The sequence below is a fragment of the Aureimonas sp. SA4125 genome, from assembly GCF_019973775.1.
GTDB lineage: Bacteria > Pseudomonadota > Alphaproteobacteria > Rhizobiales > Rhizobiaceae > Plantimonas.
Genome location: NZ_AP025032.1, coordinates 336,137 through 391,939 on the forward strand (window position 1 = coordinate 336,137; position 55,803 = coordinate 391,939).

The 55,803-nt window shown below is 66.6% G+C and carries 54 protein-coding genes (2 of these 54 only partly in view); 31 read left to right on the forward strand and 23 right to left on the reverse strand.

Annotated features, from left to right (window positions below):
* On the reverse strand, positions 1–219 hold the 5' portion of the coding sequence (locus tag Sa4125_RS01620) for a DNA-3-methyladenine glycosylase I (protein ID WP_224003017.1). Its footprint begins 435 nt before the window's first position; 219 of the gene's 654 nt are visible here — the first part of the coding sequence; the start codon lies at positions 217–219; its stop codon lies beyond the left edge, outside the window.
* A gap of 69 nt (positions 220–288) precedes the next feature.
* Complete coding sequence (locus Sa4125_RS01625) at positions 289–483, reverse strand: hypothetical protein (protein WP_224003019.1); 195 nt, start codon at positions 481–483, stop codon at positions 289–291.
* A gap of 447 nt (positions 484–930) precedes the next feature.
* Here Sa4125_RS01625 and Sa4125_RS01630 point away from each other — a divergent pair, with 447 nt between their 5' ends.
* From Sa4125_RS01630 to Sa4125_RS01640, 3 genes are all read left to right on the forward strand, one after another.
* Complete coding sequence (locus Sa4125_RS01630) at positions 931–1,653, forward strand: DUF2927 domain-containing protein (protein WP_224003021.1); 723 nt, start codon at positions 931–933, stop codon at positions 1,651–1,653.
* A gap of 182 nt (positions 1,654–1,835) precedes the next feature.
* Positions 1,836–2,675, forward strand: coding sequence for a L,D-transpeptidase (locus tag Sa4125_RS01635; protein WP_224003023.1), 840 nt, complete (start codon positions 1,836–1,838; stop codon positions 2,673–2,675).
* Between the two features lie 349 nt (positions 2,676–3,024).
* Entirely contained in the window at positions 3,025–3,606 is a 582-nt protein-coding gene (locus Sa4125_RS01640) for a L,D-transpeptidase (protein ID WP_224007428.1), read from the forward strand.
* Positions 3,607–3,810: 204 nt separating this feature from the next.
* On the opposite strand, the gene Sa4125_RS01645 is transcribed toward Sa4125_RS01640, so the two are convergent.
* The gene (locus tag Sa4125_RS01645) at positions 3,811–4,857 is read right to left on the reverse strand and encodes a glutamine synthetase beta-grasp domain-containing protein (protein WP_224003025.1); all 1,047 of its coding nucleotides are present in this window, start codon (positions 4,855–4,857) and stop codon (positions 3,811–3,813) included.
* Positions 4,858–5,262: 405 nt separating this feature from the next.
* Here Sa4125_RS01645 and Sa4125_RS01650 point away from each other — a divergent pair, with 405 nt between their 5' ends.
* The gene (locus Sa4125_RS01650) at positions 5,263–5,445 is read left to right on the forward strand and encodes a DUF2735 domain-containing protein (RefSeq protein ID WP_224003027.1); all 183 of its coding nucleotides are present in this window, start codon (positions 5,263–5,265) and stop codon (positions 5,443–5,445) included.
* Between the two features lie 100 nt (positions 5,446–5,545).
* On the opposite strand, the gene Sa4125_RS01655 is transcribed toward Sa4125_RS01650, so the two are convergent.
* The 7 genes from Sa4125_RS01655 to Sa4125_RS01685 form a co-directional block, all read right to left on the reverse strand.
* The gene (locus Sa4125_RS01655; protein WP_224003029.1) at positions 5,546–6,487 is read right to left on the reverse strand and encodes a glutaminase; all 942 of its coding nucleotides are present in this window, start codon (positions 6,485–6,487) and stop codon (positions 5,546–5,548) included.
* 225 nt (positions 6,488–6,712) lie between these two features.
* Positions 6,713–8,059 carry a glycolate oxidase subunit GlcF gene (gene glcF, locus Sa4125_RS01660; RefSeq protein WP_224003031.1) on the reverse strand — a complete coding sequence of 449 codons (1,347 nt, stop codon included), beginning with the start codon at positions 8,057–8,059 and terminating at the stop codon, positions 6,713–6,715.
* 51 nt (positions 8,060–8,110) lie between these two features.
* On the reverse strand, positions 8,111–8,419 hold the full coding sequence (locus Sa4125_RS01665) for a hypothetical protein (RefSeq protein WP_224003033.1): 309 nt from the start codon (positions 8,417–8,419) through the stop codon (positions 8,111–8,113).
* 10 nt (positions 8,420–8,429) lie between these two features.
* Entirely contained in the window at positions 8,430–8,645 is a 216-nt protein-coding gene (locus Sa4125_RS01670) for a DUF433 domain-containing protein (RefSeq protein WP_224003035.1), read from the reverse strand.
* A gap of 23 nt (positions 8,646–8,668) precedes the next feature.
* Complete coding sequence (glcE, locus tag Sa4125_RS01675) at positions 8,669–9,898, reverse strand: glycolate oxidase subunit GlcE (RefSeq protein ID WP_224003037.1); 1,230 nt, start codon at positions 9,896–9,898, stop codon at positions 8,669–8,671.
* Positions 9,895–10,476: a Uma2 family endonuclease gene (locus Sa4125_RS01680; protein ID WP_224003044.1), complete on the reverse strand. Its 582-nt coding sequence runs from the start codon at positions 10,474–10,476 to the stop codon at positions 9,895–9,897. Before Sa4125_RS01680 ends, glcE begins: the two co-directional genes overlap by 4 nt.
* Before the next feature lie 10 nt (positions 10,477–10,486).
* Complete coding sequence (locus Sa4125_RS01685) at positions 10,487–11,986, reverse strand: FAD-linked oxidase C-terminal domain-containing protein (RefSeq protein ID WP_224003046.1); 1,500 nt, start codon at positions 11,984–11,986, stop codon at positions 10,487–10,489.
* Positions 11,987–12,210: 224 nt separating this feature from the next.
* On the opposite strand from Sa4125_RS01685, the gene Sa4125_RS01690 reads away from it, so the two are divergent.
* The 11 genes from Sa4125_RS01690 to Sa4125_RS01740 all read left to right on the forward strand — a co-directional run bounded on the left by Sa4125_RS01690 (position 12,211) and on the right by Sa4125_RS01740 (position 22,812).
* The gene (locus tag Sa4125_RS01690) at positions 12,211–13,002 is read left to right on the forward strand and encodes a (Fe-S)-binding protein (protein ID WP_224003048.1); all 792 of its coding nucleotides are present in this window, start codon (positions 12,211–12,213) and stop codon (positions 13,000–13,002) included.
* The gene (locus Sa4125_RS01695; protein ID WP_224003050.1) at positions 12,999–13,526 is read left to right on the forward strand and encodes an O-acetyl-ADP-ribose deacetylase; all 528 of its coding nucleotides are present in this window, start codon (positions 12,999–13,001) and stop codon (positions 13,524–13,526) included. Before Sa4125_RS01690 ends, Sa4125_RS01695 begins: the two co-directional genes overlap by 4 nt.
* On the forward strand, positions 13,523–13,987 hold the full coding sequence (locus Sa4125_RS01700) for a DUF29 domain-containing protein (RefSeq protein ID WP_224003052.1): 465 nt from the start codon (positions 13,523–13,525) through the stop codon (positions 13,985–13,987). Before Sa4125_RS01695 ends, Sa4125_RS01700 begins: the two co-directional genes overlap by 4 nt.
* Positions 13,988–13,991: 4 nt before the next feature.
* Positions 13,992–15,443 (forward strand): LutB/LldF family L-lactate oxidation iron-sulfur protein, encoded by a 1,452-nt coding sequence (locus tag Sa4125_RS01705; RefSeq protein WP_224003054.1) that lies wholly within the window; start codon positions 13,992–13,994, stop codon positions 15,441–15,443.
* Positions 15,440–16,114 carry a lactate utilization protein gene (locus Sa4125_RS01710; protein WP_224003056.1) on the forward strand — a complete coding sequence of 225 codons (675 nt, stop codon included), beginning with the start codon at positions 15,440–15,442 and terminating at the stop codon, positions 16,112–16,114. Before Sa4125_RS01705 ends, Sa4125_RS01710 begins: the two co-directional genes overlap by 4 nt.
* A 673-nt stretch (positions 16,115–16,787) precedes the next feature.
* Positions 16,788–17,420 carry a LysE family translocator gene (locus Sa4125_RS01715; RefSeq protein ID WP_224003058.1) on the forward strand — a complete coding sequence of 211 codons (633 nt, stop codon included), beginning with the start codon at positions 16,788–16,790 and terminating at the stop codon, positions 17,418–17,420.
* A 57-nt stretch (positions 17,421–17,477) separates the two neighbouring features.
* Positions 17,478–17,663: a hypothetical protein gene (locus Sa4125_RS01720; RefSeq protein ID WP_224003060.1), complete on the forward strand. Its 186-nt coding sequence runs from the start codon at positions 17,478–17,480 to the stop codon at positions 17,661–17,663.
* 226 nt (positions 17,664–17,889) lie between these two features.
* Entirely contained in the window at positions 17,890–19,512 is a 1,623-nt protein-coding gene (hisS, locus tag Sa4125_RS01725; protein WP_224003062.1) for a histidine--tRNA ligase, read from the forward strand.
* A gap of 25 nt (positions 19,513–19,537) precedes the next feature.
* Positions 19,538–20,650, forward strand: a complete 1,113-nt coding sequence (locus tag Sa4125_RS01730; protein WP_224007430.1) for an ATP phosphoribosyltransferase regulatory subunit — start codon at positions 19,538–19,540, stop codon at positions 20,648–20,650.
* A complete protein-coding gene (hisG, locus tag Sa4125_RS01735; protein WP_224003064.1) occupies positions 20,647–21,345 on the forward strand; it encodes an ATP phosphoribosyltransferase in 699 nt (232 codons plus the stop codon). Before Sa4125_RS01730 ends, hisG begins: the two co-directional genes overlap by 4 nt.
* 126 nt (positions 21,346–21,471) lie before the next feature.
* A complete protein-coding gene (locus Sa4125_RS01740; RefSeq protein ID WP_224003066.1) occupies positions 21,472–22,812 on the forward strand; it encodes a diguanylate cyclase in 1,341 nt (446 codons plus the stop codon).
* Between the two features lie 267 nt (positions 22,813–23,079).
* On the opposite strand, the gene Sa4125_RS01745 is transcribed toward Sa4125_RS01740, so the two are convergent.
* The 9 genes from Sa4125_RS01745 to groES all read right to left on the reverse strand — a co-directional run bounded on the left by Sa4125_RS01745 (position 23,080) and on the right by groES (position 31,854).
* Positions 23,080–23,466: a DoxX family protein gene (locus Sa4125_RS01745; RefSeq protein ID WP_224003068.1), complete on the reverse strand. Its 387-nt coding sequence runs from the start codon at positions 23,464–23,466 to the stop codon at positions 23,080–23,082.
* A gap of 113 nt (positions 23,467–23,579) precedes the next feature.
* A complete protein-coding gene (gene fumC / locus Sa4125_RS01750) occupies positions 23,580–24,968 on the reverse strand; it encodes a class II fumarate hydratase (protein WP_224003070.1) in 1,389 nt (462 codons plus the stop codon).
* Positions 24,969–24,984: 16 nt separating this feature from the next.
* Positions 24,985–25,575: an Isoquinoline 1-oxidoreductase subunit gene (locus Sa4125_RS01755; protein ID WP_224007435.1), complete on the reverse strand. Its 591-nt coding sequence runs from the start codon at positions 25,573–25,575 to the stop codon at positions 24,985–24,987.
* A gap of 71 nt (positions 25,576–25,646) precedes the next feature.
* Positions 25,647–27,797 (reverse strand): xanthine dehydrogenase family protein molybdopterin-binding subunit, encoded by a 2,151-nt coding sequence (locus Sa4125_RS01760; RefSeq protein WP_224003072.1) that lies wholly within the window; start codon positions 27,795–27,797, stop codon positions 25,647–25,649.
* Positions 27,798–27,800: 3 nt separating this feature from the next.
* Positions 27,801–28,259, reverse strand: a complete 459-nt coding sequence (locus Sa4125_RS01765) for a (2Fe-2S)-binding protein (protein ID WP_275967460.1) — start codon at positions 28,257–28,259, stop codon at positions 27,801–27,803.
* A 244-nt stretch (positions 28,260–28,503) separates the two neighbouring features.
* A complete protein-coding gene (locus Sa4125_RS01770) occupies positions 28,504–28,683 on the reverse strand; it encodes a CsbD family protein (RefSeq protein ID WP_224003074.1) in 180 nt (59 codons plus the stop codon).
* A 122-nt stretch (positions 28,684–28,805) separates the two neighbouring features.
* Positions 28,806–29,573, reverse strand: coding sequence for a sulfite exporter TauE/SafE family protein (locus Sa4125_RS01775; protein WP_224003076.1), 768 nt, complete (start codon positions 29,571–29,573; stop codon positions 28,806–28,808).
* Between the two features lie 201 nt (positions 29,574–29,774).
* On the reverse strand, positions 29,775–31,433 hold the full coding sequence (gene groL / locus Sa4125_RS01780; RefSeq protein ID WP_224003078.1) for a chaperonin GroEL: 1,659 nt from the start codon (positions 31,431–31,433) through the stop codon (positions 29,775–29,777).
* Positions 31,434–31,557: 124 nt separating this feature from the next.
* Complete coding sequence (groES, locus tag Sa4125_RS01785; protein WP_188849147.1) at positions 31,558–31,854, reverse strand: co-chaperone GroES; 297 nt, start codon at positions 31,852–31,854, stop codon at positions 31,558–31,560.
* A gap of 335 nt (positions 31,855–32,189) precedes the next feature.
* On the opposite strand from groES, the gene Sa4125_RS01790 reads away from it, so the two are divergent.
* From Sa4125_RS01790 to Sa4125_RS01810, 5 genes are all read left to right on the forward strand, one after another.
* The gene (locus Sa4125_RS01790) at positions 32,190–34,229 is read left to right on the forward strand and encodes a TadE/TadG family type IV pilus assembly protein (protein ID WP_224003080.1); all 2,040 of its coding nucleotides are present in this window, start codon (positions 32,190–32,192) and stop codon (positions 34,227–34,229) included.
* A gap of 122 nt (positions 34,230–34,351) precedes the next feature.
* Entirely contained in the window at positions 34,352–35,191 is an 840-nt protein-coding gene (locus Sa4125_RS01795; RefSeq protein WP_224003082.1) for a TIGR01459 family HAD-type hydrolase, read from the forward strand.
* Positions 35,188–36,159 carry a bifunctional riboflavin kinase/FAD synthetase gene (locus Sa4125_RS01800; protein WP_224003084.1) on the forward strand — a complete coding sequence of 324 codons (972 nt, stop codon included), beginning with the start codon at positions 35,188–35,190 and terminating at the stop codon, positions 36,157–36,159. Before Sa4125_RS01795 ends, Sa4125_RS01800 begins: the two co-directional genes overlap by 4 nt.
* Positions 36,160–36,429: 270 nt before the next feature.
* The gene (gene ileS / locus Sa4125_RS01805; RefSeq protein WP_224003086.1) at positions 36,430–39,585 is read left to right on the forward strand and encodes an isoleucine--tRNA ligase; all 3,156 of its coding nucleotides are present in this window, start codon (positions 36,430–36,432) and stop codon (positions 39,583–39,585) included.
* 209 nt (positions 39,586–39,794) lie between these two features.
* Positions 39,795–40,487, forward strand: a complete 693-nt coding sequence (locus Sa4125_RS01810) for a hypothetical protein (protein ID WP_224003088.1) — start codon at positions 39,795–39,797, stop codon at positions 40,485–40,487.
* Positions 40,488–40,583: 96 nt separating this feature from the next.
* On the opposite strand, the gene Sa4125_RS01815 is transcribed toward Sa4125_RS01810, so the two are convergent.
* The gene (locus Sa4125_RS01815) at positions 40,584–41,033 is read right to left on the reverse strand and encodes a nucleoside deaminase (protein ID WP_224003090.1); all 450 of its coding nucleotides are present in this window, start codon (positions 41,031–41,033) and stop codon (positions 40,584–40,586) included.
* A gap of 74 nt (positions 41,034–41,107) precedes the next feature.
* Between Sa4125_RS01815 and Sa4125_RS01820 the strand changes: the two genes are divergently transcribed.
* The 5 genes from Sa4125_RS01820 (at position 41,108) to Sa4125_RS01840 (ending at position 47,204) form a co-directional block, all read left to right on the forward strand.
* Positions 41,108–42,838 (forward strand): pseudouridine synthase, encoded by a 1,731-nt coding sequence (locus Sa4125_RS01820; RefSeq protein WP_345944309.1) that lies wholly within the window; start codon positions 41,108–41,110, stop codon positions 42,836–42,838.
* Between the two features lie 6 nt (positions 42,839–42,844).
* Positions 42,845–43,408 carry a 16S rRNA (guanine(966)-N(2))-methyltransferase RsmD gene (gene rsmD, locus Sa4125_RS01825; RefSeq protein ID WP_224003092.1) on the forward strand — a complete coding sequence of 188 codons (564 nt, stop codon included), beginning with the start codon at positions 42,845–42,847 and terminating at the stop codon, positions 43,406–43,408.
* A 119-nt stretch (positions 43,409–43,527) separates the two neighbouring features.
* Entirely contained in the window at positions 43,528–44,967 is a 1,440-nt protein-coding gene (locus Sa4125_RS01830; RefSeq protein ID WP_224003094.1) for a pitrilysin family protein, read from the forward strand.
* A 23-nt stretch (positions 44,968–44,990) separates the two neighbouring features.
* Positions 44,991–46,319 (forward strand): pitrilysin family protein, encoded by a 1,329-nt coding sequence (locus Sa4125_RS01835; protein WP_224003096.1) that lies wholly within the window; start codon positions 44,991–44,993, stop codon positions 46,317–46,319.
* Positions 46,320–46,322: 3 nt separating this feature from the next.
* On the forward strand, positions 46,323–47,204 hold the full coding sequence (locus tag Sa4125_RS01840; RefSeq protein ID WP_224003098.1) for a patatin-like phospholipase family protein: 882 nt from the start codon (positions 46,323–46,325) through the stop codon (positions 47,202–47,204).
* 315 nt (positions 47,205–47,519) lie between these two features.
* Here the strand turns inward: Sa4125_RS01840 and Sa4125_RS01845 are convergent, their stop codons facing one another.
* Together Sa4125_RS01845 and Sa4125_RS01850 are read right to left on the reverse strand one after the other, a co-directional pair.
* Positions 47,520–47,936 (reverse strand): VOC family protein, encoded by a 417-nt coding sequence (locus Sa4125_RS01845; protein WP_224007442.1) that lies wholly within the window; start codon positions 47,934–47,936, stop codon positions 47,520–47,522.
* A 50-nt stretch (positions 47,937–47,986) separates the two neighbouring features.
* Positions 47,987–49,957, reverse strand: a complete 1,971-nt coding sequence (locus Sa4125_RS01850) for a monovalent cation:proton antiporter-2 (CPA2) family protein (RefSeq protein ID WP_224003100.1) — start codon at positions 49,955–49,957, stop codon at positions 47,987–47,989.
* A gap of 23 nt (positions 49,958–49,980) precedes the next feature.
* On the opposite strand from Sa4125_RS01850, the gene Sa4125_RS01855 reads away from it, so the two are divergent.
* From Sa4125_RS01855 to lpxK, 6 genes are read left to right on the forward strand one after another with little or no spacing between them, the layout of a single operon-like run.
* Positions 49,981–51,318: a TldD/PmbA family protein gene (locus Sa4125_RS01855; protein WP_224003103.1), complete on the forward strand. Its 1,338-nt coding sequence runs from the start codon at positions 49,981–49,983 to the stop codon at positions 51,316–51,318.
* Position 51,319: 1 nt separating this feature from the next.
* Complete coding sequence (locus Sa4125_RS01860) at positions 51,320–52,153, forward strand: 3'(2'),5'-bisphosphate nucleotidase CysQ (RefSeq protein ID WP_224003105.1); 834 nt, start codon at positions 51,320–51,322, stop codon at positions 52,151–52,153.
* A 4-nt stretch (positions 52,154–52,157) separates the two neighbouring features.
* Positions 52,158–52,394 (forward strand): DUF4170 domain-containing protein, encoded by a 237-nt coding sequence (locus Sa4125_RS01865; RefSeq protein ID WP_224003107.1) that lies wholly within the window; start codon positions 52,158–52,160, stop codon positions 52,392–52,394.
* A gap of 13 nt (positions 52,395–52,407) precedes the next feature.
* Positions 52,408–53,214 carry a lysophospholipid acyltransferase family protein gene (locus Sa4125_RS01870; protein WP_224003109.1) on the forward strand — a complete coding sequence of 269 codons (807 nt, stop codon included), beginning with the start codon at positions 52,408–52,410 and terminating at the stop codon, positions 53,212–53,214.
* On the forward strand, positions 53,211–54,542 hold the full coding sequence (gene waaA / locus Sa4125_RS01875; protein WP_224003111.1) for a lipid IV(A) 3-deoxy-D-manno-octulosonic acid transferase: 1,332 nt from the start codon (positions 53,211–53,213) through the stop codon (positions 54,540–54,542). Before Sa4125_RS01870 ends, waaA begins: the two co-directional genes overlap by 4 nt.
* A gap of 49 nt (positions 54,543–54,591) precedes the next feature.
* On the forward strand, positions 54,592–55,620 hold the full coding sequence (gene lpxK, locus Sa4125_RS01880; protein WP_224003113.1) for a tetraacyldisaccharide 4'-kinase: 1,029 nt from the start codon (positions 54,592–54,594) through the stop codon (positions 55,618–55,620).
* 15 nt (positions 55,621–55,635) lie between these two features.
* On the opposite strand, the gene Sa4125_RS01885 is transcribed toward lpxK, so the two are convergent.
* Positions 55,636–55,803, reverse strand: partial view of a DUF2093 domain-containing protein gene (locus Sa4125_RS01885; protein ID WP_224003115.1) — the 3' portion only. Its footprint extends 69 nt past the window's final position; only the last 168 of its 237 coding nucleotides appear in the window; its start codon lies beyond the right edge, outside the window; it ends in the stop codon at positions 55,636–55,638.

Consider the following 55,803-nt stretch of genomic DNA (forward strand, 5'->3'; position numbering starts at 1 on the left):
TTCACGCTTGCGCAGGATCGTCAGCCAGGAGAGGCCGGCCTGGAAACCTTCGAGGCACAGCTTTTCATAGAGCCGGCCCTCGTCGGCGACGGGCCTGCCCCATTCCGCGTCGTGATAGCGCACGTACTCCGCGACGCCGCCATGCCAGCGGCAGCGCTTGCGTCCATCCGGGCGATCCGTCAGTCCCGTCGCGGCATCGTCGGTCGGTTCATTGTCCATGCCCCTTCATGCCGGGCCGCGGCGCAGGGGGCAAGGATCTCGACGTCGTCTGCGACGGAACGCCGGATATCAGGCCTCGGGCAGGGGCCGCAGGCCGCAGGTATATTTCTTCAGACGGTATTTCGGATGGGTCGCGATCCAGTCGGCAGCGGCGGCCTGGCCGTACAGGCTGCAGCTCATCAACGATCCGTCGAAAGCAACGCTCTGGGGTCGGCAGTTGTCGGGAAAACTGTTCAGGCAAACATAGAGTGTCAGGGCAATCACGGGAAAGTCTCCGTCGAGCCGCGCATGTCCGGGCGGCGGTGAAGGTCCAGCCGTCCGCAAGCCGAAGCAGCCTTCGCTCTTCGTGTCCCCCGTCCGGCGCGAATGCCTCCCACTCTCAATTTTCAAGCTGGTCGTCCGCCAGCCTTGCTTCACTGTTGCATGCGACCATAGTGTCAAGCTGACTAGGATATACTGATGAGAAAATTATGCAGCGCCCGGGATAATATTACGATGGCCTGATGATTGGGGCATCGTCAGGTCCAGCGCCTCGTTTGGCCCGCTGATAACAGAGAATACTAGGAATGCTGCATTGCACAATAACATTCGCGTGAAAGATGCTGGTGTGACATCCTTGCCGCTGCAGCCTCTTTCGAGGGCATGGTGGCTTGCCGGTGCGCCGAAGCCGGTCACAATGGCCTCCGAGACTCTCCATCGGACGACGAGACCATGACGCCAAAAGTCCTGCCGATCGTCGCGCTTGCCGGGTTACTGTTCACCCTGCTGCAGGCGGCTCCGGCTGCCGCGCAGCCCCTGCCGGACGAGCGCGCATTGATCGACGGCTTCGAGAAGATCGCCTTCGGGACGGAGATCGCCGGCTTCTTCGGCAGCGGTCGTTATATCCGCAAGTTCGACGGACCGGTCCGCTTTCATATCGAGGACCGGGCGACAAAGCCGCGGGCCCTGGAGGTGCGCCGCTTCGTGCGCTCGCTCGCCCGCGAGATCGACGGATTGCGTGTGGGTTTCGCGCGCGGTACGCGGGACGCGAACTTCATCGTGCATGTGGTCGATCGCGCGGACTATCAGGGCATCGGACGGCGGATCCACGGCAGCCCGTTCATGCGGGTCCCCGGCGACTGCATCGTGCGCGCGCAGTACGGCCCCGCCGGGATCGTCCGCTCCGACGCACTCATCGTCTCGGACGAAGGCGATGGGCTGTTCAGGCGATGCCTGATCGAGGAGGTGCTGCAGGGGCTGGGGCCGCTCGACGACAATCCCGATGCGCCCAACAGCGTCTTCAACGACCGCTCGACGGTCGGGGTCTTCACCCGCTACGACAAGATCATGCTGAACATGCTCTATGACAGGCGCCTGAAGCCCGGAATGGACCTCGCGGCGGCACGGCCTCTTCTTCCGGATCTGGCGCGAAGTGCGCGCCGGCGGGTGCGTTAGCCCGCCGTTTACCACGGCATGAGAGCATTCATTAATCATAACGAAATGTAACGCTCGCTCATCGGCCTGATGACCGCCGCATTCATCTTTCGCTTGCACATTTCACCCAGAATCCTTCGTGAACCAGGCGCGGTGCTCGACTTGCGGAGCCGCGCGATTGTCTCGAGACGAAGGATCGATCGGTGTCGAACAGGATGTTTCTCCGGCTGCGGCGGCCTCTTGGCGGCTGCATCGTCACGGCTGCCTTGCTGGCGGGCCTCTGCGTTGCTCCGGCCGCGGCGCGCGACCGCGGACAGCTCGGCGTCGCGGTCGCGCCAGACCTTGCCAACGAATGGCTGCTGCAGCTTTCGCCCGGCAGCGGCGTCGTCCCGGGCTATCACCGTCCCGACCTCGCTCGCCGGGCAAGTACCTATGACGGCGTCATCCTGAAGGGCCGCGCGCCGGAGCGCCAGCCGGTGTCGCGCGGACGCGGCCACTCCCGCGACTCGGGCTATGACGGCTATACAGGTTCTGTCAGGGGCAGGCCCGCCGAGGGCGTGCCGCGGGCGATGAACCAGCGCGAGGTCGACCCCGCTTTCCTGCCGCAGGTCGTCGACTACAAGACGCGCGAAAAGCCCGGCACGATCGTGATCGATACGACGGCGAAATATCTCTATCTCGTCGATCAGGGCGGAAAGGCCCACCGCTACGGCGTCGGTGTCGGCAAGCCGGGCTTCGAATGGGCTGGCGTCCACAAGGTGACCCAGAAGAAGGAGTGGCCGACCTGGACCCCGCCGGCGCAGATGCGCGCCCGCGAAAGGGCCAAGGGCAAGATCTTGCCGGCGCAGATGGCCGGCGGACCGCAGAACCCGCTCGGCGCCCGCGCCATGTATCTGGGATCGACGCTCTACCGCATCCACGGCACGAACCAGCCCTGGACGATCGGCAAGGCGATGTCGTCGGGCTGCATCCGCATGCGCAACGAGGACGTCACCGATCTCTACGGGCGCGTGCCGGTGGGTACTCGGGTCATCGTGCTCTAGGGGCAACACCCCTCCTCGAAAGGCGTCTCCGCGATCACGGCTCGGGGAGACACGCCGGCGACAGGCCCTGCGCCGACTTGCCAGCACCGCGCCCTTCGGCAAGAATTCTCAGACCAAACGTCGATGGACGGCGCGTCTCCCTCCATGAAGCAGGGTGCGGGGGCGCACGATGCCCCATGCTCCCTACCGGAAGGATCGCCTTATGCAGAGACATGTCAGGATCGCCCTCGTCGCCGCGACGCTCATTGGCACCGCCGGCCTTGCGCCAGGATCGGCGATCGCCCAGCAGCGTTACTACGATCACGCCAGCAACAGCTGGGTCGACGCCTCGTCGGCGCCGACGCGACGCATGTCGCAGACCATGCGCAAGCCGGCGCGCCAGTTCATGCGGACTTCCGTCACGGTCGATACGAACGAGGCGCCCGGCACGATCATCGTCGATAGCCAGAGGAAGTTCCTCTACTACATCGAAGGCCGCGGCCGGGCGACGCGCTACGGCGTCGGCGTCGGGCGCGAGGGATTTGGCTGGTCGGGCGACATGAAGGTCGGGCGCAAGGCGGAATGGCCCGGCTGGACGCCGCCGAAGGAAATGATCGCGCGGGAAAAGGCGGCCGGGCGCATCATCCCGCCCTACATGGCGGGTGGTCCGAACAATCCGCTCGGTGCCGCGGCTCTCTATCTTTATCGCAACGGCCGCGACTCGATCTTCCGCATCCACGGCACCAACCAGCCCTGGACCATCGGGCAGAACATGTCGTCGGGCTGCATCAGGATGATGAACCAGGACGTGCAGCATCTCTACGCCAAGGCCGGCACCGGCACGAAGGTCATCGTCATCGGCCCGGACGGTCGGGGACGCGAGGGCGTCTACCGCGAGGCGGGGCTGGCCGCGTCGGGCCAGAATATTTTGGACTCGCTCTTCGGCGGCTGACGCGTCGCCCAGGCGCGACCGCAGGGATCGAACGACAAAAGGCCCGCCTCGTGATCGAGGCGGGCCTTTTGTGTCAGCAACCAGGCGTGTCAGCAACCAGGCGTGTCAGCAAACTGGGATCTTGCTGTGCGTTTAGTCTAAGCCCGGCCCGTCGGCGGGGAGGGCAGGGGGCGGCGCCGGCTCGATACCGGCGCCGCCAGGCGATCAGGCCGCGGCGGACACGCCGGCTTCGACGCTGGTCGGCACCGTGGCGATGGTCTTCAGGATCTGCGAGGCGATCTGGTAGGGGCAGCCCTGCGAGTTCGGCCGGCGATCTTCCAGGTAGCCCTTGTAGTCATTCTTGATGAAGGAGTGCGGCACGCGGATCGAGGCGCCGCGATCGGCGATGCCGTAGCTGAACTTGTTCCACGGCGCGGTCTCGTGCTTGCCGGTCAGGCGCAGGTGGTTGTCGGGACCGTAGACCGCGATATGGGCTTCCCAGTTGTCGCCGAAGGCCTTCATCAGGGCTTCGAAATAGGCCTTGCCGCCCGTCTCGCGCATGAAGGCGGTGGAGAAGTTGGCGTGCATGCCCGAGCCGTTCCAGTCGGTGTCGCCGAGGGGCTTGCAGTGGTATTCGATGTCGATGCCGTACTGCTCGGTCAGGCGCTGCAGCAGGTAGCGGGCGATCCACATCTCGTCGGCGGCGCGCTTGGAGCCCTTGCCGAAGATCTGGAATTCCCACTGGCCCTTGGCGACTTCCGCATTGATGCCTTCGTGGTTGATGCCGGCAGCGAGACACAGGTCGAGGTGCTCCTCGACGATCTCGCGCGCGATAGAGCCGACATTCTTGTAGCCGACGCCGGTGTAGTAGGGACCCTGCGGGGCGGGATAGCCGCTCTCCGGGAAGCCGAGCGGGCGGCCGTCCTGGTAGAAGAAGTATTCCTGTTCGAAGCCGAACCAGGCGCCCTCGTCGTCGAGAATGGTCGCGCGGCTGTTCGAGGGATGCGGCGTCTTGCCGTCGGGCATCATGACTTCGCACATCACGAGCGCGCCATTGGTGCGGGCTGCGTCCGGGAAGATGGCGACGGGCTTCAGCACGCAATCGGAATTGCTGCCTTCCGCCTGCAGGGTCGACGAGCCGTCAAAGCCCCACAGCGGCAGCTGCTCCAGCTCCGGGAAGGCATCGAATTCCTTGATCTGCGTCTTGCCGCGCAGGTTCGGAACGGGCGTGTACCCATCGAGCCAAATGTACTCCAGCTTGTACTTGGTCATCGCAAACTCTCGTCGGTGGTGATGCATTCCGTGGGTCTGGCCCGAGCACCGAAGTGCGACGCGCCAGATGGCCACAGGGTTCGTGCTTCAGACAAGCATGGATCGTGCCAACTTGGATTTGAAAGCCCCACGGCTCGTTTCGTCGCTTTGGTCGGTCTCGGACCGGCGCCCCGCCTCTCGCAAAAGACGTCCACGGCGGGAGATCGATGCAGTCGACCGACAGGGCTGGGTCAGTTTGCCGCAACATGGGCATGGGACCATCGCGTCCTGGCCGCCGTTGGGAAACGACGACCGCTCATCTTTTGGCGGCGGAGTGACTAGAAAATTTGCAGATCGCCCATATTTAGTGCAGACTGGGTGTAAGCAAGGGAAGAGCGCGCGGCGCCGCTTCCAGGAGAGCCTGACATGGCATCGACAGATCAGCGGCCGACGGCCACCATCTACCAGTTTCCCAAGCGCGATCGTTTCGCCGAGCGCCGAGAGCTTGCCGAAGCGCGGGCGATCGCCGACATCGGCAGCTATGCGGCCTGCGACAGCTGGTATCACGAGAACGCCCTGCGCGACGCGGACAAGACGCGCCTTTCCTGATCCATCCCCCGGGACAGGCTTTCCGGACAGGCTCTTGGATCACCCGGAACGGATCGTCCGGCTCAGGGCGAGGATGCGATTCGGCCCGTTTGCCGGCGCCTTACGCTCCGAAGATCGACCATCCCATTCGTCTCGTCAGGCTTTCCAGCGCGATACGGCCGAGATGCGAGTTTCCAGCCGCGTCGAGACCCGGGGACCAGACCGCGATCGACGCCTTGCCCGGCGCCACGGCCATGATGCCGCCGCCGACACCGCTCTTTCCCGGCAGGCCGACCCGATAGGCGAACTCGCCGGACCCGTCGTAATGTCCGCAGGTCAGCATCACCGCGTTGATCCGCCGCGCCCGCTCGGCGTTCACCACGGACAGTCCGGTCGAGGGATTGCGTCCGTTATGAGCGAGAAAGCGGCCGGCCATCGCCAGTTGCCGGCATGACATCGCGATGGCGCAGTGGTGGAAATAGACGCCGAGGGTGAAATCGACGGGATTGTCGAGGACGCCGAAGGATTTCATGTAGTAGGCGAGCGCGCTGTTGCGAAAACCGGTGCGTTGCTCGGATGCGGCGACCGCCTCGTCGATGAAGATCGAGGAATCCTCGGCCAGGAACTGCAGGAAACGCAGGATCTCCCCCAGGGCCTCGCGCGGCTTGTGCCCCGACAAAATGAGATCGGTGACGGCGATGGCGCCGGCATTGATGAAGGGATTGCGGGGAATGCCCTGCTCGCGTTCGAGTTGGACGATCGAGTTGAACGGCGTGCCGGAGGGCTCGCGGCCGACGCGGCGCCACAACCGGTCACCGACCATTCCGAGGGCCAGCGTCAGTGTGAACACTTTCGACACGCTCTGGATCGAGAAGGGCGTGTCGCAGTCCCCGGCCGCCGCGACATGGCCATCGGCGTCGATGACCACGAGGCCGAAGGCGCCGGGGTCGACGCCGGCGAGCTCTGGAATGTACGTGGCGACCGCGCCCCGGTCCGCACGGTCGGCCATTTCCGCGGCGATGTCCTGAACGACGCGGTCGAGTGTTTCGGCAGAAGAACTCATCTCGCCTCGGTCATCTGGCAGGGAACTGTGACATCGCGCTGGCGCGCCAGGCTGTCGTGGGGGCACGCAGCGGTGCTGATTGTGCGGTGCAGCGGCATGCGCTGTAAAGCGGCGCGGCGCATGTGCGACACGCGCAGAGGCAAGCGGCCGGCCCAACCTCTCGCGACCTCGATCATCCCAAGGTCTTGTCACGGCCAAGCGGCCGGCCGCGGTATCCGCCCGCGGCTACTCGGCTGCCATGGCGGCTGGATGGGGTTCGAGGCCCTGCAGCGCCGCCGGCTTCTCTCCGCCATAGGCCCAGTCCAGTAGCTCGACCGTGTGCAGGATCGGCGTCGCTGTCCCCGACCCGATCTGCGTCATGCAGCCGATATTGCCGGTGGCGATGGCCTGCGCGCCGGTTCGCGCGATATTGGCGACCTTGCGGTCACGCAGGATCGCGGCGATTTCCGGCTGCAGGATGTTGTAGGTGCCGGCCGAGCCGCAGCAGAGATGCCCCTCCGGCACGTCGCGGACGACGAAACCGGCCTTGGCGAGGAGCGTCTTCGGCGCCTTCACGATCTTCTGGCCGTGCTGCATGGAGCAGGCGGAATGGTAGGCGAGCGTCAGGCCCGTGGCGTGGACCGGGGCTGGCAGGTCGAGCCCGGCGAGATATTCGGTGACGTCCCGGGCGAGCGCGGAGACCTTCGCCGCCTTATCCGCATAGGCCGGGTCGAGGCGCAGCATGTGGCCATAGTCCTTGATCGTCGTCCCGCAGCCCGACGTGGTGACGAGGATGGCGTCGAGGCCGCCGGTCTCGGCGACCCACATCCAGGCGTCGACATTGCGGCGGGCAAAATCCAGCGCCTCGTTCTCCCGGCCCATGTGATGGACGAGCGCGCCGCAGCAGCCTTCCCCGGGCGTCGGCGCCACGGCAATGCCGAGCCGTGCCAGGAGCCGCATCGTTGCCTGGTTGATGCCGGGATCGAGCACCGACTGGGCGCAGCCGGACAGGATCGCGACGCGCTGGGCGCGGCCGGCCGCCGGACCGCGGGGCGCCGGGACCTGCGTCATCAGGCCTTGCACCGACGCCGGGAAACGCGCGGGCGCCAGGCGCAACATGGCCGCCAGCGGCTTCAGCGGCCCGACCGCGTCGAGGAGCGGGGCAAGCGGGCGCGCCAGACGCGCGAGAACGAGGCTCGCCCGAAACCGCTGGGGATAGGGAAGCGTCTTCGCCAGCACCAGCCGGATCATCCGGTCGATGAATGGCCTGTCGTAGGTCTTCTCGATGTGGCTCCGCGCATGGTCGACGAGGTGCATGTAGTTCACGCCGGACGGGCAGGTGGTCATGCAGGCAAGGCAGGAGAGGCAGCGGTCGATGTGTTTGACCACCTTCTCGTCAGCCGGCCGATCATTCTCCAGCATGTCCTTGATGAGGTAGATCCGGCCCCGCGGCGAATCGAGTTCGTTGCCTAGCGTCACATAGGTCGGGCAGGTGGCCGTGCAGAAGCCGCAATGCACGCATTTGCGGATGATGCCCTCGGATTCGGCGACGGCGGGATCGGCAAGCTGCGCCGGGGTAAAGGTGGTCTGCATCTGGTCATTCCTTGCAGCCATGCTGTCCTTGTCGGCATCGATGGGCTCGATTCACGGCAAGTCGATCAGTGTGGCGGTTCCCGGGGTAGCGAGTACGATCGCCTCGGCGATGGTCGAAGCCAAAGGCGCGAGGAGATCCAGTTTGGGGGTTGGCAGGACGCTCGGCGTCAGCCGACCGAGACGCTGCTGAAACGCGATGTTCTTATCGCAGGTGACGAAGACATCGATGCCGCGCTCCTCAAGCCGGAGAAGCAATGCACCATTCTTCAGGCCTTTCCATGCCTTCGGAAAGGGTAAAACCTCTGCGCCATGGGCGCTGACGAGAATAGCCATGGCGCTTGGGACGTTTTCGTCGAGCATGCCAGGCATGTCAGGCGACAAGCCGCTTTAGGTCCTCGGCTGCCAGAAGAAGCGCGGCCTCGGCCTGAGCTCGCTCGACGGTGGGAAATTCGACAAGAAATTCGTCAAGAGATAGGCCGCTCGCGAGGGTTTCGAACAGCGTCTCTACCGGCACCCGCGTACCTCGAAAGACCGTGGCGCCGGACATGATCTCCGGATCGGTCGATAAGATTTCGTTCCTATCCATCCTGCGTCTCCGTTTCGCCGTTCCTATCCCATCCGCCCGGGATTGAGCACGCCCTTCGGGTCGAACTGCTCCTTCAGCCGGCGACTCAGCGCAGCGAGCGGACCGGGTTGCGGCTGGAACACCGGTGTGGCGGCGCGCACGCCGGCCTCGGCCCGCGCCAGAAAGGCGTGGCCGCCGCCATGGGCGGCGAGCGCCGCACGGATCGTCGCCGCTTCCGGCTCGCCATCGAGCCGAAGCCAGACGAGGCCGCCCTGCCAGTCGTAGAAGGCGTCGACGGCCAGATGCATGCGCAGCGCCATGACCACGGCGTGTCCTTGCGTCGGTGCGCAGGAAAGGCGCCAGACCGGACGCCTCGTACCGTCGGCAAAGGGCCGGGCATCGCGCACATCGCGCCAGAGCGCCATCGACGCTTCGCCCTCCAGCCGCTCCAGCCGGCCGACCTTGGAAAGGGCCGCGCCGAGATGGGTCGCCCTCGCCGCAACGGAGGGGCCGAACCCTTCGAGCCGGATCAAGGTCGCGGGGTCGCTGCCGAGGTCGCCGGAAAGGACACGGGCGGCAACCATCGCCGGAAGATGCGCCGCGCCCGAAACCTCGGCCGAGGAGCCCATCGCCGCCGCCATGGCGCCAGCCGCCTGTTCGTCGCCGAGACCGCGAAGCACGAGCGTCGTCTCGGTCTCGGCCTTCGGCATGACTTTTACGGTGATGTCGGTCATCACCGCGAGCGTGCCGAAGGAGCCGGTCAGACCCTTGGACAGGTCGTAGCCGGTGACGTTCTTCACCACGCGCCCGCCCGACTTGAAGATTTCGGCCCGCCCGGAGACGGCGGCAACGCCCAGCACATGGTCGCGTGCCGCGCCCTGCTTCAGCCGGCGCGGGCCGGAAAGATTGCAGGCGACAACGCCGCCGAGCGTGCCGCGGCCGGACGGGAGCCCAAAGAGGGGGCCGTAGTCCATCGGCTCGAATTCCAGCCGCTGCCGGTGTTCGTCGAGCAGTGCTTCGATCTCGGCCATCGGCGTGCCGGCGCGGGCGGAGAGGACCAGTTCGTCCGGCTCGTACAGCGTGACGCCGGACATTTTTGCCAAGGACAGCGTGCGCGCCGCCTGCACCGGGCGGCCGAGATCGCGCTTCGAACCCATGCCCTCGATCGCCAGCGGCGCCTCTTCGGAAATGGCGGCGGCAATCACCTCGCGGACGTCTGCCGCGCTGGAAGGCATCATGATGCTGTGGTTTTCGGCGACTTCGGCCATGCTCATCGGACGGGCGTGCCCTTGTAGAGATCGCCGAGCCGGCAGGAAAAGCCGAATTCAGGCAGGGTGATGATGTCGTCAGCGGAACGGAAAACCCGGCCCTGCCAGTTCCCGGCGCGCGACCAGAGCTCGAGGCAGAAGTCGTCCTGCCCCACGATCAGGACATGCATGCATTCGGGAGCATCGACATAGAGTGCATGCTTTCGGCTGATGTGTTCGCGGCTGTTCGACGGTGAGAGGATTTCGGTGACCAGATAGAATCGCGTCGCATAGGAGACGGCCTCGATCTCGGCATCCAGAACCGCGACATCGGCGATGGGGCGGAAATCGTCGTGTGCGTCAACCTGAAGTCCGACCTCGACAAGGGCGAAAAGATCCGGTCGCGCAACCTCCAGTGCATTGTTGAGTGCACTGGCAAGATTGAGCGCTATCCGCTGATGAACAAGCGTCGGGGGCGACATCATTAGGAGAGGCTCCCCATCGATCAATTGCCAGCGTTCCTCGCGCGGCCGCGCGTCGACCATTTCCAGAAAAGCTCCGGTCGACATCCTTTCCGGGCCGGAATGAGGCGGCAGGATCGTCATCGCGCCCCTCCTAGAACCGCGGCAGGTCGGGGAAGGCGACCTGGCCCTTGTGGACGTGCATGCGGCCGAGCTCGGCGCAGCGGTGGAGCAGCGGGAACACCTTGCCGGGATTGAGCAGATGCTCGGAATCGAAGGCGCACTTCACCCGCTGCTGGTGCTTCAGGTCGTCATCCGAGAACATTTCCGGCATCAGGTCGCGCTTCTCGACGCCGACGCCGTGCTCGCCGGTAAGGACGCCGCCGACGGCGACGCAGAGGCGCAGGATGTCGTTGCCGAATTCTTCGGCCGATTCCAGTTCGCCCGGCTTGTTGGCATCGTAGAGGATCAGCGGATGCAGATTGCCGTCGCCGGCGTGGAAGACGTTGGCGACGCGGAGCCCATGCTTCACAGACAGTTCCTTCATGCCCGCCAGCACTTTTGGCAGTTCCTTGCGCGGGATGGTGCCGTCCATGCAGTAATAGTCCGGCGAGATCCGCCCGACCGCCGGAAAGGCCGCCTTGCGCCCGGCCCAGAAGACGGCGCGCTCCTCGTCCGATTGCGAGACTTTCGCGCTGGCGCAGCCATGGGCGTGGCTGATGCGCTCGACGGCAGCGAGAAGATGGTCGACCTCGGCCTTCGGCCCGTCGAGCTCGACGATCAGGAGCGCCTCGACGTCGCGGGGGTAGCCGGCATGCACGAAATCTTCCGCCGCGTGGATCGCCGGCCGGTCCATCATTTCCATGCCGCCGGGAATGATGCCCTCGGCGATGATGGCGGCGACCGCCGCGCCCGCCTGTTCGGACGAGGGGAAACCTATCAGAACGGCGCGCGCCGTCTCCGGCGCCTGCAGGATGCGTACCGTGACTTCGGTGACGACGCCGAGCAGGCCTTCCGACCCTGTCATCAGGCCGAGAAGATCGTAGCCTTCCGAATCCAGATGCTTGCCGCCGAGCCGGATGACCTCGCCCTCGATGGTGACGAATTCGATTCCCAGCACATTGTTGGCGGTCAGGCCGTATTTCAAACTGTGCACGCCACCGGAATTCTCCGCGACATTGCCGCCGATCGAGCAGGCGATCTGCGAGGACGGATCGGGCGCATAGTAGAAGCCGCGGTGCTCGACGGCGCGGGTGATGCCCAGATTGGTGACACCCGGCTGCACCACGGCGCAGCGATTGTCGAAGTCGATGTCGAGGACGCGGTTGAAGCGCGAGAGGACGAGAAGCACGCCGTCCTCCAGCGGCAGCGCGCCCCCCGACAGCGAGGTCCCCGAGCCGCGCGGCACGACGGGTATGCGCTCGGCATGGCAGAACTTCAGAACCGCGGCGACCTGCGCGACCGTCTCGGGCAAGACGACGACGAGCGGCAGCTGGCGATAGGCGGTGAGCCCGTCGCTTTCAAAGACGCGCATTTCGTTCGCGGCATCGACCACGCCTTCGCCAGGAACAATCGCCCGCAGCGCCGAGACGATCTCTGCCCGGCGTCCGAGGACGGACGCGCTCGGCTTCGGCATCAACACTGCCATGCTCATCCTCCCGTTGGTTGGCTGCCAAGCCACTGAAACTAGGAGGAGAACGGCAGCAAGTCCATCATGCGCGCGACCCTTTCGGCGGGATATCTCCGGGCATTATGCCGCTTCCACCTCGCGCGCCCTCGCCATGTGATTGGAAAAGCTCTAATTCCTTGGGTGGGATGGCAGTGCCCCATGGTCGGAGTGATCCGGGAGAAGGGCGAGATTTCACGGGAAGACATCGCATGAACATGGAAACCCGCCTGGCGGCGTCGACGACCACCAATCCATCGGTCGGCCTGTTCGTTACGTGCCTTGTGGATCTCTTCCGGCCGAGCGTCGGCTTTGCTGCGTTGAAGCTCCTGCAGGATGCAGGTTGTATCGTCTCCGTCCCCGAGACCCAGACATGTTGTGGTCAGCCGGCTTATAATTCGGGCGATCGTGCCGACAGCCGCGAAATCGCCATGCAGGTGATCGCCGCGTTCGAGGGATTCGATTATGTCGTCGCGCCCTCCGGCTCTTGTGCCGCCATGTTGAAGAAGCACTATCCCGAGCTCCTTGCCGGCGATCCCGTCTGGGAGGCGCGCTCGACCGCCTTTGCCGCCAAGGTCTTCGAGCTGGTGAGCTTTCTTGTCGATGTCCGAAGGGTCACATCGGTCGATGCCGCGGTCGATGCGAGCGTGACCTATCACGATTCCTGCTCCGGCCTTCGCGAGCTCGGCGTCCACGACCAGCCGCGGGCGCTTCTTGCCAGCATCGACGGTCTTTCGCTGACGGAACTGCGCGACGCCGACGTCTGCTGCGGCTTCGGCGGGACTTTCTGCGTCAAATATCCCGACATTTCCAACGCCATCGTCACCAAGAAATCCGTCGCGATCGAGGAGAGCGGCGCCGACATGCTGCTTGCCGGCGATCTCGGCTGCCTGATGAACATGGACGGCAAGCTGAAGCGGCGGGGCGTTGCGATGGAAGTCCGGCACGTCGCCGAGGTTCTGGCTGGGATGACCGACACCCCGCCGATCGGCGGCAGACTGTGAGGATCGTCCGCGGGACCACGCTGATCGAGGTCCTGACGGCCGACATTACGCTTCTGGCCGTGGATGCGATCGTCAATGCCGCGAACGAGAGCCTGCTCGGCGGCGGCGGCGTCGACGGCGCCATCCACCGCGCGGCGGGGCCCGAACTCCTGGCAGAGTGCCGAACGCTCGGCGGCTGCCCGACCGGCGAGGCGCGCATCACCGGCGGCTTCCGGCTTCCCGCGCGCCACGTCATCCACACAGTCGGTCCCGTCTGGCATGGCGGCGACCGCGGCGAGCCGGCTCTTCTCGCCAGCGCCTATCGCAACTCCTTCGCGCTGGCAGAGGAGAATGGCGTCCGCAGCATCGCCTTTCCCGCGATCTCGACCGGCGTCTACGGCTATCCCAAAGCCCTGGCCGCCGGGATCGCCGTCCGCGAGTGCCTGGCGGCCGCGCCGGGTTTCGACCGCATCGTGCTGTGCTGCTTTTCGGAAGCGGACACGCTAGTCTACGCCGATGCGCTCGCAGCGGAGGCCAAACCATGAGCCTTGCCAAGGACAAGCCCAATTCGCCCAAGTCGTCGACTTACGAGGACGACGTCTATGCGTGGGCTTGCGAGCAGGCGCAACTGCTGCGGCTGAGGCGGTTTGACGAAGTCGACCTTGCCAACGTGATTGAGGAAATTGAGAGCGTGGGCCGTGCAGAGCGCAAAGGATTGAAGTCGAGCTATCGGCTGGTGATCGTCCATCTTCTCAAATGGCAATTGCAGCCGCAAAGGCGAAGCCGATCATGGTTTAATACCATCGGGCGCGAGCGGGACGGGATTGAAAACGACGAGAACGACAGTGCATCGCTTGCCGCACAGGCGGTAGATATTGTCACAGAGGTCTATTCCAGCGCCCGCCGGCAGGCGGCCCGCGAAACCGGCCTGCCGCTCTCCGCTCTGCCCGCTACATGTCCCTACAGCCTCGATTTCCTGCGCGACCACGACGCGATGCCGGAGTAGACCCATGCAAGTGACCTCGCACGCCTTCAAGGCCAATTCCGTCAAGGCGCTGGCCGATCCCGAGCTGCAGCGGGCCATGGGCAATGTCGAAAAGGGCTTCATCGGCAAACGCCAGAAGGCCGTCGATCTGCTGCCGGAGTTCGACGCGCTCCGCGACAGCGCGGTGGCGATCAAGAACCACACGCTGAAACATCTCGACCTCTACATCGAGGCCTATGTGAAGCGGGTCGAGGCGGCCGGCGGCACCGTGCATTTCGCCGAGGATGCCGACCACGCCAAGGCGATCTTCCTGTCCATCGCGCAGCGTCGCAAGGCCAGGACCGTGACGAAGGGCAAGACCATGATCTCCGAGGAGATCGGTCTCAACGCCTTTCTCGAGGAGAACGGCATCACCCCGGTCGAGACCGATCTCGGCGAATACATCATCCAGCTGCGCGGCGAGCATCCGAGCCACATCATCGCCCCCGCCGTGCATCTGACGCGCGACCAGGTCGAGGCTGATTTTCGCCGCGTCCACACCCATCTCGACGCCGACCGCAACCTCACGGAGCCGGTGACGCTTTTGGCCGAAGCGCGTGCCATCCTCCGGCAGAAATACGGCGAGGCCGATATCGGCGTTACCGGCGCGAATTTTCTCGTCGCCGAGACCGGCACCTCGGTCATCGTCACCAATGAGGGCAATGGCGACCTGACGCAGCTTCTCGGCAAGTGCCACGTCGTCCTCGCCTCGATCGAGAAGCTGGTGCCGACGCTGGAGGACACGGCGCAGATCCTGCGCATCCTCGCCCGCTCGGCGACCGGCCAGGAGATGAGCGTCTACACCAGCTTCTCGACTGGGCCGAAGCGGGCGGAGGATCTCGACGGGCCGGAGGAATATCACGTCATCCTGCTCGACAACGGCCGCTCGGCCATGCTCGGCACCGAGTTCGAGGAGATGCTGCGCTGCATCCGCTGCGGCGCCTGCATGAATCACTGCCCGGTCTACCACGCCGTCGGCGGCCACACTTATGGCTCCGTCTATCCCGGCCCCATGGGCGCGGTGCTGACGCCGAGCCTGTCGGGCATCCACAAGGCCGGGCATCTGCCGAACGCCTCGACCTTCTGCGGTCGCTGCCAGGCGGTCTGTCCGATGAAGATCCCGCTGCCGAAGATGATGCGCCACTGGCGCGAAAAGGAGTTCGAGCAGAACCTTCAGCCCAAGCCCGCCCGCGCCGGCCTAAAACTCTGGGCCTATGTCGCGCGGCGCCCGAAGCTCTATCGCTTCGCCGCGTCGGTCGGCATGCCGATCCTCTCCCGCCTCGGCGGCAGCAAGCACCGCTTTGCCTCGTTGCCGCTCGCTGGCGGCTGGACGCAATGGCGCGACCTGCCGGCGCCCGAGGGACGCACGTTCCTGCAGCAATATGCCGAGGCGCAGCGCAAGCAGGCCGAAGCCCGGGCGCCGAAGGTCCCGGCATGAGCGGCTCGTCGCGTGACGCAATCCTTTCGCGCATCCGCCATGCCAATGGGGGCCGCCCGTACGATCCCGCCCGTCAGGCCGTGGTCGACGCGCGGCTTGCCGAGGCGCCGCCCGGCGTCATCCCGGCGCGCGGCCAGCTCGACCCCGAAGCGCGGCTGGCTCTGTTCATCGACATGGCGACGCGGGCGAGCGCCACGGTCGTGCGCGTCTCCAACTATGCCGCCGTGCCGGAAGCCGTTGCCGACTGGCTGCGGCAGAACAATTTCCCGGCGACCCTACGCATGGGCGCCGATCCCCGCCTTGCGCCGGCCGATTTCGGCGCGACCGCGTTGGATGTGACGACCGGCGCCAGCAGCGGCGGCGACCTCAATGCCTTGTCGCATGCCGAAGGCGGCATCGCCGAAACCGGGACGCTGATGTTCGTCTCGGGTCCCGGCAATCCGACGAGCCTCAATTTCCTGCCGGAGAATCATGTCGCGGTCGTCGCCGCCGGCGATGTCGTCGGCGACATGGAGGCGCTCTGGAGCACCGTCCGGTCGCGCGAGGGCAAGGGACAGATGCCACGCTCGGTCAATTTCGTCACCGGACCGTCGCGCTCGGCCGATATCGAGCAGACGCTGCTCCTCGGCGCGCACGGGCCGCGGGCCCTCCATATCATCGTCGTCGGCTAGCGCGCCGGGCGAAAAAGTGGGAACCGGTTTTTCGCAGCATCCGGCACGGCAACTTAAAAGTCAGCGTTTCGCGCGATCCCGGAAAATCGCCCGAAACGCTAGATCGGGCAAGGCGGTAGGGGCCTGCCGATCGGGTGTAACGTGCTTCCTCGCCTCCGCTGGCGCGCCTTGCTTCAGTCGACGTCTTCGTCTTTCGTCAACACATCTTACGCAGGTGGCAATAGTTCGATGCCGCGGGAAGCATCGCTTTACCATTGGTCTGTCTTGAGCTGCTGTTAAGTAAAGTTCGAACGGCTTTGTTCATTCCCGCGGGCTATCTCTGTTCGTACACCGGCAACCGAGCGGATCGATATCACGCTGGAACCGGGGAACAGGGCAAGGTTCGGCAGCACGCCGACGGACGAGAAGCGAGAGCGACATGACCTTCTGCACCATGAGACAGCGCGCCGGCACAAACAGCGCCAACCTTCCGCTGCCGATCCTGCCCGTGCCGAGCCCGTCGGCCCAGGCGATCCTCGACCTCTTCCGCTAGCCGGGAGCCGGCTCGACCAGCCGAGGCGACCGGCAGGCGGGTCCCCGCGAAGGACCGCGGAAACGTCCCGGCGATCGACCGCATCCTCTGGACAAAGCACGGTTCCTCTGGACTGCTCTCCTGATCCCAAGGAGGCGCCAGATGCCCGTCGCGATCGACAATCTTCTTCCCTTCCTCTTCGCCAGCATGATCCTTCTTGTCATCCCCGGGCCGACCATCGTCATGGTCGTGTCGCAGGCGCTGGCGCAGGGACGGCGCGTGGCGCTCGCCAGCGTCCTTGGCGTCGGGCTTGGGGACCTCGCCGCCGCCAGCCTGTCATTGGCCGGTGTCGGCACCCTGCTCGCCGCTTCGGCTGCGGCCTTCACGCTGCTCAAAACCCTCGGCGCCGTCTATCTCGTCTATGTCGGGGTCACGCTGTGGCGCGCCCCGCCGACGGATCTCGCAGCGCTCGAATCCGCACCGTCGCAGCCGAGAGGCCGCGTTTTCCGCGATGCCTTCCTGGTGACCTTGTTCAATCCCAAGGGCATCGTCTTTTTCGTGGCCTTCGTGCCGCAGTTCATTGCCGTCGACCGCGCCTTCGCGCCGCAGGCCGTCACCTATGTCGCGCTCTTCGTCCTCCTCGGCGTCCTCAACGCCTATCTGTATCTACTCCTCGCCAGCCGGGCGCGCACGGCCATCCGCAGGCCCGGCGCGCTGCGCGCGGCGACGCGCGCCGGAGGCGCCCTCCTCATGGCTGCCGGGATCGCCGCCTTGTTCGCACGGCGACCGGCGTAAGCTTTGGAACGGGCCGCGGGCGCGCACGTTGCTGTGGCGAAGAACGAGGAGAATGTGATGACCAGCGACACCAAGCCAACCGCCAACGAAAACGATCCGCATCCGCTGGGCGACGGCAAGACCATCCCCGGCCAGCAGCATCGTCCGCTGACCGACGAAGAAGATCTCGACAATGCCATCGACGATACGTTCCCCGCCTCCGACCCGGTCCCGCCGAGCCGGATCGACGGTCCGAACGACTGATCCTGGTCTGATCCTTCCCACGAGAATGCCCGGCCCGGTGGCCGGGCATTTGCGTTTTCGGCAGCGGATTCACGCAGCGCCTGCCGATATCCCCGGCGGCAGTCCGGAAACTTGGATTTGCGGCGGGGATGGGCTAGGACCCAGCACATGGTCAACAGGTCGCCGCCGCCCCGGTATCCCCTCGGGATATGCGCTGGGCCGCGGCGCGCGTTTCGGGCGGCATGACATGGCTTCCAAGCCGATCAAGGTGAAGGCGCGCCAGCCGCGGGGTTTCGGCGATCGCGGCGCCGGCGACCTGCGGGCGCAGGACAGGATGATCGCGGTCATCAAGGGCGTCTACGAGCGCTATGGCTTCGAGCCGGTGGAGACGCCGATGTTCGAATACACCGATGCGCTCGGCAAGTTCCTGCCCGACAGCGACCGCCCGAACGAGGGCGTGTTCTCGCTGCAGGACGACGACGAGCAGTGGCTGTCGCTGCGCTACGACCTGACCGCGCCGCTCGCCCGGCACGTGGCCGAGAACTTCAACGACATCGCGCTGCCCTATCGCAGCTACCGCGCCGGCTACGTCTTCCGCAACGAGAAGCCGGGGCCGGGCCGGTTTCGCCAGTTCATGCAGTTCGACGCCGACTCGGTCGGCTCGCCGGGCGTCTCGGCCGATGCGGAGATGTGCATGATGATGGCCGACGTCATGGAGGCGCTCGGCATCGCGCGCGGCGACTACGTCATCCGGGTCAACAACCGGAAAGTTCTCGACGGCGTGCTGGAGGCCATCGGCCTCGGCGGCGCGGAGAATGCCGAGCGGCGACTGACGGTGCTGCGCGCCCTCGACAAGCTCGACAAGTTCGGCTTTTCAGGCGTGCGCGAATTGCTCGGCAAGGGCCGGCTCGACGACAGCGGCGGCAAGGGCGATTTCACCAAGGGCGCCGAACTGGACGCCGAGAGCATCGAGCGCGTGCTACGCCTGTTCGATATCGGCGGAACGTCTTTTGATGCCGTCGACGCGCAGGGCGCCGGCGAGGTCCGGCTCGCCAAGGCGAGCGAGGCTTTCGGCGACAATGCCCGCGTCGCAGAAGGGCTGGACGAGCTCCGGCAGATCGCGGCGATGTGCCAGGCAGCAGGCTACGACGACACCCGCGTCCTGATCGACACATCCATCGTCCGCGGCCTCGAATACTATACCGGCCCGGTCTACGAGGCCGAGCTCCTCTTCGATGTCACGAACGAGAAGGGCCAGAAGGTGCAGTTCGGCTCGGTCGGCGGCGGCGGCCGTTATGACGGGCTGATCGCCCGCTTTCGCGGCGAGGCGATTCCCGCGACGGGCTTTTCCATCGGCGTCTCGCGCCTGATGACGGCGCTGAAGAATCTCGGCCGGCTTGAGGAGAGCGAACGGACCGGACCGATCGTCGTCACCGTCATGGACCGCGATCGGCTGGCGGATTACCAGCGCCTGACGACCATCCTGCGCGACGGTCTCAATCCGAGGGACGCGGACGGCCACCCTGTCGGCCCGGTCGTTCCGGTCGAGATGTTCCAGGGCAATCCAAAACAGTTCGGCAAGCAACTGCAGTATGCCGACCGCCGCAACAGCCCTTGCGTGGTCATCCAGGGCGGCGACGAGAAGGCGGCGGGCATGGTGCAGGTGAAGGACCTGATCGAGGGCAAGCGCCTCTCGGCCGAGATCGAGGACAACGCCACCTGGCGTGCCAGCCGGCCGGCGCAGGTCATGGTGCCCGAGTCCGACCTTCTGGATTCGGTGAAAAAAATCCTCGCCGCGCAGGCAGCGGATCGGCTCGCCGGCGAGGGGGGCTCGGGCGACGGGGCTTCTGCGCCGCAGGTCGACGCCTGAGGTGAGTCCTGCCGTCACCCCTTCGATGGATGAGGCGCTGCTGTCGCTGTTTGCCGCCCGCGGTGCGGAGGCCGTCACGGTGCCGATCCTGCAGCCGGCCGATCCCTATCTCGACGCCGCCGGCGAGGCGTTGCGCCGGCGCATCTTCCTGACGCGCGGCGAGGGCGGCGAGGCGCTGTGCCTGAGGCCCGATTTCACCATTCCCGTCTGCCTCTCCCACATCGGACTCGGCGGCGTCCTGCCGCGGCGCTATTGCTATCTCGGTCTGGTCTTCCGGCAGCTGCGGACAGACGGCTCGGAATTCCGCCAGGCTGGAATCGAGGATCTCGGCGACACGAACTTCGCCACCGCCGACGCCCGCGCGGTGGCCGATGCCCTCGCAGGGCTCGAGGCGGCGGGCCATTCCGGCGCGCTCGACATCGTTCTCGGCGACCAGGGACTGTTTGAGGCCTTTCTGGCAGCTCTCGGACTTCCCGATGGCTGGCAGCGACGGCTGGTGCGCACCTTCGGGGACGACACGCTGCTGGCCGCCGCGCTGGGCGATCTCAGCCGCCACGACGGCGAGGCGGTGGCAGGGCTCGATCCGCGCCTCCACGCGCTGGCCAAGGCCGGCGAGACCGGCGGGCTGGCGGCGGCGGTCGAGACGCTGATGGACGAGGCGGGCCTGTCGCCGCACGCCGGCCGCACGCCGGCCGAAATCGCCCAGCGCCTCGTCGAGAAGGTCGCCGTCGCCGAGACGGCGCTGTCCGATATGGCCTTGCAGCGGCTGCGGCGCTTTCTCCTCATCGATTGCCCGCTGAACGAGGCCGCGGCTCTCCTGAGCGAGATGACGAGCGCCAGCGGTCTCGACATCGGCCGGGCGCTTGCCGTGTTCGAGGCGCGCAATGCAGCGCTCGTCGCGGTCGGGGTCGATCTCGGCGCCATCCGCTATCGCGCCGCCTTCGGCCGAACCATCGACTACTATACCGGCATGGTCTTCGAGGCCCGTATTCCCGGCGCGCGCGATCCGCTGGTCGGTGGCGGCCGCTTCGACCGGCTGCTGACTTTTCTCGGCGCGACGGTGCCGATCCCGGCGGTCGGTTTCGCCCTCTGGCTCGACCGGATTGCCGCCGCGACGGCCGGAGGAGGACGGCCATGACGCTCACCCTTGCCATTCCGTCCAAGGGCCGCCTGAAGGAAGAGTCGATCGCCGCCCTCGGCCGCGCCGGAATCATGGTCACCTCGGCGGAGGATTCGCGCAGCTATCGCACCCGCGTCGCCGGCATCGAGGACCTCGACGTCGTGCTGCTGTCGGCCTCGGAAATCGCGCGGGAACTGGAAATCGGCACGATCGACTTCGGCATCACCGGCGAGGATCTGGTGCGCGAGACCATTGCGGACGCCGACCGGCGGGTCGAGATCGTCGCCCGCCTCGGCTTCGGCGCGGCCGATGTCATCGTCGCCGTCCCCGAGGCCTGGGTCGACGTCGAGACCATGGCCGATCTCGGGGACGTCGCCTCGAGCTTTCGCCAGCGCCATCACCGGCGTATGCGCATCGCGACCAAATACCAGCGGCTGACGCAGGGTTTCTTCTCGCGCGGACATGGCATCCAGAGCTATCGCATCGTCGAGAGCCTCGGCGCCACCGAAGGGGCGCCGGCGGCGGGCTCGGCCGACATCATCGTCGACATCACCTCGACCGGCTCGACGCTGCGCGCCAACCGGCTGAAGGTGCTGCGCGACGGTCTGATCCTGGCTTCCGAGGCCTGCCTGGTGCGCACCCGCGGGGCCGATGGCGAGCCGCCGGACGCCGCGACCGAGGCCGTCCGCCGCCGATTCTTGCCGGATCCGTGATGCCGACGCGCGACCGTGCCGATTGCCCGAATCCGACATATCTCTCACGTCATTAGTTTACGCTTGGCGGGCTAGAAAATGCTGGGCGCGACCTAAGTCGACTTGCCCCGCTGTGTTCGGATTCAGATGACTTTTGACAGCACCTTGGCAACGACGGGATTCCTGCAGACGGAAGCCCCGTCACGGCGGGCCGGTATCGACATCGCCGTCGAGGCCGAGACAGAGCGACTATTGGCCGGACGCACGCGCGACATTCGGCTGCGCGGAGCCATCATGGACCGCTACCAAGCCTGGTCCTGGCCGCGCCGCGCCAAGATCGTGCGGTCCTGGATGTTGTGGGTTGCCGGCCTCAATGTCTTCCTCAGCGCCATCGGCCTGATCTTCTCTCCCAGGCTTCTCGTTTTCAACCTCGTCTTCATGGGTCTGTTCGTTCCGGCAGTCAATTTCGTCGTCCACGGTCTCTGGAGGCGGCCCCGCGGCCCGTTGATCGAACCGCTGTCGCTGGTCGTCGCGACACTGACGACAATGGTAGTCTACGGCATTTTCGGCTCGTTGATCGGCGGCTACGATCACGAGCGATACCTGACGGGCGCCTTGTTTCTCGCCGCGATCGCCCTGGTGGTGTTCGACATGACCCTGACTTGGTCGACCGCGCTCGGCGTAGGTGCGCTTCTGATCTTTGCGCTGTTTCAAATCCGGAATTTCGACTTGGAGCCGACGCAGGTCTATTTTTCCATCGCCTTCTTCGGATTCGGAGTGGCGGCGACGATTGCGGCGCGGCGCACATCGACCCTTCTCGCCCACAAGAGCTTCCTGCTGACGGTCAGGGACGCCAAATACAGCCGCGCCCTTGCCGAAGCCAACTGCAATCTTCATCGGTTGGCGACGCTCGATCCTATGACGGGAATCGCGAACCGGCGGTCTGTCCAGGACCACACCGATCGCCTTTGGCGGGACCCCGCCGTCGACAAGCGCCAGGTCGCCGTGATCATGGTCGACATCGATCATTTCAAGCGTCTGAACGACGCCTTCGGCCATGCTGCCGGCGATGCCTGCATCTGCCAGGTCGCCGATGCCATGGTTGCCTCGACGCGACGGGGGCTCGATCTCGTCTCGCGCTATGGCGGCGAAGAATTCATGGTCATTCTGACGCGGGCACCGGCCGAGACCGTGATGCAGATCGCCGAGCGCATCCGCAGCACGGTGGAGGCCCTGAAGATCAGCGTTTCCGGTGGCGAGACCGCCGTTCTCACCCTCACTGTCAGTCTCGGCGTCGCCATCGCACAGGACGGGGTCGGCCCGGAAACTCTCGCCACCCGTGCCGATGACGCGCTCTACGAAGCCAAGCGGCGGGGGCGCAACCGGGTGTGCCGCTGGCCGGTGGATGTCTCACCGCAGGCGGGCCCAACAGATCTGGAGCAGAAGTCGGAAGTACAGCATTCCGCCGTTCGGCTCACGCGCCAATGAAAAAGGACAGCATCGGACCAGAAATCGCAATCCGTTGACGGAAAATCCGATGCGCAACTCCTAACAGGTGGATCGTCGCCAGGTGCGCGAAGGCATGCACGGCGCTGAAGATCGGGACGGTCCTTCAAAGAAAAGCCATCCCGCAGCTGGGGCGCCGCGCCGGAAAGGCCGCCGTGATCGCCCTGATAATGCGCTGCCTTGACCTTTTCAGACGAAAAAGGCGGCCCCGGGGGCCGCCTCTCTATGTGTCCCGGAAGAACCGGGAATTCAGACCGTCGCCGAGACCCGGCCCGTCCGACGCTCGAGCGCGTAGGTGCCGGCACCCGCACCGGCCAGAGCGAGGAAGCCGCCGGCCATGGCGATGTTCTTCATCAGGATGGTGAATTCGGCCGAATGCGCCATGAAGCCGGTGGCGACGCAGAACAGCGCCAGCAGGATGGCCGCGATGCGGACCTGGAAGCCGACGATGACGGCAAGGCCGGCCAGAAGCTCGAAGGCACCGACGAGGTAGACGAAGACGACCGAGTCCGGCAGGCCGAGGCTGCCGAAATAGCCGGTCATGCCGGCCGCGCCGACCAGCTTGCCGTAGCCGGCGATGACGAAGTCCGCGCCCAGAAGGATGCGGGCGAGGAGAAGCAGGAGATTGGAGTTCATGGCGAGCCATCCGGGAAGAATTGAGCGATGCGGCTATTTACAGCGCCCGGCCGCGGATTGCATCCACTCCGACGGCAACCGATCGTTCACCGTCGGAGACACAATCAGCGCAATCAGCCCGGGCGAACCATGAGCGATGGGTCGACAATCCGGTCGTAATCCGCGGCGCTGACGAGGCCCGAGGCGATCGCCTCGTCGCGCAGCGTCGTGCCGTTGTGATGCGCCGTCTTGGCGATTTTGGCGGCATTGTCGTAGCCGATGGTCGGGGCCAGCGCCGTCACCAGCATCAGCGACTGCTGCATCAGGCTGGCGATCCGACCCTCATTGGCCTTGATCCCGTCGATGCAATGTTCGCGGAAACTGTCCATCGCATCGCCGAGCAGGCGGATCGACGACAGGACGGCGTTGGCGATGACCGGCTTGAAAACGTTCAGTTCGAAATGACCCTGGCTTGCGGCCACGGTCACCGTCGTCTCGTGGCCGAAGACCTCGCAGGCGACCATCGTGATCGCTTCCGCCTGCGTCGGGTTGACCTTGCCCGGCATGATCGAGGAGCCCGGCTCGTTCTCCGGCAGCGACAGTTCGCCGAGGCCCGAGCGCGGGCCGGAGCCGAGGAAGCGGATGTCGTTGGCGATCTTGAAGAGATCGGTCGCCAGCGCATTCAAGCTGCCGTGGAAGAAGGCGAGCGCGCCATGCGAGGCGAGTGCCTCGAACTTGTTCTCGGCGGTGCGGAAGGGGTGGCCGGTGAGGGTGGCGATCTCGGCGGCGATGGCCGTGTCGAAACCCACCGGAGAGTTCAGCCCGGTGCCGACGGCGGTGCCGCCCTGCGCGAGGGCCAGCACGTCGTCGAGCGCCTGCTCGACGCGCCGCCGTCCGAGCTTCAGCGCCGCGGCATAGCCAGAGAATTCCTGACCAAGCGTGATGGGCGTCGCATCCTGGGTGTGGGTGCGGCCGATCTTGATGATGTGGTCGAACGCCTTCGCCTTGGCATCGAGCGAGGCGTAGAGGGCGTCGATGGCCGGAAAGATCCGCTTCATGGTCTCGATGACGACGGCGACATGCATGGCGGTCGGGAACACGTCGTTCGACGACTGGCCCATGTTCACATGGTCGTTCGGATGGACGGGCTTCTTCGAGCCCATCTCGCCGCCGAGCATCTCGATCGCCCGGTTCGAGATCACTTCATTGACGTTCATGTTCGTCTGGGTGCCCGACCCCGTCTGGTAGACGACGAGTGGAAAGTGGTCGTCGAGCGCGCCGGAAAGAACCTCGTCCGCCGCCTTCTCGATGGTCGCCGCAAGGGTCGCATCGAGCTTGCCCATGCGCGCATTGACGGTGGCCGCCGCCTTCTTCACCAGCGCCAGCGCATGGATCAGCGGGATCGGCTGGCGGTCGGTGCCGATCTTGAAGTTGTTGAGGGAGCGCTCGGTCTGCGCTCCCCAGTAGCGATCGCTCGCGACCTCGATGGCACCGATCGAATCGGTTTCGCGGCGTGTCGTCATGGCCCGTTCTTCCCCATCAGGAAGCCGGGCAATGCGCTCCGGTGGCGGCCCAGGCTTCGTACAAAGCGCCGAATTCGGCCTGCGTGCCCGGAGCGGGTTCGCGGCCCTTGCCCGGGTTCCAGCCCCATCCGACGAGATCGTCCTTTGCCATGTGCTCGACGAGTTCGGCAAGGGTCTTGCCGCCGTTTCGGTTCTCGTCCTTGATCTGCACGCAGATCTCGGCGAGCGACTTGCCAACCCAGGCCATCTCGATCGGCGCGACATGCCAGTTCGGATTGCCCGGAATCGACTGGATCGTCTCGGCCTGCGCCGGAACGTCGACATTGGCCGGCCCGTGGCAGGTGTTGCAGGTCATGCCGGGCATGCCGAAGTTGGATTCCCCGCGGCGGACCGGCGGCTCGTGCAGCTTCATGTCCATGCCCTGCAGCGGGACGTCGCCCTTGGGGTGGCAGTTGAGGCAGCGCGGGTGCTGCAGGACCTTGCCGGTCTCCTGGAAGATGGCGATCGAGCGGGCCTTCTCGTCCGCGATCGAATCGAAGGCCGATACCGGTTTCAGGGTCTGGGCGTCGGCTGCCTTCTCCTGGGCGCTGGACAGCGTCGGCGCCATCAGCGCGATGCCGATGGCAAGGGTCGCGGCGGCGCCGGCGAGGACGAGGATAGGCTTCACGTTACGCACTTTCACGACACCACGACATTGACGATGGGCAGGCGCCGGACCGGGCTTCCGGTCAGGCGACGCCAGGCATTGGCGACGGCCGGCCCGATCGGCGGAACGCCGGGCTCGCCGACGCCGGTCGGCGGTTCGCTCGATGCAATCACCGCCACCTCGACATGCGGCATCTCGTTGATGCGCAGCGAGCGGTAGTCGTGGAAGTTGGACTGCACGATGCGGCCGCCTTCGCCGAGCGTCACTTCGTCGAAGAGGACGGCTCCGAGGCCGTAGCCGATGCCGCCCTCCATCTGCGCCGCGATGACGTTGGGGTTGATCGCCACGCCACAATCGACGGCGCACCAGACCTTGTGCACGCGCGGCAGGCCGTCGGTGCCGACCGAGACCTCGACGATCTGCGCGACATAAGTGTCGAAGCTCTTCACTACCGCGACGCCGCGCTCGCGGCCCTCCGGCACGGGCGAGCCCCAACCGGCCATCTCGGCGACTTTCTTCAGGGTACCCATGTGGCGCGGCTCGTTGCCAAGCATGGCCAGGCGACCCTCGACCGGGTCTTTGCCCACCTTCTGCAGCAGTTCGTCGACGAAGGTCTCGACGGCGAAACCCGTATGGGTGTGCCCGACCGACCGCCACCAGAGCGCCGGCACCACGAGCTGTGTGTTGTGGGCGACGACGTGCAGGTTCTCGACCGCATAGGGCAGGTTGGACGCGCCCTCGACCGAGGTCGAATCGAGATCCACCTTGCCCATGATCGACTGGCCGACGATCGACTGCCGCCAGCCGGTGATCTGGCCCTCGGCATTGATCGAGGCCTTCATCCGGTGGGCGTAGATCGGGCGGTAGAAACCGCCGCGGATGTCGTCCTCGCGCGTCCACATGTGCTTCACCGGGCGCGTGCCGTCGGTTGCCTTGAACACCTCGGCGGCCTCGCGCATGTAGGGCGAACCGAACTGGGCACGCCGGCCGAAACTTCCGCCGCCGAGCTGGGTGTTGACGCGGACCTTCGCCTCGTCGACGCCGAGCACCTGGGACAGGGCCTGCTTGTCCTGACCGGGAAACTGCGAGCCGTTGTAGCAGTCGATCGAGCCGTCGGCGTTCTTGATGATGACGGCGTCGAGCGGCTCCATCGGCGCGTGGGCGAGGAACGGGAAGACGAGCTCGGCCTCGAGCGTCTCGGCGCCAGCCTCCGCGAAGGCCTTGTCGACGTCGCCGCGGTTGGTGGCCTCGAGACCCTGTTCCTCGAACTGCTTGGCGTAGTCGGCGGCAATCTCGTTGCTGGACCGCGTCTCGGCCTTGGACATGTCCCATTCGACGACCAGCGCCGCCCGGCCCTTCAGGGCCGAGTAGGTGTCATTGGCATAGACGGCGACGCCCTGCGGCACCTGCTTGACGTCGACGACGCCCGGGATCTTCAGCGCCTCCGCGGCGTCGAACGATTTCACCGTCGCGCCGAAATGGTCGGGATGGGCGACCATGGCGATCAGCATGTTGTCGGCGGTCACGTCGAGGGTGAAGACGGCGGTGCCGTTCGACTTGGCGACGGTGTCGAGCTTCGGCAGCTCCTTGCCGATCAGGACGAAATCCTTGGGGTCCTTCAGCACCGGTTCGGCCGGTGGCGTCTCCTGCGCCGCCTTGTTGGCAAGCGCGCCGAAACCGCTCTCCTTGCCAGAGGCGGCATGGGCGATGCGGCCCTTGGAGACCGTGATCTCCGCGGCCGGAACGCCCCATTCCTTCGCGGCGGCGGCCACCAGCATGGCGCGCGCGGTGGCACCGGCCTTGCGCAGCTGCGCATAGGAATTGGCGATGGAGCTCGACCCGCCAGTGCCCTGCAGGCCGAAAGCGAGATTGGCATAGACCTTGTCGTCTGCCGGCGCGTGGACGGCACGCATCTGGCTCCAATCGGCGTCGAGTTCCTCGGCGACGAGCGTCGCGAGGCCCGTGAACGGACCCTGGCCAAACTCGATGTGCTTGGAGAGGATCGTGACGGTGTCGTCGGCGCCGATCCGCACGAAGGCATCGAGCGTCGCGAGATCCCCGCTGCCGCCAGCCTTGACGGCCTCGGCGGCAAACAGCGACTTCGGCGCCAGCGTCAGGCCGATGACGAGACCGGCACCAGCGAGAAAGCCGCGCCGGGTGGGGGAGAAGGCGTGAATGGTCATGGCTCAGCCCTCCAGCGTGTCGGCGGCGTTGTGGATCGCCTGGCGGATGCGTTGATAGGTGGCGCAGCGGCAGATATTGCCGGCCATCGCCCCGTCGATCTCGTCGTCGGTCGGTTTCGGCGTCGCCTGCAGCAGCGAGACGGCGGACATGATCTGGCCGGACTGGCAGTAGCCGCACTGCGGCACGTCGATGGCGACCCAGGCCGCACGAACGGCCTCGGCCTCGGTGCCCGCGACACCCTCGATGGTGATCACTTCGGACCCCTCGACGGTCGAGATCGGCGTGATGCAGGAACGGCGGGTCATGCCGTCGAGATGCACCGTGCAGGCGCCGCACTGGGCGACGCCGCATCCGTATTTGGTGCCGGTGAGCTTTTCGAAGTCGCGGATGACCCAGAGAAGCGGCGTATCGGGATCGCCGTCGAAGGTCTTTTCCTGGCCGTTGAGCATGAAGGTGATCACGGCATTCTCCTTGATAGGCAGCCGCGATGGGGCGTGCGAACGCGCCGGGCGACCGGATTTGATATGGTTCTAATCTGCCAGAGGAAGGGGCGAAGTGATAGGCAGGAGACCCTGCAATCTCACTGCAAAGGCCCCGCAGAGCGGTGCGCCGCTCTTCCGAAAAACGTCCCAACCCACGGAAAAAAAATAAAAAAAGGCCGCCCCAAAAAGGGGGCGGCCTTCCTACCGATCGGTAAAAAATATGTTAGGAGAGCGTGTCTTTGACCGCGTCCTTGACCTTGCCGTAGTTCTTTTCGGCCTTGCCTTCCGTCTTGTCGACGGTGCCTTCGGCCTCGAGGCGCTCGTTGCCGACTGCCTTGCCGGCAGTCTCCTTGATCGCGCCGCCAGCCTGCTTCGCGCCACCGGAGATCGTGTGCTTGTCCATGGTCTTAGCCTTTCAACATTGCCGCTTGCCGAATTCGCGCGGCCTGTCTGAAGAACGGCGCGCCGGCCCGAGGGTTCCGCCGGCAACGGCCGATGGTTGAGGCGATGGGCTTTGCTTGCCGCTCAGATCAGTTGCCAAATCTGGCTCAGCGCCAGGACGCAGATCAAAAGACCCACGAGGCGCAGAAGCCAGTTCTGCGGGATGATTCGTATCGCGTAGCCGGCAAACGGCGCGACCACCACGCCACCGCAGACGAGACCGGCCACGGCCATGGCGTTGGTCATCAGGTCTGGAGCGTCCTCCCAGTGTCCGGTCACCAGCGCCAAGGCGAAGGACAGCGAGACCGAGAGGGTCACCAGGAACTCGGCCGCATTGACCGATCCGATGACGTAGCGCGGCTGTCCCCCGGCGCCGAGAAGCCCGGATGTGACGATCGGCCCCCATCCGCCACCGCCGATGGCGTCGAACAGTCCCCCGACGAGCGCGAGAGGTGGCACCACTCTGGCGGGAACGGGTTTTTGGGGAACCTGGCGGAACGAGCGTGACAGGAGATAGGCGCCCATGACCGCCAGATAGGCCGCGACGTAGGGCTTCACCACGTCGCCGTCGAGGCCGGTCAGAACATAGGCTCCCAGGGCGCCTCCCAGAACGCCGAAAGGCACAAGCCGCCAGAACAGCTTCCAGTCGATGTTCTTGTGCCAGATATGGGCGCCGCCCGATGCCGCGGTCGTGAACAGTTCGGCTGCGTGGACGGAGGCGGAGGCCTGGGCCGGAAGCACGCCGAAGCTGAGGAGAACGGTCGAGGAGATGACGCCGTAGGCCATGCCGAGAGCGCCGTCGACAAGCTGCGCCAGCGCCCCGACGAAGAAGAAGATCATGAAATCGTGCATCTGGAACCCGCCTGAGAAAGATCACTCAGCCTATCCAAGCAACCGTCCGCGGACAGGCGGTGCGTTCCAAATTTACGGGCGTATCGAGCCGAAACAACCAAGTTCTCTGCGGCCGGTGCGAAAACACAAAAAAGGGCCCGGCATGACTGCCGGACCCCCTGTCGCGATGTGAGCCAATTGGGCCCAGGAAGCTCTCGCTTCTTAGAAGTCCATGCCGCCCATGCCGCCCATGCCGCCGCCCATTCCGCCGCCCATGCCGCCGCCGCCGCCGGCGCTCTCGCGCTTGGGAGCTTCGGAAATCATGGCTTCGGTGGTGACGAGGAGGCCGGCAACCGAGGCCGCATCCTGCAGGGCCGAACGGACGACCTTGACCGGATCGACGATGCCCATCTGGATCATGTCGCCGTATTCGCCGGTCGCGGCGTTGTAGCCGAAGGTGACCGAGGAGTTGTCGAGGATCTTGCCGACGACGATCGAGCCTTCTTCACCGGCATTGGTGACGATCTGGCGAAGCGGAGCCTGGAGGGCGCGGCGCACGATGGTGATGCCGGCTTCCTGGTCCTGGTTGGCGCCCGTGATGGTCAGGGCGTTGGAAGCGCGCAGGAGAGCGACGCCGCCGCCAGCCACGATGCCTTCTTCGACGGCCGCACGGGTCGCGTTGAGGGCGTCGTCGACGCGGTCCTTCTTTTCCTTGACTTCGACTTCCGTCGCGCCGCCGACGCGGATGACCGCGACGCCACCGGCGAGCTTGGCCAGACGCTCCTGCAGCTTCTCGCGGTCGTAGTCCGAGGTGGTCTCCTCGATCTGCTGCTTGATCTGGCCGACACGGGCCTGGATCTGCGCGCTCTCGCCGGCACCGTCGACGATGGTGGTGTTCTCCTTGGTGATGGAGACCTTCTTGGCGCGGCCGAGCATGTCGAGCGTGACGGTCTCGAGCTTGATGCCGAGATCTTCCGAGATCACCTGGCCACCGGTCAGGGTCGCGATGTCTTCCAGCATGGCCTTGCGGCGATCACCGAAGCCCGGCGCCTTGACGGCGGCGATCTTCAGGCCGCCCCGCAGCTTGTTGACGACGAGCGTGGCCAGGGCCTCGCCTTCGACGTCTTCCGAGATGATGAGAAGCGGCTTGCCCGACTGGACGACCTGCTCGAGCACCGGAAGCATCGCCTGGAGGTTCGAAAGCTTCTTCTCGTGCAGGAGGATGTAGGGGTCCTCGAGCTCGGCGACCATCTTCTCGGGGTTGGTCACGAAGTAGGGCGAGAGGTAGCCGCGGTCGAACTGCATGCCTTCGACGACTTCGAGCTCGGTCTCGGCGGTCTTGGCTTCCTCGACGGTGATGACACCCTCGTTGCCGACCTTCTGCATCGCCGAGGCGATCATCTCGCCGATTTCCTTCTCGCCATTGGCCGAGATGGTGCCGACCTGGGCGACTTCATCCGAGGTCTCGATCTTGCGGGCCGAGGCCTGCAGGGCTTCGACGACCTTGATGACGGCCATGTCGATGCCGCGCTTGACGTCCATCGGGTTCATGCCGGCGGCGACGGCCTTGCCGCCTTCGCGGACGATCGCCTGGGCCAGAACGGTCGCGGTCGTGGTGCCGTCACCGGCCTTGTCGTTGGTCTTCGAGGCCACTTCGCGCACCATCTGGGCGCCCATGTTCTCGAACTTGTCCTCGAGCTCGATCTCCTTGGCGACGGTGACGCCGTCCTTGGTGATGCGCGGTGCGCCGAACGACTTGTCGATGACGACGTTGCGGCCCTTGGGGCCGAGCGTCACCTTGACGGCGTCGGCGAGGATGTCGACGCCGCGCAGCATGCGTTCGCGGGCGTCACGGCCGAATTTTACTTCCTTGGCAGCCATTTGAATGTCTCCTCGATGCGCTCGAAACGAGCCGCATCGTGTTGAATTGAGGGGGAATGAGAGTTTGGACGCCCCGCGGGACAGGTCGCCCCGTCACCGGACCGGGGGTCCGACAGTCGACTGATCAGCCGACGACGCCCATGATGTCGGATTCCTTCATGATCAGAAGGTCTTCGCCGTTGAGCTTGACCTCGGTGCCCGACCACTTGCCGAACAGGATGCGATCGCCGGCCTTGACGTCCAGCGGCTGGATCTTGCCCTGCTCGTCGCGAGCGCCAGCGCCGACGGCGATGATCTCGCCTTCCTGCGGCTTCTCCTTGGCCGTATCCGGGATGATGATCCCGCCGGCCGTCTTGGTCTCGGACTCCACGCGACGCACGACGACCCGATCGTGGAGAGGACGGAAGTTCACAGTTGCCATAGTCGTTGGCCCTTCAGCTGTAGAGGACAACCGGCGCTCTTTCGGGCTGCCGGTTCGGATTGTTGGCACTCGCCTTGGCTGAGTGCTAGCGGCCCTGAAATAGGGGCCAGGCCCCATGCTTGTCAAGGTCGATCGCGGGGGTTCTCCCGCAATCCACCGGTCCGACGACGCTCCGGGGAAGCCTGCGCATGCACCCAGCGCGTTGAAATTTTTGCCAAATGGCGCCGACCCGTCGAAGTCGATCGATCCGGGAAACGCCGTCTTAACGCACGCTGGAGCTAAGGTGTTGGCGTCGTGGAAGGCAGTCTGCCGATCCATAATATCGGTGGTTTGTCATGAAGATACGGGAGTCGCTGAAGCGCTTCAGGCGCGGCGAAAAAGGCAACTTCGCAGTGCTGGGCGCTCTGGTCGCCGTTCCGCTGGTTCTGGCCATGGGCGGCGCCGTGGATCTCAGCATGATGTATTCGAACCGGGTACAGGTTCAAAATGCCGCCGACGCGGCAGCCCTTGCTGCGGCCAAGCAGTATTCCGTCGATCCAGATCCGGCGAATCTCGCGCTCTACGCGAAGAACTTTTTCGACGGCAACGTCAGCGGGCTGTCCCGGAGCACGGCCAGCCTCGTTTACGACGGCGTGAGCTTCGATGAAGATCACACGCGTCAGTTGAAGCTTCACGCCGAATATACGTACAGCCCGATGTTCCTGCCGCTGAGCGTGACCGCGTCCAAGATCTTCGGCGGCAAGATCATCAAGGTCGCCAGCACCGTGCAGGTGTCGGATACGACCGTCGAGGTGGCGATGGTGCTCGACACTTCCGGGTCGATGGCAAGTTCGCCCAGCGCCGGTGGCGAATCGAAGATTGTGACGCTGCGCCGCGTCGCCCGCTCTGCAGCGGCGAAATTCTTCGCCGGTTCCGGCGCTGCTTCCGACGATCCGGCGCGGGTCGCCGTCGTGCCGTTCTCGGGCGCCGTGAACCTCGGCGTGGACAATCTCGATGCCTGGTGGATGGACCCGAAGGGGCTGTCGCCGCTTCATCACGAGAACTTCGACTGGACGACGCTGACGGACGCCGGCGGCAACCGGCTGGCGACACCTTCGACGAGCGACAAAGGCTGGTACCTGACCGCCAACCCCGCCGTGCCGCTGACGCGCCAGTACGTCGTGAAGAACATGAAGACGCCGACGACCGTCAAGGATACGGCAGCCTGCAAGTACAAGGGCGAGACCTATTCCGGCTGCACCTGGTCGGGGAAGGACGGCTCCTGGGTGATGAAGAAGTCCTCCCCGATCTGCAGCCAGTCCAGCGACCCGACGGGGTGCCACCCCTACAGAATTACCTATGCCAGCAAGCCGATGTTCGAGCTCCGCGGCTGCGTCGAAGCGCGGGGCGGGGTCTATGGAGTGACCGACGACGCGCCGTCGGAGAAAAATCCCGCGACGCTCTTCGTTCCCTACATGGCCGTCGACGAGCCCGATTCGACCGGGTTCAACAATTTTCTCGCCGACGACGCCTTCCAGTTTCCGCAGGGGGTCTATCCGCTGGACGGCAAGAGTTTCTTCGCCCAGCAGCGCAACATGAACAAGTATCTCCTCTACCCGACCCGGACGCAGTCGAGGGAAGGGGACAATCATCGCTACAGCCCCAACCACATCTGCGATTCCGCGCCGGTGATGCCGCTCTCGACGGATGCCGCTGCGGTCGACGGCATGATCGGCGGGCTCGAGGCGGTGGGCGCCACCAATGTCGATGAGGGCGTCGGCTGGGGCTGGCGTGTCCTGTCGCCCGGCGAACCCTTCGCCGGCAGCCGTGCCTATTCCGACCCGAAGAATATCAAGGCGATCATCCTGATGACCGACGGCGAGAACACCTCCTACGTCTCGGGCAATGACGACAAGTCGTGGTTCAGCTCCTACGGGTTCGCCCAGGTGCCGGTCTACAATACGAAGAACGAGCAGACCGGGACGAAGGCGGGCCGGATCTTCGAACAGTCGGGCCAGTCGGTCAGCTACACCAATTCCGCCTTCACGCTCGCCATGGACGGCCGCACCAGGAAAGTCTGCGCCAACGCCAAGGCCGATGGCAAGAGCATCATGACCGATGCCAACGGCGCGCAGCTGAGCGACGAGCGCGGGCCTGTCGTGAAGGACGGCATCATCATCTACACCATCGCCTTCGACATTCCCAAAGCCTCGGCGACGAGAGTCGATGCGCTTCTGAAGGACTGCGCCTCCTACAGGACCGAGGATCTGCGCAACACGGCGCTGGCCTATGCCAGCAAGGCAAAGAACTTCTATTCGGCAAAGAACGCCGCCGAGCTCGACGAGGCCTTTGCCGCGATCGCCGCCTCGCTCTCCAAGCTTCGCGTCGCGCGCTGATCGGCGCCGGCAGCCGGCTCGCTTGACCCCGCGCGCCGGGCTGGCTATCGCCGGTCCGGCGCGGTCGCTCCGTCCGGCACACGGCCGGCAAGCGTCGTGGGAAGCGAAAGCGACAGGGTCCAATGACGCAACTGCAAAGCATTGACGGGTTGGCGGCGGTCGCCGGCGGTTACGACGCCATTTTCTGCGACGTCTGGGGGGTCGTCCACGACGGCGAGAAGAAGTCGCCGTCGGCCGAGGCGGCACTGGCGGCCGCGCGGACGGCGGGGTGCAGGGTCTTCCTTCTCACCAATTCGCCGCGCCGGGCGGAGAGCGTCGCCAGCCAGCTCGACGCGTTCGGCGTGGCGCGGTCCGCCTATGATGGCATCGTGACGTCGGGGGATGTAACGCGTGCCCTCATCGCGAGGGCGGGAAAGGAACTTTTCCATCTCGGTCCCGCCCGCGACGTGGATCTCTTCGCCGACCTCGACGTCGCGCTTGTTCCGGCGGACAAGGCCGAGGCGGTCGTGTGCACCGGGCTCGTCAACGACGAGGTCGAGACGCCCGAGGACTATGCCGCGACTCTGGCACAGATGCAGGCGCGCGGCCTGCCGATGATCTGCGCCAATCCCGATATCGTCGTCCATCGCGGTGACCGGCTGATCTGGTGCGCCGGGGCGCTTGCCCGCGACTATGTCGCGCTCGGCGGCGACGTGCGCATGGCCGGAAAGCCATATCGCCCGATCTATGAGGAGGCGTGCCTGGCGGCGGCGATCGCTCCCGGCCAGACGGTGCTGGCCATCGGCGACGGGCTGAATACCGACATTCGCGGGGCCAACGATTTCGGGCTCGACGTGCTCCTCATCGTCGGCGGCATCCACGGAGCGGAATTGGGCAGCGCCGGCGGCGAGCCGAGGGCGCTCGAAAGGCTCCTTGCAGAGCAGGATCTCACGGCGCGCTACTTCATGCCCAGTCTCGCATGATCCACCGCTGCACCGACCCGCGTGAGCTTGGCGCATCGCATCGCGGGGCCGTCGTTGCGATCGGCAATTTCGACGGCGTGCATCGCGGTCACCAGGCCGTGCTGGATGCGGCCCGCAGCGAGGCGGCACGCCGCGAGGCGCCGCTCGTCTGCCTCACCTTCGAGCCGCACCCGCGCAGCGTCTTCCGTCCGGACCAGCCGGTGCCGCGGCTGACGCCGGCGCCGATGAAGGCGCGGCTTCTGGATGCCCTCGGCTTCGACGCCGTCGTCGAGCACCGCTTCGACCGTGATGTCGCCAAGCTCAGCGCCGATGCCTTCGTCGCCGAGGTGCTGGTCGCCCAGCTCGCCGTCCGCCATGTCGTCGTCGGCTTCGACTTCCAGTTCGGCGCCTACCGCCTCGGCACGCCGCCCTTTCTCGTCGAGCAAGGCGCCGCGCGCGGCTTTGGCGTCACCGTCGTCGAGGCTTTCGTCGACGAAGGCGGGGCGATCGTCTCCTCCAGCCGCATCCGCGAGGATCTCGGCCGCGGCGAGGTCGCCGAGGCGGCGGCCCGGCTCGGCTATCGCTGGACCATCGAGGCGCCCGTCGTCCACGGCCAGAAGATCGGCCGCACCCTTGGCTATCCCACCGCCAACATGGCCTTCGCCACCGACGATCTTCTCGCCCACGGTATCTATGCCATCAGGTTCCGCAGGGCCGACGGGACGCTCCACGACGGCGTCGCGAGCTATGGCCGGCGGCCGACCTTCGACAACGGCGCCGCCCTGTTCGAGACCTATCTCTTCGATTTTTCCGGCGATCTCTACGGCGAGACCGCCGAAGTCTCGCTCTTCGCCTTCCTGCGCGGCGAGGAAAAGTTCGACGGCGTAGATCCGCTCATTGCGCAGATGGACCGCGACGCGGCCGAGGCGCGGGCGTTCCTGGCCGGCGCGGCGCCGCTGTCGCCGCTCGATTCCGCCATCGCCTTCTGATCGCCATCGCGGGGCGGCTGCATGGCTCCTGGCGTTTCGCAGCGCCCTCCGAGCGAGGCACCGTGTGCCCCGCGATTCCGCTTTATACGGGCGGCGCGTATTGCTAGAGAGGCGCCATGACCCTTGTCTCGCCCTTGCGAATTATCCGCCCGGTCGCGCGCGCCCTCTGAGCCGGCGGCCGGGACAGCGATCACGCGCCGCCCGCACCGCGGCGACGACATTCTCCGCGCCGCGCCGTTTTCCGGCCCGCGAACATGAAAAAGATCCGACATGAGCGACGCTGCCGAAACGACCGATTATTCCAAGACCCTCTATCTGCCCGAGACCGATTTCCCCATGCGGGCCGGGCTGCCGCAGAAGGAGCCGGAATGGATCGCCCGCTGGGATTCCGAGAACCTTTATGAGGCGCTGCGCAAGGACGCCGCCGGCCGGCCGAAATACGTCCTGCACGACGGCCCGCCCTACGCCAACGGCACGCTCCACATCGGCCACGCGCTGAACAAGATCCTGAAGGACGTCATCACCCGCTCCTTCCAGATGCGCGGCTATGATTCCAACTATGTGCCGGGCTGGGACTGCCACGGCCTGCCGATCGAATGGAAGATCGAGGAGGCCTACCGCGCCAAGGGCAAGAACAAGGACGAGGTCCCGGTCAACGAGTTCCGGAAGGAATGCCGCGAGTTCGCCGCGCACTGGGTCGGCGTGCAGTCGGCCGAGTTCCGCCGCCTCGGCGTCGAGGGCGATTTCGCCGACCCCTATCTGACGATGAATTTCGGCGCCGAGTCGGTGATCGCCGGCGAACTCCTGAAATTCGCCATGTCCGGCCAGCTCTACCGCGGCTCCAAGCCGATCATGTGGTCGGTGGTCGAGAAGACCGCGCTGGCCGAGGCCGAGATCGAGTACGAGGATTACGAGAGCGACACGGTCTGGGTGAAGTTCCCGGTGCGTGACGGCGGCGACTTGGCGGGTGCCTCCGTCGTCATCTGGACAACCACGCCCTGGACCATGCCCGGCAACCGCGCCGTGGCCTACTCCGATCGCGTGCAGTACGGCCTCTACGAGGTCACCGCGCCCGACGACGCGGAAGCCCCGCGCTGGGCGGCCTTCGGCGAGAAGCTGATCCTCGCCGACAAGCTATCTGCCGACGTCTTCGCCAAGGCGCGGGTGCCGGAGGGGGGGTACGTTCGTGTGGCTGACGTCTCAGCCGCGGACCTCGCACAGCTCACGCTCGCCCACCCCCTCAAGGGTTTCCGCCCGACGCCGAAGCCGCCGATCTCCCCCCTTGAGGGGGAGATGCCTGGCAAGGCAGAGGGGGGTGGTCCAGGTGCTGCGCTCACAAATCAGCCCCTCGCCGACGTCGGCGGCAGCGTGCCCCCCTCTGGCCTGCCGGCCATCTCCCCCTCGAGGGGGGAGATCGATGGGTCGGAAGCCTACGCCTTCCCCGTCCCCCTCCTCGAAGGCGAGCACGTCACCGACGAGGCCGGCACCGGCTTCGTCCACACCGCGCCGAGCCATGGTCGCGAGGATTTCGACGTCTGGACCTCTAGTAAGCGGCTGCTCGAGACGAAGGGCATCGACACCGCCATCCCCTTCACCGTCGACGATGACGGCTTCTACACCAAGGACGTTCCCGGTTTCGGCCCCGACGCGCCGGAGGGCCCGGCCCGCGTCATCGACGACAAGGGCAAGAAGGGCGACGCCAATGCCCGCATCATCGCGGCGCTGATCGCGGAAGGGAATCTGCTGGCGCGCGGCCGGCTGAAGCACCAGTACCCGCATTCCTGGCGCTCGAAGAAGCCGGTGATCTTCCGCAACACGCCGCAGTGGTTCGTCCACATGGACCAGGATCTCGGCGGCTACGGGCTCGGCGGGCTCGACCTCGTCAAGGAGAAGCTCGGCCTTGCCGACGACACGCTGCGCGGCCGGGCGCTGAAGGCGATCGAGGACACGCGCTTCGTGCCGGCCTCGGGCCAGAACCGGCTGCGCGGCATGATCGCCGACCGGCCGGACTGGGTGCTCTCGCGCCAAAGGGCGTGGGGCGTGCCGATCGCCGTCTTCGTCGACGAGGACGGCGGGATCCTGAAGGACGAGGCCGTCAATGCCCGCATCCTCGCGGCCTTCGCCGCCGAGGGCGCCGACGCCTGGTTCGCGACAGGCGCCAAGGAGCGTTTTCTCGGCAACGAGCACGACGGCGCGAAATGGAGCATGGTCCGCGACATCCTCGACGTCTGGTTCGATTCGGGCTCGACTCATGCCTTCTGCCTGGAGAAGCGGCCGGACCTCAAATGGCCCGCCGATCTCTATCTCGAAGGCTCCGACCAGCACCGCGGCTGGTTCCATTCCTCGCTGCTGGAATCCTGCGGCACCCGTGGCCGCGCGCCTTATGATGCGGTGCTGACGCACGGCTTCGTCATGGACGAGGACGGGCGCAAGATGTCGAAATCGCTCGGCAATGTCGTCACCCCGCAGGAGGTGATCAAGCAGTCCGGCGCCGACATCCTCCGGCTCTGGGTGGTCAGTTCCGACTATTCCGAGGACCTGCGCCTCGGCAAGACGATCCTCCAGACCAATATCGACGCCTACCGCAAGCTGCGCAATTCGCTGCGCTGGATGCTCGGCACGCTCGGCCACGACGCGGGCGACGATGTCGCCTTCGCCGACATGCCGGAGCTGGAGCGGCTGATGCTGCATCGGCTGCACGAGCTCGATAAGGTCGTGCGCAAGGGCTACGACGATTTCGACTTCAAGCGCGTTTCGCGGGCGCTGACCGACTTCATGGGCATCGAGCTCTCGGCCTTCTACTTCGACATTCGCAAGGACGCGCTCTATTGCGACGCGCCGTCCTCGCTGCGCCGGAAGGCGTCGATCCAGGTCGTGCGCACGCTGTTCGATCATCTCGTCACCTGGCTGGCGCCGATGCTGCCCTTCACCATGGAGGAGGCCTGGCTGTCGCGTCATCCCGGCGCCCGCTCGGTGCATCTCGAACAGTTCCGCACCGTCGATCCGCTCTGGGCCGACGAGGCGCTGGCGGCGCGCTGGCAGACCGTCCGGCGCATCCGCCGCGTCGTCACCGGCGCGCTCGAGGAAGAGCGCCGGGCCAAGCGCATCGGCTCCTCGCTCGAGGCGGCGCCCGTCGTCTACATCGCCGACGCCGAGATGCGGGCGCTGGCGCAGTCGCTGGATCTGGCCGAGATCGCCATCACCAGCGACATCTCCATAGCGGGCGAGGAAGCGCCCGCCGGCGCCTTCGCGCTGGCGGATACGCCGGGCGTCGCGGTCGTCCCGGAACTGGCCGAAGGGCGCAAATGCGCCCGTTCATGGAAGATCACCCGCGATGTTGGCAGCGATCCGGCCTATCCGGACGTCTCGGCCCGCGATGCCGCGGCCTTGCGGGAACTGGCAGCACTCGGCCGGCTGGCGGACTGAAAGAGGCGATGGGCTCTGTCGACGCGGCAACCTTCGCGGCGTCGCGGCGCTGGGACGTCGCCGCAACACTCCGGCTTTTCTTGCGCGAAACCTGCGCTTGCCGTAGAACCGGCCCGGAAATCGACAGAATTTGCGGTCTATGGCTGCGGGCGGTTGGGGACGCCGGTCGCAGGCCATGACGGCAAATCGGCAAGGGGGCCGAGAAGACGATGAAGCTTCGTAAGACACGCATCGCGACAAGCGGGATCGGCGCCGCGGCCATGGCTGTGGCGCTGTCCGGCTGTGTAGGACCGACCTACGGCACCGGCAAGACGGCCGGCGAGCAGTTGATCGGAGACCTCGACGGCATGCTGTCGCTCGGCTCCAGGAACGACGAGGCCAAGGCGATCTCCTACGCCCCGCGGGCCGAACTCGTGAAGCCTTCGGATACCTCGATCCTGCCGCCGCCGCGCGACGGCGTGTCGGCTGAGAACGATCCGAACTGGCCGGAATCCCCGGAAGTCCGGAGCGCCCGGATCAAGGCTGCCGCAGACGCGCGCAACAGCCGCAGCGATGTCATCAGCGCCGATGTCGCTTTGTCCGACAAGGAAGGCATCACGTCGGAGCAGATGGCGGCCAATACGCAGACCGTCAAACCGTTCGTCAACGACCGCGCCAAAACCACGCTGTCGCCCGAGGAGCTCGACTCCAGCCGCAGCGCCTTCCAGGCAAGGCTGCGCGAGAGCAAGCAGGGCTCGCCGACGACCCGCAAGTATCTGAGCGAGCCGCCCGTCGCCTATCGCCAGCCCTCGGCCTCGGCGCCGGTGGGCGATCCCGGCGTTGACGAGCGCGTCAAGGAAGCGCGGATCAAGGGCAATGACGAGAGCATCGGGACCAAGCTGCGGAACCTCCTGCCGTTCTAGGCACGGTCGCCGACGAATGGTCGCGAGCGGCTTCGGCAGGGGTGGGGCGAGGGCTCTTTTCCCGCCGTCGTGGTGCGATGCTGCTGCCTCGGCAGCTCAGCTGCGCTTTTGCTGGAAGAAGCCGCGCAGGAGCGTCGCGGAGGCCTCCTCGGCGATGCCCGGATAGACCTCCGGCGCGTGGTGGCAGGTCGGCTGCGCAAAGAAGCGGGGACCGTTGTCGACCGCGCCGCCCTTTGCATCGCCCGTGCCGTAATAGAGCCGCCTGATCCGCGCGAAGGATAGCGCACCGGCGCACATCGCGCAGGGTTCGAGCGTCACATAGAGGTCGCAGCCGGTGAGTCGCTCCTGCCCAAGCGACCGGCAGGCGGCGCGGATCACCAGCATCTCGGCATGCGCGGTCGGATCGTGCGTCTCCCGCGTCCGGTTGCCGTCGCGGGCGACGACCACGCCGTCCGAGACGAGCACCGCCCCCACCGGCACCTCGCCCCGCGCAGCGGCGCCCCGCGCTTCTTCCAGGGCAAGTTCCATGTAATTCTGGCGTCTCATGGCATTCCCCGTCGTCCGGCACTCGCCCGACCTCCGCGGACCTGATAAGCACCGCCGAGCAAAAGGCAAAGATCATGAACGACAGAAGCGACGGCAACGACGAAAAGAAGGGCTGGAAGCCCCGCGACGGCAAGGCCGAAGCGCCCGGCGAAAAGCGGGTGTTCAAGCCGCGGCCACTCGGCGCCTCGCCGCGCCCCGCCGCCGGGCCCCAACGCAAATCCTATCCGACCAAGTTCGACACGGATGCGCCGGGCATGGCCGACAAGGCCCGCAGTTCCGACCGCAAGCCGCGCGACGACGCTCGGCCCGGCCGTTCGCCCGCGCCCGAGACCGACGAGCCCGCCGGCTCGATGCGCATCGCCAAGCGGCTGGCGCGCGCCGGCATCGCCTCGCGCCGCGACGCCGAAGGCATGATCGCCGACGGCCGCATCAAGGTGAACGGCAAGGTGCTGGACACGCCGGCCCTCGTCGTCACCGGCAAGGACCGGATCGAGGTCGACAACCAGCCGCTGACGCCGATCGAGCGCACGCGGCTCTGGCTGTTCCACAAGCCGGCCGGCGTTGTCACCACCAATCGGGATCCCGAGGGCCGTCCGACGGTCTTCGACCGGCTGCCGGAAGACCTGCCGCGCGTTCTTTCCGTCGGCCGCCTCGACATCAACACCGAGGGGCTGCTGCTTCTCACGAATGACGGGGGCCTTGCCCGCATTCTCGAACTGCCGGCAACCGGCTGGCTCAGGCGATACCGCGTGCGCGCCCACGGCACGGTGACGCAGGCGCAGCTCGACGCGCTGCGCCAGGGCATCGCCGTCGACGGCGTCTTCTACGGCGCCATCGAGGCGACGCTGGATTCGGAGAAGGGCGCCAATGTCTGGCTGACGCTCGGCCTGCGTGAGGGCAAGAATCGCGAGGTGAAGCGCATTCTCGGCCATCTCGGCCTCGACGTGAACCGCCTCATCCGCCTGTCCTTCGGCCCCTTCCAGCTCGGCGACATTCCCGAAGGCGCGGTGCGCGAGATCAACGGCCGCATGCTGCGCGACCAGCTCGGCGACCGGCTGATCGAGGAATCGGGCGCCGATTTCGACGCGCCGATCATCAACACCTTCACCAACGAGACGGTGCAGGCGGAGAAGAAGGAAGAGGCGCCGAAGCCGAAGAGCGAATGGGTCTCGGCGGCCGGCGAACGGCCGAACAAGAAGAAGTTCGGCGATGCCAAGCGCACCGACGCCCTCGGCCGCATGGACACCAGGCCGCCACGGCCGGACCGCGACGCGCGCCCCTCGCGCGATGCCCGGCCGGCGCGGGACGACCGCCCGTCCTACTCGGACCGTCCGCCGCGCGACGATGACCGTCCGCGCGCGAGCAAGCCCGGCGAGGAGGCCGAGGCGCCGAAAAAGCCGACCGGTCCGCGCCGGATGGCGAATGTCTGGATGGCGCCCGGCGCCCGTCCGATCGGCGAGAAGAAGGCGGCCGTGCGCGAGGAACGTGCCAAGGGCCGTGGCGATCGCCCCAAGCCCGTCTTCGGCAAGGCACGAAGCGATGACGGCGCGCGTCCCGCACGCGGCCCCGGCGCGCCCCGTCCGCAGGGCGCCGGCGGTGCTTCTCGTTCCCAGGGCGCCGCCGGTGCCGGCGACCGACCGAAACCGCGACCGCTCGGCGATGGCCCGCGCAGCCGGCCCTCCACCGGCGACGGACCGCGCAGCCGGCCGGGCTCTGGAGACGCGCCCCGCAGCCGTCCCGGTGCGCCGCGCGACGGCGCCAAGCGTGGCCCTTCCGACGGCCCGAAGCGCGGTCCGCGGAGTTAAGGCCGGATGCGCATCGTCGGCGGAACGTTTCGCGGCCGGGCGCTGGCCGGTCCGAAGACCGACGCCATCCGCCCGACCACCGACCGCATCCGCGAGACGCTGTTCAATATCCTGCAGCATGGCTACGCCCAGGTGCTGAACGGCGCCCGCGTGATCGACCTGTTCTCCGGCACCGGCGCGCTGGGCCTCGAGGCGATGTCGCGCGGCGCGAAATACTGCCTCTTCGTCGAGGAGGGCACCGAGGGCCGCGGCCTGCTGCGAACCAATATCGAGGCACTCGGCCTGACCGGGGCGACGCGCATCTTCCGGCGCGACGCGACGAAGCTTGGCCCCGTCGGCGCGCTTCAGCCCTTCGACGTGCTCTTTGCCGATCCGCCCTATGGCAGGCGTCTCGGCGAGGCGGCGCTCACCGAGGCCCGCCGCGAGGGCTGGCTTTCGCCCGGTGCGCTGTGCATTCTGGAGGAGGCGACCAGCGCCGATTTCGAGCTGCCGCAGGGGTTCGTCATCGACGATACGCGCTCCACCGGCGAGACGGTCCTGCGCTTCCTGCGCCTTTCCGAACCGGCCTGAGCTTTGCGCCAGTCCTGCGAAAGCCCTGTGGACCCTAACAAAAACGTAATTGGCGCAGACGTCTGGCCTCGGCCATAGGTCAGCTCACGTTTCGACAGAAGTTCAGGGATCGAATGACGATGCACCGAGTTTCCCGCCGCGCGACACTGTGCGCTCTCGCCCTTTCCACGCTCCTTTCGTCCGCCGCCCTCGCCGAGATGGCGACCGTTCCGTCGCAGCCGGCCGGCACGGCGATGACGTCGGCCGAGCGCCTCGCCCAGGCCGAGGCGAAGCGCCCGAAGAACGAGAGCTTCGTCCTGGAGAACGGCCTGCAGGTCGTCGTCCTGCCCGACCACCGCGCCCCCGTGGTGACGCAGATGGTCTGGTATCGTGCCGGTTCTGCCGACGAGAAGCCCGGCGTCTCCGGCATCGCGCATTTCCTCGAACACCTGATGTTCAAGGGCACGACGACGCACAAGGCCGGCGTCTTCTCCAGCGCCGTGTCCGACATCGGCGGCGAGGAGAACGCCTTCACCTCGTCCGACTACACCGCCTACTACCAGCAGGTGCCGTCGCAGTCGCTGGAACAGATGATGGAATTCGAGGCCGACCGGATGGAGAACCTCGTCCTTTCGGACGCGGCTGTCCTGCCCGAGCGCGACGTGATCCTCGAGGAGCGCCGCCAGCGCGTCGACAACAATCCCGGCTCCCAGCTGCAGGAGGCGGTGCAGGCGGCGATGTATCAGAACAGCCATTACGGCATTCCGATCATCGGCTGGCGGCACGAGATGGAGAAGCTCTCCAAGGACGACGCCATCGCCTGGTACAACCAGTACTATACGCCCAACAACGCGACGCTGATCGTCGCCGGCGACGTCACCAGCGAGGAAGTCCGCACGCTGGCGGAAAAGACCTTCGGCAAGGTCAAGCGCCGGGCCGAGAGCGAGGACCGGGCCGCACTTCGGCCGACCGAGCCCGAACCGCTGGCCGCCCGCACGGTCACGCTGACCGACGCCCGCGTCACCCAGCCATCCCTGCAGCGCGGCTATCTGACGCCGTCCGACACCACCGCCGAGCCCGGCGAGGCCGAGGCGCTCGACGTCCTTGCCGATGTTCTCGGCGGCGGCACCACCAGCCGGCTCTACCGGGCGCTCGTCGTCGACCAGGCGATCGCCGCCGGCGTCGGCGCCTACAATGCCGGCTCGGCGCTGAAGGAGGGCCAGTTCGGCGTCTACGGCACGCCGCGCGGCGCGGCCGACATCGCCATGGTGGAAGCCTCGATCGATGCCGAGATCGCACGACTCCTCAAGGACGGGATCACGCCCGAGGAACTCGAGCGCGCCAAGAACCGCGTGCGCAAGCAGGTCGTCTACGAGCGTGACAGCCAGACCGCGCTCGCCCGCCGATACGGCGCTGCGATCTCGACGGGGCTGACCATTGCCGATGTCGACAGCTATCCCGACCGCATCGAGAAGGTGACGGTCGAGAGTGTCGGCGCCGTCGCCCGCAAATATCTGCAGCCGAAGCGTTCGGTCACCGGCTACCTGCTGCCGGCTCCCGCGACCGATACCCGCTCCTGAACCGACACCGAGGCCTGCGACCCATGACACTGTTCAAGCGACCGCTCTCCACCGCCACGGCGCTGTTTCTCACCGCCGGCATCTCCCTTGCCGCCATGGCTCCGGCCGAGGCCGTCGACATCAAGGAGGTCGTCAGCCCCGGCGGCATAAAGGCTCTCCTCGTGGAGGATTACACCAACCCGCTGATCGCCGTGAATTTTGCCTTCGAGGGCGCCGGCTCGACCGCCGACGCGCCCGGCAAGGAAGGCACGGGCAATTTGATGTCCGGCCTACTCGACGAGGGCGCCGGCGACATCACGAGCCAGGCTTTCCAGGAGAAGCTCGACACGCTGGGCGTGAGCCTCTCCTACAGCGCCAGCTACGACAACTTCACCGGCAGCTTCCGTACCCTCGTCGAGAACGAGGCCGATGCCTTCGAGCTCCTGCGCCTGTCGGTCAACCAGCCGCGCTTCGACGAGGAGCCGGTGTCGCGCATCCGCGGCCAGATCGAAACCGGCATCATCGCCAACGAGAACGATCCGGGCGAGCTCGTCTCGAAGGCCTGGCGCGAGACGGCCTTTCCCGGCCATCCCTATGCAAGGCCGAGCGACGGCACCGTCGCCAGCCTCGACAAGGTGACCAGGGAAGACCTCGAGACCTATCGCAAGAACGGCTTTGCCCGGGACAACCTCGTCATCGGGGTCGTCGGTGCGATCGACGCGGTCGAACTCGGCAAGCAGCTCGACGCCGTCTTCGGCGCACTGCCCGCGACGGCCACCCTGCCCGACATCCCCGATGTCGCCCCGGTCGCCGGCAAGACCGCCTCGGTGACTCTCGACGTGCCGCAGACGACGATTCAGTTCGTGCTGCCGGGCGTGAAGCGCGACGACAAGGACTTCTTCCCGGCCTATCTCATGAACCACATTCTCGGCGGCGGTTCCTTCTCCTCGCGTCTCTATCAGGAAGTGCGCGAGAAGCGCGGTCTTGCTTACGGCGCCAACTCCTTCCTCGCTTCGTTCGACCATTCGGCCGTCCTCGGTGCCTCTACCGCGACCCGCGCCGACAAGGCCCAGGAATCGATCGACATCATCCGCCAGGAGATGAAGCGCATGGCCGATGAAGGGCCGACGCCTGAGGAGCTCGACAGGGCGAAGGCCTATGTGAAGGGGTCCTACGCCATCCAGAACCTCGATTCCTCGCTGTCGATCGCCTCCACCCTCGTCGGCATCCAGCTCGACAATCTCGGCATCGACTACATCGACAAACGCCAGGATCTGATCGACGCCGTGACGCTCGAGGACGTTAGGCGGATCGCGAAGGCGCTGCTGTCGGTCGAACCGACCGTCGTCACCGTCGGCCCCGCCGGAGCCTGATCCATGTCGCAGCCGGGCGGCATCGGACTGGCGCTCGGCGGCGGCGGGGCACGGGGACTGGCGCATATCCACGTCCTCTCCGCATTTGACGATCTCGGCATCAGGCCGGTGCATATCGCCGGCTCGTCCATCGGCGCGATCATCGGCGCCGCCTATGCAAGCGGCATGTCAGGCGCGGCGGTTCACGATTTCGCGCTATCGAGCTTTGCGACGTCGCGCGGCATCGCCGGGCGCATCTGGGCGACGCGGCCGCCGAGCTTTGCCGAGTTCTGGGCCGATGGCGGGGTGCGCTTCGGACAGCTGAACATCCTGCGCATTCTCGGCGCCTTCCTGCCGCCGGGCATGCACGAGAATTTCGAGGACCTCGCCATCCCGCTGACGGTGATGGCGACTGATTTCTACGGCCGTCGGGAGGTCGCGATCCGCACCGGTGATCTGGTCAGCGCGCTCGCCGCCTCCGCCGCGCTGCCCGCCATCTTCCGTCCCGTGCTGCGCGAGGGCGTGGTCCTGATCGACGGCGGCATCTACAACCCCCTGCCGTTCGATCAGCTGCGCGGACGTGCTGGCCTGATCGTCGCCAGCGACGTCAATGGCGGACCTGCCACTGCCCATCCCGAACGCCTGCCCAGCCCGTTCGAGGCGCTGGTCGGGGCCTCGCAGCTGATGCAGCAGTCGATCACCGAGACACGCCTGCGCGTTTCGCCCCCCGATGTCCTGTTGCGACCCTCCGTCGATAGCTATGGCGTCCTTGATTTTCTGAAGACGAAGATGATCCTCGACGATACCGCGCCCCTGCGCGAGGAGGTGAAGCGTGTGCTCGGCCCGATCCTCGAGCGTGAGCCCGAGCCGGAAGAAGAAGCGACGGCCATCCTCCACGCCGTCTGAGGCGCACGCCTCAGCAAAGGCGAAGCGCGCCTCATGCCTCGCGACTTCATCCAGAAACCGCATCATGCCGGTCTCGACCCGTGTCAGCCCGGCGCGAAGCCGGCCCTTCAAGAGATCGGGATCGAGCCTTTCCGCTTCATAGGCGCCGACCATCTCGGGATGATGAGAAGCCGGCCAATACGGTCGTGCGGGAAGACGGCGGCAAGGCGCTGAAAAGCGCCTCCGAACTCAAGAATTCCGCGGGCCGGGCGGACCCGCGGCGCGAACGAAGGCCTGATCAGGCCCGCCGCCGCTCGCCGGGATCAGTGCCCGCGGTCAGGCGGCGAAGACCGACGCCATGTCGGCAAAGCCCTTGAACTCGAGCGCATTCCCCGAGGGGTCGTAGAGGAAGAGGGTCGCCTGCTCCCCCGGCTGACCCTCGAAGCGCAGCATCGGACGCTCGATCCAGTCGACGTCGTCGCGGACGGTCAGCCGTTCGGCGAGCGCCTTCCACTCCGGCATGGTAAGAACGACACCGAAATGCGGAATCGGCACGGCGTGGCCATCGACCTGCCCGCGATCAGCTGAAGCACCTGCTCCGGGCCGAAGATGGGCCGAAAGCTGATGGCCGAAGAGATCGAAATCCACCCAGTTCGGTGACGACCGTCCAATCCTTGCTCCGAGGACGTCCTGGTAGAAGTCACGCGTCTCGTCGAGGTCGCGGACCGGGAAGGCGAGATGGAAGGGGGTGATCGACATGGTTGTCCTGCGAGTCTTGTTTCAAAAGGGGTTTGACGCAGCGCCTATTCGGCGTTCGTCCGTCGTCTTCCCAAGAGCCGTCGGCGCGGCCGCGCGGGAGCCGTGGTGTTGCCGCCAGATGCTTCCGCCGCACCATCGACAAGATGGAGCCTCGGCTTTGGCCTCACCAGTGGCTCGGGCGTTGCCTTGCGCTTTTCCATCATGTCCATGCCGGCATAGATGCCTTCGACCTGCTGCAGCTTCAGCCGCTCGAAATCACGGCGGCGGACATCCTCGGCGATCGCGTCTGCCATGTCGAGCTCGACGCCAAGGCCCTGCAGCGTTTCGGCGCCGAAGACAAGGGCCGATTCCAGCGTCTCGCGGATCTCGTACTCCACCCCGCGCGCCAGCAGCGACAGGGAGTGGTTGCGGTCGTAGGAGCGGACATACAGCCTGACGGTCGGAAACTCCGACCGGATGAGATTGACGATCTGGTCGGTCGTCTCGGCCTTGTTGGTGCACACGGCGACGATCTTGGCCTTGCGGATGCCCGCCGCTTCCAGAACGTCGCGCCGCAGACCCGAGCCGAAATAGATGCGGAAGCCGAAGCGCGCGGCATTGCGGATGCGCTCGGCGGAGGAGTCGATGATCGTCACGTCGGTGCCGTTGGAAAGAAGCACCTGCGCGGCGATCTGGGCAAAGCGTGAGAAGCCGATGATGAGCACATCGGAGCCGGCGCCCTCGAAGTCCTCGTCGAGCTGTTCTTCCTGGAGTTCCTCCGACAGCCAGTTGCCGATCCACGCCGTCAGCGGGGTCAGCGCCATCGACAGCGTGACGATGGCTACCAGCAGGGACGACATCTCGACCGAGAAGATCGCATTGGCCGATGCGCTCGCAAACAGGACGAAGGCGAACTCTCCGCCCTGCGGCAGGAGGGCCGAGACGCGCGCGGCGGTGTTGTGGCTCTCGCCGAAGAGGCGCGACAGCCAATAGAGGATCACCGCCTTGGCGGCGAGGAGGGCCGGGGTGGCGATGAGGATGGTCAGCCAGTCCCGCATGATGATCGAAAGGTCGAGCGACAGCCCGACGCCGATGAAGAAGAGGCCGAGGAGAATGCCGCGGAAAGGCTCGATATCGGCTTCCAGCTCGTGCCGGTAGCTCGATTCCGCCAGCATCACGCCGGCGATGAAGGCGCCCATGGCCATGGAGAACCCGGCCGCCGCCATCAGCATGGCCGAGCCGAGGACGACGAAGAGCGCCGCGCCGATCATCACCTCGCGCGCGCCGGAATTGGCCATGACGCGGAACAGCGGGTTGAGGAGATAGCGGCCCGCGACGATGAGCACGACGATCGCCCCGACCGACAGGACGAACTGCATGGGGTCGAACCCGGCCGCCGGATCGGCCGTCGGCGCGAGGAAAGGCAGGATCGCCAGCAGCGGTACGACGGCCAGATCCTGGAACAGGAGGACCGAGAAGGCCGCCTGGCCGTGACGGGTGTTCGTCTCCCCGGCCTCCTCGAGCAGCTGCAGGCCGAACGCGGTCGACGACAGCGCAAGTCCGAAGCCGATGACGAAGCCGGCCCGCCAGTCGATCCCGAGAAGAACGGCAATCGCCATGATCGCGGCGCCGGAAAGCGCGACCTGGGTCAGGCCGAGGCCAAAGATCTGCCGGCGCAGCGCCCAGAGGCGGCTCGCCTTCAGCTCCAGCCCGATGATGAAAAGGAGAAAGACGACGCCGAGTTCGCCGACATGCAGGATCTCCGTCCCGTCGCCTTCGATCAGGCGCAGCACCGGTCCCATGACGATGCCGGCGAAGAGATAGCCGAGCACCGTGCCGAGGCCGATGCGCTTGAAGATCGTGCCGGCAAGGATCCCGCCGCCGAGCAAAAGGATGACTTCCAGAAACAGGGCGCGTGATTCTTCCAAGACGGGCGTCCGACGGTTGGGTGGGAAGAAGAGCCGCAGGCGCGGCGGGTGACATAAGCCGGTCACGCCGCTTGGCTTCCATGGCATTGCACCATAGATGTTCCCCATGCACAAACCAGCAGGCAAAATCCATGGATGATCAGACCCGAGGCCTTCTCGACGTCGGCGCGCGGCTGATCGAGGCCGCTCTGAAGGCCGGTGCGGATGCGGCGGACGCCGCCGTCGTCCGCTCGCACTCCCGCGGCGCTTCGGTGAGGCTCGGCAAGATCGAGGACACCGAATCGGCCGAAAGCGAGGACGTGTCGCTGCGGGTCTTCGTCGGACAGCGCATTGCGACCGTTTCGGCAGACATGCGCGCCGATATCGGCCCGCTGGTCGAGCGCGCCGTGGCGATGGCAAAGGTCTCGCCGGAGGACCCCTATGCGGGCCTCGCCGACCCGTCGGATCTCTCCCGCGACGACCTCGATCTCGACCTCTACGACGACACCGTCATCGCGAGCGCCGCGCTGGTGGATGAAGCGATGGCGCTCGAGGACGCCGCCCGGGCGGTCGACGGCGTGACGAATTCCGGCGGTGCCGGCGCCTCCGTCAGCGCCACGGGCCTCGTGCTCGTGACCTCGGCCGGTTTTTCCGGATCCCGCATGCGCTCGGGTTTTTCACGCTCGGTCAGCGTCATCGCCGGCGAGGGCGTCAAGATGCAGCGCGACTACGATTACGATTCGCGCCTCTTCGCCGCCGACCTCGACGCCAGTGCCGACATCGGGCGGCGGGCCGGCGAGCGCACCGTGGCGCGCGTCAACCCGCGCATGGTGCCGACCGGAAAATACGAGATCGTCTTCGATCCACGCGTCGCGCGCGGACTGATCGGCCATGTCGTCGGCGCGATCAACGGCGCGGCGATCGCGCGCAAGACGAGTTTCCTCAAGGACCGCATGGGAGCCCAGATCCTCCCGGCATCGATATCGATCACCGACGAGCCGTTGCTGCGGCGCCGGCCGGGATCGCGCGCCTTCGACGGCGAGGGCCTGCGCGGCGCGCCGCTGGTCCTCGTCGAGGACGGCGTCCTCAGAAACTGGATCCTCGACGGCGCCACGGGCCGCGAGCTCGGCCTGCCCGGAAACGCCCGCGCCTCGCGCTCGAGCGGCGGCGTGTCGCCGTCCTCCACGAACGTGATCGTGACGCCCGGCGTCGTGACGCCGTCCGAGCTGATCGACGGCATCAAGGATGGCATCTACGTCACCGAACTCATCGGCCATGGCGTCAACATGGTCACCGGCGACTACAGCCGCGGCATCTCGGGCTTCATGATCGAGAACGGCGTTTTGACCTTCCCGGTCTCGGAGGTCACCATCGCCGGCAATCTCGCCGACATGCTGCTGCAACTGACGCCGGCCAACGATCTCGACACCCGCTTCTCCATCGTCTCGCCGACGCTTGGCCTCGGAGTGATGACGGTCGCGGGCAACTGAGATGGTCGCGGCGAGCTTCGACCAGGACCTGGTGCTGATCGAGACCGCCGCGCGCGAGGCCGGGCGGATCGCTCTCGGTTATTTTCGCAAGGACCCGCAGGTCTGGTACAAGGAGGGCAATTCGCCCGTCTCGGAAGCCGACCTCGCCGTCGACCTCTATCTGAAGGAAGCGCTGCTCGGTGCCCGGCCCGACTATGGCTGGCTGTCGGAAGAAACCGATCCCGCGCTGGCCGAGGTCGCTTCGACGCGGTCGCCGCAGCGCTTCTTCGTCGTCGACCCGATCGACGGGACGCGCTCCTACATTCGCGGCGAGGACACCTGGTGCGTCTCGATTGCCGTGGTCGAAGCCGGCCGGCCGGTCGCCGGGGTCATCGACGCGCCGGCCAAGAACGAGGTCTTCTCGGCTGTCGCCGGTGGCACCGCGCGGCTGAACGGTGCGCTTCTGCAGCTTGCGCCACGCAGCCACGGTGGCCCGCTGACGGTCTCGATGCCAGATCCGATGCGTCGCCGACTCGGCACGGCGATCCTTGCCGGACTGTCCTTCGAGCGCAACGCCCCTTCGCTGGCCTACCGTCTGGCGCTCGTCGCCGCCGGGCGTCTCGACGGCACCTTGATCCGGCCTGAGGCCAATGACTGGGACATCGCCGCGGGCGATCTGATCCTGGAGCGGGCGGGCGGAGCGCTGGTCGATCGCGCCGGCGAATTGAGACTTTACAAGATTGCCGGTAGAAGGCATGGCCTGCTGATCGCGGCGGCCGGTCACGCTTTGTCGAACATGGTCGAACTCGCCGCCGCCGCTGCGCCGGAGCTCGCCCCACCCGTTGAAAGAGGATAGTGCCATGGCCGCCGCAGAGGACAGCAAGCAGCGTCTCCACCTGGTTTTCGGCGGCGAACTCAAGTCGCTCGGTACGGTGGAGTTCAAGGATCTTTCCGGTCTCGATGTCGTCGGCATCTATCCGGACTATGCCAGCGCCCTGACCGCCTGGCGCGCCAAGGCGCAGCAGAGCGTCGACAACGCCGCCATGCGCTACTTCATCGTCCACATGCACCGACTTCTCGATCCGGATGGCGTGTGACCACGTCACCTTGATGATGATGACGACGGGCCATGTCGCCCCCCCCGGGCCGGCACGCGAAAGTCTGCCGGAGAAGCGTCGTTCGCGCCGCAGCGCGCTCGCGCGCCGCATCAAGCGCCTCGGGCAGCGCATCTTGCGCCGACCACCGGTGACGAAAGCCGCCGGCTGGCTGATTCACGGGGCGCTGCGCTTCGTCCGGCGCACCCAGGATCTGGCCCCGGGGACGAGCGACTGGTCCGACGTGCTGACGCGGGAGCATCCGGCGATCGTCGCGCTCTGGCACGGCCAGCATCTTCTCGCCCCGTTCTTCCGTCCGGAAAGCCTGCCCTACGTCGCTCTCCTGTCGCGAAATGCCGATGCCGAGATCAATGCCGGCGTGGTCGAGCGCTTCGGCATCGACACCGTTCGCGGTTCCGGCGGCCGGGTGCGCCACACCGTCTCGCAAAAGGGCGGCGCGCGCGCCTTGATCGTCCTGCGCCGCAAGCTCGCCGAAGGCTCGGGCGTCTGCATGATCGCCGATGTGCCGAAAGGAACCCCGCGCGAGGCGGGCCTTGGCATCGTCACCCTGGCGCGGCTGTCGGGCCGCCCGATCATCCCGGCTGCCGCGGTGACCTCGCGGCGCTACGTCGTGGCAAAATCCTGGGACAAGACGACGGTTCCCTTGCCGTTCGGCGCCCTTGCCGTGGTCCTCGGCGCGCCGATCCATGTGCCGGCCGGCGCCGACGCCGAGGCCATGGAAGAAGCGCGCCGCGCGGTGACCCTGGCGATCGAGGCCGCCAATGCGAAGGCGCTGGCACTTCTGGCGGAGACGGGGCGATGAGCCACGGCGTCGCCCGTGCGGCGCTGACGGCCTATCGTCTGGCCGGTGCGCTCGCCTATCCGCTGCTCGGCCCCTATGTCGGCTGGCGCGCCGCGCACGGCAAGGAGGAGGCGGGCCGTCGGCGTGAGCGCTACGGCTTTGCCGGCGTCGCCCGTCCGGCCGGGCCCCTCGTCTGGATCCACGCGGCCAGCGTCGGCGAAAGCTCCGCCGTCGCGCCGCTGGTGCGCCAGATCGCGGCGCAGAACATCCAGATCGTCATGACCACCGGCACGGTGACCTCGGCGGCCCTCGTGCGCGACCGGCTCTCCGGCGTGGTGATCCACCAATACGTGCCGCTCGACCTCCGGCCCTCCGTCTCCCGCTTTCTCGACCACTGGAGCCCGGATGTGGCGATCGTGGCCGAAAGCGAGATCTGGCCGATGACGATGCTGGAGCTCGGGCGCCGGCGCATCCCGCAGGTCCTCGTCAATGCCCGCCTGTCGGACCGTTCCTTCCGGCGGTGGAAGGCGGCGCCGGCGCTCGCCGAGGCGCTCTTGGAAAATCTCTCCCATGTCGTCGCGCAGTCCGAGATCGACGGCGAGCGCTACCATCTTCTGGGCGCACGCACGGTCACCGTCGCCGGCAACCTGAAGGCGGACACCAGCCCGCCGCCGCACGACCCGGCGACGCTGCGCCTTTTCGCCGACGCCATCGGCGCGCGCCCGGTCTGGGCCGCGATCTCGACCCATCCGGGCGAGGAGGACATCGCCGCTTCGGTGCACGCGTCGCTGAAACCGCTGCATCCAGGACTCCTCACCGTCATCGTGCCGCGCCATGCCGAACGTGCCGAAACCCTCGAAAAAAGTTTCGCCGCCAAGGGCTTCAAGGTGGTCAGGCGCTCCTCCGGCATCATGCCGGGACCTGAGACCGACATTCTTCTCGGCGATACGATGGGCGAGATGGGCCTCTACCTCCGGCTGAGCGAAATCGCCTTCGTCGGCCGCTCGCTCGCCGCCGAGGGCGGGCAGAACCCGCTCGAGGCGGCCATGCTCGGCACCGCCATCCTCTCCGGCCGCTTCGTGCAGAATTTCCGCGACACCTATCAGCGGCTCCTGAAGAACGGCGGCGCGCGGCTGGTGCAGGACGAGGCGACGCTGCGCGATCACGTCGGCCAGCTCCTCGGACAGCCGGAACTGCGGCAACGGATGATCACCGCGGCGGCGGCAACGGTCGGTGAGATGCAAGGGGGCCTCGCACGCACCATCCAGGCGCTGGACCCTTTCCTGCATCCCCTGAAGCTCGCCATGGGTCTCGACGGCCATGGCGAACGGACAGGCGCCCCGCGGTGACCCGGCACGGTGCCAGTGCGAACCGGGCACTGCCGCCAGGCACCGGACGATGATTCCCGCAAGGGCCCCGGACTTCTGGTGGACCCGGCCGGGCTGGCAGGCCCTGCTGCTGTCGCCCCTCGCTTACGCCTATGGCGCCGCGGCGCGCTGGCGCCTGATCAATGGCGAACGGGCGGAGGCGGGTCTGCCGGTGCTGTGCATCGGCAACTTCACCGTCGGCGGCGGCGGCAAGACGCCGACGGCCCTGGCGCTGGGGCGGGCGGCGCTGACGATGGGCCTCAGGCCGGGCTTCCTGTCGCGCGGCCATGGTGGCGCGCTTCGGGGTCCGCTGCTCGTCGATCTCGCCCGCCACCATGCCGGCGATGTCGGCGACGAGCCGATGCTCCTCGCGCGTCTGGCGCCGACGGCCATCGCCGTCGACCGCAAGCTCGGCGCGGAACTGTTGCGTTGCGAAGCCGACTGCGATCTCGTCATCATGGACGATGGCTTCCAGTCGCAGCGGCTCAGCTTCGACCATGTGCTGCTCGTCGTCGATGCCGGACGCGGCCTCGGCAATGCCCGCGTCGTCCCGGCGGGACCTTTGCGCGCGCCTTTGGTCGACCAGATCAGCCATGCCGACGCCGTGCTCGTGATCGGCGAGGGGAGTGCCGGTGAGACGGCGATCCGCAGCGCCGCCAAGGGCGGCAGGCCGGTCTATGCGGCGCATCTGAGGCCGCGCCACGCGGACAACTTCGCCGGTCGGCGCTGCCTTGCCTTTGCCGGCATCGCCGATCCCGGCAAGTTTTACCGCAGCCTCGAGGGCCTCGGCGCCGACCTTGTCGAGACGCGGGACTTTCCCGACCACCATGTCTTCACCGCCGCCGAATTGCAGGGCCTGTGCGATGCTGCCGAGCAGCAAGCGCTTCAGCTCGTCACGACCCGCAAGGACGCGGTGCGGCTCAAGGCCGGCGGCGCGCTGGTCGAGGCTTTCGCCGACAGGATCGCGGTGCTCGACGTCGATCTCGTCTTCGCGCCGAGCGGGGTGCCCGAAGGCATCATCCGGGAGACCCTCGACGCCTTCCGCACCCGTCCTGCCTGAGGAAGCGGCGGCGGGTCAGCCCTGCTTCAGACGGGCGGCCAGCCTTGGATCCGATTCCATCTCGCGTTTCAGCGATGCTGCGGCGTCGACATAGGCTTCCTGTCGCTTGACGCTCCAGTAGCGGAGCGTGTCGAGCGGGATCGCCGCGCCGGTGACGGCACAGCGCACGAAGGCGCCGGGCGT

Bases quoted from the DNA above. Each gene is read 5' to 3' on its own strand.
- Sa4125_RS01630 (WP_224003021.1), top strand. From the start codon at position 931: ATGACGCCAAAAGTCCTGCCGATCGTCGCGCTTGCCGGGTTACTGTTC.
- Sa4125_RS01640 (WP_224007428.1), top strand. From the start codon at position 3,025: ATGTCGCAGACCATGCGCAAGCCGGCGCGCCAGTTCATGCGGACTTCC.
- Sa4125_RS01645 (WP_224003025.1), bottom strand. From the start codon at position 4,857: ATGACCAAGTACAAGCTGGAGTACATTTGGCTCGATGGGTACACGCCC.
- Sa4125_RS01650 (WP_224003027.1), top strand. From the start codon at position 5,263: ATGGCATCGACAGATCAGCGGCCGACGGCCACCATCTACCAGTTTCCC.
- Sa4125_RS01655 (WP_224003029.1), bottom strand. From the start codon at position 6,487: ATGAGTTCTTCTGCCGAAACACTCGACCGCGTCGTTCAGGACATCGCC.
- glcF (WP_224003031.1), bottom strand. From the start codon at position 8,059: ATGCAGACCACCTTTACCCCGGCGCAGCTTGCCGATCCCGCCGTCGCC.
- Sa4125_RS01665 (WP_224003033.1), bottom strand. From the start codon at position 8,419: ATGCTCGACGAAAACGTCCCAAGCGCCATGGCTATTCTCGTCAGCGCC.
- Sa4125_RS01670 (WP_224003035.1), bottom strand. From the start codon at position 8,645: ATGGATAGGAACGAAATCTTATCGACCGATCCGGAGATCATGTCCGGC.
- glcE (WP_224003037.1), bottom strand. From the start codon at position 9,898: ATGAGCATGGCCGAAGTCGCCGAAAACCACAGCATCATGATGCCTTCC.
- Sa4125_RS01680 (WP_224003044.1), bottom strand. From the start codon at position 10,476: ATGACGATCCTGCCGCCTCATTCCGGCCCGGAAAGGATGTCGACCGGA.
- Sa4125_RS01685 (WP_224003046.1), bottom strand. From the start codon at position 11,986: ATGAGCATGGCAGTGTTGATGCCGAAGCCGAGCGCGTCCGTCCTCGGA.
- Sa4125_RS01690 (WP_224003048.1), top strand. From the start codon at position 12,211: ATGAACATGGAAACCCGCCTGGCGGCGTCGACGACCACCAATCCATCG.
- Sa4125_RS01700 (WP_224003052.1), top strand. From the start codon at position 13,523: ATGAGCCTTGCCAAGGACAAGCCCAATTCGCCCAAGTCGTCGACTTAC.
- Sa4125_RS01705 (WP_224003054.1), top strand. From the start codon at position 13,992: ATGCAAGTGACCTCGCACGCCTTCAAGGCCAATTCCGTCAAGGCGCTG.
- Sa4125_RS01710 (WP_224003056.1), top strand. From the start codon at position 15,440: ATGAGCGGCTCGTCGCGTGACGCAATCCTTTCGCGCATCCGCCATGCC.
- Sa4125_RS01715 (WP_224003058.1), top strand. From the start codon at position 16,788: ATGCCCGTCGCGATCGACAATCTTCTTCCCTTCCTCTTCGCCAGCATG.
- Sa4125_RS01720 (WP_224003060.1), top strand. From the start codon at position 17,478: ATGACCAGCGACACCAAGCCAACCGCCAACGAAAACGATCCGCATCCG.
- hisS (WP_224003062.1), top strand. From the start codon at position 17,890: ATGGCTTCCAAGCCGATCAAGGTGAAGGCGCGCCAGCCGCGGGGTTTC.
- Sa4125_RS01730 (WP_224007430.1), top strand. From the start codon at position 19,538: ATGGATGAGGCGCTGCTGTCGCTGTTTGCCGCCCGCGGTGCGGAGGCC.
- hisG (WP_224003064.1), top strand. From the start codon at position 20,647: ATGACGCTCACCCTTGCCATTCCGTCCAAGGGCCGCCTGAAGGAAGAG.
- Sa4125_RS01740 (WP_224003066.1), top strand. From the start codon at position 21,472: ATGACTTTTGACAGCACCTTGGCAACGACGGGATTCCTGCAGACGGAA.
- Sa4125_RS01745 (WP_224003068.1), bottom strand. From the start codon at position 23,466: ATGAACTCCAATCTCCTGCTTCTCCTCGCCCGCATCCTTCTGGGCGCG.
- fumC (WP_224003070.1), bottom strand. From the start codon at position 24,968: ATGACGACACGCCGCGAAACCGATTCGATCGGTGCCATCGAGGTCGCG.
- Sa4125_RS01755 (WP_224007435.1), bottom strand. From the start codon at position 25,575: ATGGCGCCGACGCTGTCCAGCGCCCAGGAGAAGGCAGCCGACGCCCAG.
- Sa4125_RS01760 (WP_224003072.1), bottom strand. From the start codon at position 27,797: ATGACCATTCACGCCTTCTCCCCCACCCGGCGCGGCTTTCTCGCTGGT.
- Sa4125_RS01770 (WP_224003074.1), bottom strand. From the start codon at position 28,683: ATGGACAAGCACACGATCTCCGGTGGCGCGAAGCAGGCTGGCGGCGCG.
- Sa4125_RS01775 (WP_224003076.1), bottom strand. From the start codon at position 29,573: ATGCACGATTTCATGATCTTCTTCTTCGTCGGGGCGCTGGCGCAGCTT.
- groL (WP_224003078.1), bottom strand. From the start codon at position 31,433: ATGGCTGCCAAGGAAGTAAAATTCGGCCGTGACGCCCGCGAACGCATG.
- groES (WP_188849147.1), bottom strand. From the start codon at position 31,854: ATGGCAACTGTGAACTTCCGTCCTCTCCACGATCGGGTCGTCGTGCGT.
- Sa4125_RS01790 (WP_224003080.1), top strand. From the start codon at position 32,190: ATGAAGATACGGGAGTCGCTGAAGCGCTTCAGGCGCGGCGAAAAAGGC.
- Sa4125_RS01795 (WP_224003082.1), top strand. From the start codon at position 34,352: ATGACGCAACTGCAAAGCATTGACGGGTTGGCGGCGGTCGCCGGCGGT.
- Sa4125_RS01800 (WP_224003084.1), top strand. From the start codon at position 35,188: ATGATCCACCGCTGCACCGACCCGCGTGAGCTTGGCGCATCGCATCGC.
- ileS (WP_224003086.1), top strand. From the start codon at position 36,430: ATGAGCGACGCTGCCGAAACGACCGATTATTCCAAGACCCTCTATCTG.
- Sa4125_RS01810 (WP_224003088.1), top strand. From the start codon at position 39,795: ATGAAGCTTCGTAAGACACGCATCGCGACAAGCGGGATCGGCGCCGCG.
- Sa4125_RS01815 (WP_224003090.1), bottom strand. From the start codon at position 41,033: ATGAGACGCCAGAATTACATGGAACTTGCCCTGGAAGAAGCGCGGGGC.
- Sa4125_RS01820 (WP_345944309.1), top strand. From the start codon at position 41,108: ATGAACGACAGAAGCGACGGCAACGACGAAAAGAAGGGCTGGAAGCCC.
- rsmD (WP_224003092.1), top strand. From the start codon at position 42,845: ATGCGCATCGTCGGCGGAACGTTTCGCGGCCGGGCGCTGGCCGGTCCG.
- Sa4125_RS01830 (WP_224003094.1), top strand. From the start codon at position 43,528: ATGCACCGAGTTTCCCGCCGCGCGACACTGTGCGCTCTCGCCCTTTCC.
- Sa4125_RS01835 (WP_224003096.1), top strand. From the start codon at position 44,991: ATGACACTGTTCAAGCGACCGCTCTCCACCGCCACGGCGCTGTTTCTC.
- Sa4125_RS01840 (WP_224003098.1), top strand. From the start codon at position 46,323: ATGTCGCAGCCGGGCGGCATCGGACTGGCGCTCGGCGGCGGCGGGGCA.
- Sa4125_RS01850 (WP_224003100.1), bottom strand. From the start codon at position 49,957: ATGGGGAACATCTATGGTGCAATGCCATGGAAGCCAAGCGGCGTGACC.
- Sa4125_RS01855 (WP_224003103.1), top strand. From the start codon at position 49,981: ATGGATGATCAGACCCGAGGCCTTCTCGACGTCGGCGCGCGGCTGATC.
- Sa4125_RS01860 (WP_224003105.1), top strand. From the start codon at position 51,320: ATGGTCGCGGCGAGCTTCGACCAGGACCTGGTGCTGATCGAGACCGCC.
- Sa4125_RS01865 (WP_224003107.1), top strand. From the start codon at position 52,158: ATGGCCGCCGCAGAGGACAGCAAGCAGCGTCTCCACCTGGTTTTCGGC.
- Sa4125_RS01870 (WP_224003109.1), top strand. From the start codon at position 52,408: ATGATGATGACGACGGGCCATGTCGCCCCCCCCGGGCCGGCACGCGAA.
- waaA (WP_224003111.1), top strand. From the start codon at position 53,211: ATGAGCCACGGCGTCGCCCGTGCGGCGCTGACGGCCTATCGTCTGGCC.
- lpxK (WP_224003113.1), top strand. From the start codon at position 54,592: ATGATTCCCGCAAGGGCCCCGGACTTCTGGTGGACCCGGCCGGGCTGG.